General features: G+C 72.9%; 54 protein-coding genes, 1 tRNA gene and 2 pseudogenes. 28 read left to right on the top strand and 29 right to left on the bottom strand.

Features of this window, described 5'->3' with window-relative positions; all coding sequences use genetic code 11:
- The first annotated feature begins 261 nt into the window (after positions 1 to 261).
- Positions 262 to 825, top strand: coding sequence for a hypothetical protein (locus ACIQIB_RS34880; RefSeq protein ID WP_400762943.1), 564 nt, complete (start codon positions 262 to 264; stop codon positions 823 to 825).
- Between the two features lie 563 nt (positions 826 to 1,388).
- Entirely contained in the window at positions 1,389 to 1,787 is a 399-nt protein-coding gene (locus ACIQIB_RS34875; RefSeq protein ID WP_400762941.1) for a DUF4440 domain-containing protein, read from the top strand.
- Positions 1,788 to 1,807: 20 nt separating this feature from the next.
- On the opposite strand, the gene ACIQIB_RS34870 is transcribed toward ACIQIB_RS34875, so the two are convergent.
- Positions 1,808 to 2,995, bottom strand: a complete 1,188-nt coding sequence (locus ACIQIB_RS34870) for an ATP-binding protein (RefSeq protein ID WP_400762939.1) — start codon at positions 2,993 to 2,995, stop codon at positions 1,808 to 1,810.
- Between the two features lie 361 nt (positions 2,996 to 3,356).
- Here ACIQIB_RS34870 and ACIQIB_RS34865 point away from each other — a divergent pair, with 361 nt between their 5' ends.
- Positions 3,357 to 3,581, top strand: a complete 225-nt coding sequence (locus tag ACIQIB_RS34865) for a DUF397 domain-containing protein (RefSeq protein WP_400652587.1) — start codon at positions 3,357 to 3,359, stop codon at positions 3,579 to 3,581.
- Positions 3,582 to 4,371: 790 nt separating this feature from the next.
- Entirely contained in the window at positions 4,372 to 4,818 is a 447-nt protein-coding gene (locus ACIQIB_RS34860; protein ID WP_363606114.1) for a hypothetical protein, read from the top strand.
- 310 nt (positions 4,819 to 5,128) lie between these two features.
- Here ACIQIB_RS34860 and ACIQIB_RS34855 read toward each other — a convergent pair whose 3' ends face one another.
- A complete protein-coding gene (locus ACIQIB_RS34855) occupies positions 5,129 to 5,482 on the bottom strand; it encodes a beta/gamma crystallin domain-containing protein (RefSeq protein WP_363606113.1) in 354 nt (117 codons plus the stop codon).
- A gap of 428 nt (positions 5,483 to 5,910) precedes the next feature.
- On the opposite strand from ACIQIB_RS34855, the gene ACIQIB_RS34850 reads away from it, so the two are divergent.
- The 5 genes from ACIQIB_RS34850 to ACIQIB_RS34830 all read left to right on the top strand — a co-directional run bounded on the left by ACIQIB_RS34850 (position 5,911) and on the right by ACIQIB_RS34830 (position 10,382).
- On the top strand, positions 5,911 to 7,461 hold the full coding sequence (locus tag ACIQIB_RS34850) for an alpha/beta hydrolase (RefSeq protein WP_400762937.1): 1,551 nt from the start codon (positions 5,911 to 5,913) through the stop codon (positions 7,459 to 7,461).
- A 260-nt stretch (positions 7,462 to 7,721) separates the two neighbouring features.
- Positions 7,722 to 8,618: a neutral zinc metallopeptidase gene (locus ACIQIB_RS34845; protein WP_363606110.1), complete on the top strand. Its 897-nt coding sequence runs from the start codon at positions 7,722 to 7,724 to the stop codon at positions 8,616 to 8,618.
- A 109-nt stretch (positions 8,619 to 8,727) separates the two neighbouring features.
- Positions 8,728 to 9,093, top strand: a complete 366-nt coding sequence (locus ACIQIB_RS34840; RefSeq protein WP_400652577.1) for a hypothetical protein — start codon at positions 8,728 to 8,730, stop codon at positions 9,091 to 9,093.
- 304 nt (positions 9,094 to 9,397) lie between these two features.
- Entirely contained in the window at positions 9,398 to 9,601 is a 204-nt protein-coding gene (locus tag ACIQIB_RS34835) for a cold-shock protein (RefSeq protein ID WP_042388274.1), read from the top strand.
- 409 nt (positions 9,602 to 10,010) lie between these two features.
- The gene (locus ACIQIB_RS34830) at positions 10,011 to 10,382 is read left to right on the top strand and encodes a hypothetical protein (protein ID WP_363606106.1); all 372 of its coding nucleotides are present in this window, start codon (positions 10,011 to 10,013) and stop codon (positions 10,380 to 10,382) included.
- Positions 10,383 to 10,535: 153 nt separating this feature from the next.
- Here the strand turns inward: ACIQIB_RS34830 and ACIQIB_RS34825 are convergent, their stop codons facing one another.
- Complete coding sequence (locus ACIQIB_RS34825) at positions 10,536 to 11,078, bottom strand: MOSC domain-containing protein (protein ID WP_400762935.1); 543 nt, start codon at positions 11,076 to 11,078, stop codon at positions 10,536 to 10,538.
- 385 nt (positions 11,079 to 11,463) lie between these two features.
- Positions 11,464 to 11,673, bottom strand: a pseudogene (locus ACIQIB_RS34820) (NUDIX domain-containing protein); the annotation flags it as partial.
- A 249-nt stretch (positions 11,674 to 11,922) separates the two neighbouring features.
- On the opposite strand from ACIQIB_RS34820, the pseudogene ACIQIB_RS34815 reads away from it, so the two are divergent.
- Positions 11,923 to 12,186, top strand: a pseudogene (locus ACIQIB_RS34815) (Scr1 family TA system antitoxin-like transcriptional regulator); the annotation flags it as partial.
- 286 nt (positions 12,187 to 12,472) lie between these two features.
- Here the strand turns inward: ACIQIB_RS34815 and ACIQIB_RS34810 are convergent.
- From ACIQIB_RS34810 to ACIQIB_RS34800, 3 genes are all read right to left on the bottom strand, one after another.
- Positions 12,473 to 12,697 carry a hypothetical protein gene (locus ACIQIB_RS34810; RefSeq protein WP_400652755.1) on the bottom strand — a complete coding sequence of 75 codons (225 nt, stop codon included), beginning with the start codon at positions 12,695 to 12,697 and terminating at the stop codon, positions 12,473 to 12,475.
- 649 nt (positions 12,698 to 13,346) lie between these two features.
- Positions 13,347 to 14,573 carry a macrolide family glycosyltransferase gene (locus tag ACIQIB_RS34805; RefSeq protein WP_400762933.1) on the bottom strand — a complete coding sequence of 409 codons (1,227 nt, stop codon included), beginning with the start codon at positions 14,571 to 14,573 and terminating at the stop codon, positions 13,347 to 13,349.
- A gap of 362 nt (positions 14,574 to 14,935) precedes the next feature.
- Positions 14,936 to 15,769, bottom strand: coding sequence for a helix-turn-helix domain-containing protein (locus tag ACIQIB_RS34800; protein ID WP_363606098.1), 834 nt, complete (start codon positions 15,767 to 15,769; stop codon positions 14,936 to 14,938).
- Positions 15,770 to 15,895: 126 nt separating this feature from the next.
- Between ACIQIB_RS34800 and ACIQIB_RS34795 the strand changes: the two genes are divergently transcribed.
- From ACIQIB_RS34795 to ACIQIB_RS34785, 3 genes are all read left to right on the top strand, one after another.
- Positions 15,896 to 16,324: a VOC family protein gene (locus ACIQIB_RS34795; protein WP_363606097.1), complete on the top strand. Its 429-nt coding sequence runs from the start codon at positions 15,896 to 15,898 to the stop codon at positions 16,322 to 16,324.
- Positions 16,325 to 16,790: 466 nt separating this feature from the next.
- Positions 16,791 to 16,982, top strand: coding sequence for a hypothetical protein (locus tag ACIQIB_RS34790; protein ID WP_363606095.1), 192 nt, complete (start codon positions 16,791 to 16,793; stop codon positions 16,980 to 16,982).
- 359 nt (positions 16,983 to 17,341) lie between these two features.
- Positions 17,342 to 18,055, top strand: a complete 714-nt coding sequence (locus ACIQIB_RS34785) for a chitinase (RefSeq protein WP_400762931.1) — start codon at positions 17,342 to 17,344, stop codon at positions 18,053 to 18,055.
- 74 nt (positions 18,056 to 18,129) lie between these two features.
- On the opposite strand, the gene ACIQIB_RS34780 is transcribed toward ACIQIB_RS34785, so the two are convergent.
- Positions 18,130 to 18,972: an isocitrate lyase/phosphoenolpyruvate mutase family protein gene (locus ACIQIB_RS34780; RefSeq protein WP_400762929.1), complete on the bottom strand. Its 843-nt coding sequence runs from the start codon at positions 18,970 to 18,972 to the stop codon at positions 18,130 to 18,132.
- A 164-nt stretch (positions 18,973 to 19,136) separates the two neighbouring features.
- Here ACIQIB_RS34780 and ACIQIB_RS34775 point away from each other — a divergent pair, with 164 nt between their 5' ends.
- On the top strand, positions 19,137 to 19,688 hold the full coding sequence (locus ACIQIB_RS34775) for a hypothetical protein (protein WP_363606089.1): 552 nt from the start codon (positions 19,137 to 19,139) through the stop codon (positions 19,686 to 19,688).
- A 68-nt stretch (positions 19,689 to 19,756) separates the two neighbouring features.
- Here the strand turns inward: ACIQIB_RS34775 and ACIQIB_RS34770 are convergent, their stop codons facing one another.
- The 4 genes from ACIQIB_RS34770 to ACIQIB_RS34755 form a co-directional block, all read right to left on the bottom strand.
- Complete coding sequence (locus tag ACIQIB_RS34770) at positions 19,757 to 20,056, bottom strand: hypothetical protein (protein WP_400762927.1); 300 nt, start codon at positions 20,054 to 20,056, stop codon at positions 19,757 to 19,759.
- 249 nt (positions 20,057 to 20,305) lie between these two features.
- Complete coding sequence (locus ACIQIB_RS34765) at positions 20,306 to 21,022, bottom strand: hypothetical protein (RefSeq protein ID WP_400762925.1); 717 nt, start codon at positions 21,020 to 21,022, stop codon at positions 20,306 to 20,308.
- 136 nt (positions 21,023 to 21,158) lie between these two features.
- Positions 21,159 to 21,752 (bottom strand): histone deacetylase, encoded by a 594-nt coding sequence (locus tag ACIQIB_RS34760; RefSeq protein ID WP_400762923.1) that lies wholly within the window; start codon positions 21,750 to 21,752, stop codon positions 21,159 to 21,161.
- Between the two features lie 149 nt (positions 21,753 to 21,901).
- On the bottom strand, positions 21,902 to 23,326 hold the full coding sequence (locus ACIQIB_RS34755) for an FAD-dependent oxidoreductase (RefSeq protein ID WP_400762921.1): 1,425 nt from the start codon (positions 23,324 to 23,326) through the stop codon (positions 21,902 to 21,904).
- A 247-nt stretch (positions 23,327 to 23,573) separates the two neighbouring features.
- On the opposite strand from ACIQIB_RS34755, the gene ACIQIB_RS34750 reads away from it, so the two are divergent.
- The 3 genes from ACIQIB_RS34750 (at position 23,574) to ACIQIB_RS34740 (ending at position 26,010) form a co-directional block, all read left to right on the top strand.
- Positions 23,574 to 24,164, top strand: a complete 591-nt coding sequence (locus ACIQIB_RS34750) for an isochorismatase family protein (RefSeq protein WP_400762919.1) — start codon at positions 23,574 to 23,576, stop codon at positions 24,162 to 24,164.
- A 77-nt stretch (positions 24,165 to 24,241) separates the two neighbouring features.
- Positions 24,242 to 24,772 carry a SigE family RNA polymerase sigma factor gene (locus ACIQIB_RS34745; protein ID WP_363606083.1) on the top strand — a complete coding sequence of 177 codons (531 nt, stop codon included), beginning with the start codon at positions 24,242 to 24,244 and terminating at the stop codon, positions 24,770 to 24,772.
- A gap of 41 nt (positions 24,773 to 24,813) precedes the next feature.
- The gene (locus ACIQIB_RS34740; protein ID WP_400762917.1) at positions 24,814 to 26,010 is read left to right on the top strand and encodes a hypothetical protein; all 1,197 of its coding nucleotides are present in this window, start codon (positions 24,814 to 24,816) and stop codon (positions 26,008 to 26,010) included.
- A 115-nt stretch (positions 26,011 to 26,125) separates the two neighbouring features.
- On the opposite strand, the gene ACIQIB_RS34735 is transcribed toward ACIQIB_RS34740, so the two are convergent.
- A tRNA-Met gene (locus ACIQIB_RS34735) sits at positions 26,126 to 26,199 on the bottom strand.
- Positions 26,200 to 26,362: 163 nt separating this feature from the next.
- Here ACIQIB_RS34735 and ACIQIB_RS34730 point away from each other — a divergent pair.
- The 3 genes from ACIQIB_RS34730 to ACIQIB_RS34720 are packed head-to-tail and all read left to right on the top strand — an operon-like array spanning position 26,363 to position 29,957.
- Positions 26,363 to 26,884, top strand: coding sequence for a (2Fe-2S)-binding protein (locus tag ACIQIB_RS34730; protein WP_400652542.1), 522 nt, complete (start codon positions 26,363 to 26,365; stop codon positions 26,882 to 26,884).
- Positions 26,881 to 27,876: a xanthine dehydrogenase family protein subunit M gene (locus ACIQIB_RS34725; RefSeq protein ID WP_363606080.1), complete on the top strand. Its 996-nt coding sequence runs from the start codon at positions 26,881 to 26,883 to the stop codon at positions 27,874 to 27,876. The genes ACIQIB_RS34730 and ACIQIB_RS34725 overlap by 4 nt, the downstream gene beginning before the upstream one ends.
- Complete coding sequence (locus tag ACIQIB_RS34720; protein ID WP_400762914.1) at positions 27,873 to 29,957, top strand: xanthine dehydrogenase family protein molybdopterin-binding subunit; 2,085 nt, start codon at positions 27,873 to 27,875, stop codon at positions 29,955 to 29,957. Before ACIQIB_RS34725 ends, ACIQIB_RS34720 begins: the two co-directional genes overlap by 4 nt.
- Before the next feature lie 243 nt (positions 29,958 to 30,200).
- Here the strand turns inward: ACIQIB_RS34720 and ACIQIB_RS34715 are convergent, their stop codons facing one another.
- The 6 genes from ACIQIB_RS34715 to ACIQIB_RS34690 all read right to left on the bottom strand — a co-directional run bounded on the left by ACIQIB_RS34715 (position 30,201) and on the right by ACIQIB_RS34690 (position 37,461).
- Complete coding sequence (locus ACIQIB_RS34715; RefSeq protein ID WP_400762912.1) at positions 30,201 to 31,037, bottom strand: thiopeptide-type bacteriocin biosynthesis protein; 837 nt, start codon at positions 31,035 to 31,037, stop codon at positions 30,201 to 30,203.
- Positions 31,038 to 31,054: 17 nt separating this feature from the next.
- Entirely contained in the window at positions 31,055 to 32,254 is a 1,200-nt protein-coding gene (locus ACIQIB_RS34710; protein WP_400762910.1) for a lanthionine synthetase C family protein, read from the bottom strand.
- Entirely contained in the window at positions 32,251 to 35,175 is a 2,925-nt protein-coding gene (locus tag ACIQIB_RS34705) for a lantibiotic dehydratase (RefSeq protein WP_400762908.1), read from the bottom strand. The genes ACIQIB_RS34710 and ACIQIB_RS34705 overlap by 4 nt, the downstream gene beginning before the upstream one ends.
- Positions 35,176 to 35,420: 245 nt before the next feature.
- Positions 35,421 to 35,588, bottom strand: coding sequence for an FxLD family lanthipeptide (locus tag ACIQIB_RS34700; RefSeq protein ID WP_363606072.1), 168 nt, complete (start codon positions 35,586 to 35,588; stop codon positions 35,421 to 35,423).
- 48 nt (positions 35,589 to 35,636) lie between these two features.
- The gene (gene fxlM / locus ACIQIB_RS34695; protein ID WP_400762906.1) at positions 35,637 to 36,854 is read right to left on the bottom strand and encodes a methyltransferase, FxLD system; all 1,218 of its coding nucleotides are present in this window, start codon (positions 36,852 to 36,854) and stop codon (positions 35,637 to 35,639) included.
- Between the two features lie 190 nt (positions 36,855 to 37,044).
- On the bottom strand, positions 37,045 to 37,461 hold the full coding sequence (locus tag ACIQIB_RS34690; RefSeq protein WP_363606070.1) for a hypothetical protein: 417 nt from the start codon (positions 37,459 to 37,461) through the stop codon (positions 37,045 to 37,047).
- Positions 37,462 to 37,789: 328 nt separating this feature from the next.
- Here ACIQIB_RS34690 and ACIQIB_RS34685 point away from each other — a divergent pair, with 328 nt between their 5' ends.
- Entirely contained in the window at positions 37,790 to 39,124 is a 1,335-nt protein-coding gene (locus ACIQIB_RS34685; RefSeq protein ID WP_400762904.1) for a hypothetical protein, read from the top strand.
- An 8-nt stretch (positions 39,125 to 39,132) separates the two neighbouring features.
- On the opposite strand, the gene ACIQIB_RS34680 is transcribed toward ACIQIB_RS34685, so the two are convergent.
- On the bottom strand, positions 39,133 to 40,149 hold the full coding sequence (locus ACIQIB_RS34680; protein ID WP_363609642.1) for an NAD-dependent epimerase/dehydratase family protein: 1,017 nt from the start codon (positions 40,147 to 40,149) through the stop codon (positions 39,133 to 39,135).
- 329 nt (positions 40,150 to 40,478) lie between these two features.
- Between ACIQIB_RS34680 and ACIQIB_RS34675 the strand changes: the two genes are divergently transcribed.
- Entirely contained in the window at positions 40,479 to 41,150 is a 672-nt protein-coding gene (locus tag ACIQIB_RS34675) for an RDD family protein (protein WP_400762903.1), read from the top strand.
- A 94-nt stretch (positions 41,151 to 41,244) separates the two neighbouring features.
- Here the strand turns inward: ACIQIB_RS34675 and ACIQIB_RS34670 are convergent, their stop codons facing one another.
- Positions 41,245 to 42,417 (bottom strand): putative PEP-binding protein, encoded by a 1,173-nt coding sequence (locus tag ACIQIB_RS34670; protein WP_400652743.1) that lies wholly within the window; start codon positions 42,415 to 42,417, stop codon positions 41,245 to 41,247.
- Between the two features lie 51 nt (positions 42,418 to 42,468).
- Positions 42,469 to 44,352 (bottom strand): FAD/NAD(P)-binding protein, encoded by a 1,884-nt coding sequence (locus ACIQIB_RS34665; RefSeq protein WP_400762901.1) that lies wholly within the window; start codon positions 44,350 to 44,352, stop codon positions 42,469 to 42,471.
- A gap of 372 nt (positions 44,353 to 44,724) precedes the next feature.
- Between ACIQIB_RS34665 and ACIQIB_RS34660 the strand changes: the two genes are divergently transcribed.
- Positions 44,725 to 46,524: an MFS transporter gene (locus ACIQIB_RS34660; RefSeq protein WP_400762899.1), complete on the top strand. Its 1,800-nt coding sequence runs from the start codon at positions 44,725 to 44,727 to the stop codon at positions 46,522 to 46,524.
- Positions 46,521 to 47,045, top strand: a complete 525-nt coding sequence (locus tag ACIQIB_RS34655) for a MarR family transcriptional regulator (protein ID WP_363609649.1) — start codon at positions 46,521 to 46,523, stop codon at positions 47,043 to 47,045. Before ACIQIB_RS34660 ends, ACIQIB_RS34655 begins: the two co-directional genes overlap by 4 nt.
- Before the next feature lie 54 nt (positions 47,046 to 47,099).
- On the opposite strand, the gene ACIQIB_RS34650 is transcribed toward ACIQIB_RS34655, so the two are convergent.
- Genes ACIQIB_RS34650 through ACIQIB_RS34640 form a run of 3 tightly spaced genes read right to left on the bottom strand, consistent with a single transcriptional unit; the run spans position 47,100 to position 48,846 of the window.
- Positions 47,100 to 47,492 carry a roadblock/LC7 domain-containing protein gene (locus ACIQIB_RS34650; protein WP_363609651.1) on the bottom strand — a complete coding sequence of 131 codons (393 nt, stop codon included), beginning with the start codon at positions 47,490 to 47,492 and terminating at the stop codon, positions 47,100 to 47,102.
- The gene (locus tag ACIQIB_RS34645) at positions 47,489 to 48,490 is read right to left on the bottom strand and encodes a hypothetical protein (protein WP_400652512.1); all 1,002 of its coding nucleotides are present in this window, start codon (positions 48,488 to 48,490) and stop codon (positions 47,489 to 47,491) included. Before ACIQIB_RS34645 ends, ACIQIB_RS34650 begins: the two co-directional genes overlap by 4 nt.
- Positions 48,487 to 48,846, bottom strand: a complete 360-nt coding sequence (locus ACIQIB_RS34640) for a hypothetical protein (protein WP_363609655.1) — start codon at positions 48,844 to 48,846, stop codon at positions 48,487 to 48,489. Before ACIQIB_RS34640 ends, ACIQIB_RS34645 begins: the two co-directional genes overlap by 4 nt.
- Before the next feature lie 146 nt (positions 48,847 to 48,992).
- Between ACIQIB_RS34640 and ACIQIB_RS34635 the strand changes: the two genes are divergently transcribed.
- Positions 48,993 to 49,358, top strand: a complete 366-nt coding sequence (locus tag ACIQIB_RS34635) for a hypothetical protein (RefSeq protein WP_363609657.1) — start codon at positions 48,993 to 48,995, stop codon at positions 49,356 to 49,358.
- Positions 49,359 to 49,617: 259 nt separating this feature from the next.
- Positions 49,618 to 49,821 carry a hypothetical protein gene (locus ACIQIB_RS34630; protein WP_363609659.1) on the top strand — a complete coding sequence of 68 codons (204 nt, stop codon included), beginning with the start codon at positions 49,618 to 49,620 and terminating at the stop codon, positions 49,819 to 49,821.
- Positions 49,822 to 49,941: 120 nt separating this feature from the next.
- Here the strand turns inward: ACIQIB_RS34630 and ACIQIB_RS34625 are convergent, their stop codons facing one another.
- Positions 49,942 to 50,661 (bottom strand): DUF6193 family natural product biosynthesis protein, encoded by a 720-nt coding sequence (locus ACIQIB_RS34625; RefSeq protein ID WP_400762897.1) that lies wholly within the window; start codon positions 50,659 to 50,661, stop codon positions 49,942 to 49,944.
- Positions 50,662 to 50,783: 122 nt separating this feature from the next.
- Between ACIQIB_RS34625 and ACIQIB_RS34620 the strand changes: the two genes are divergently transcribed.
- Positions 50,784 to 51,227, top strand: coding sequence for an NUDIX domain-containing protein (locus tag ACIQIB_RS34620; RefSeq protein ID WP_400652503.1), 444 nt, complete (start codon positions 50,784 to 50,786; stop codon positions 51,225 to 51,227).
- Positions 51,228 to 51,372: 145 nt separating this feature from the next.
- Here the strand turns inward: ACIQIB_RS34620 and ACIQIB_RS34615 are convergent, their stop codons facing one another.
- The 3 genes from ACIQIB_RS34615 to ACIQIB_RS34605 all read right to left on the bottom strand — a co-directional run bounded on the left by ACIQIB_RS34615 (position 51,373) and on the right by ACIQIB_RS34605 (position 53,630).
- Complete coding sequence (locus ACIQIB_RS34615; RefSeq protein ID WP_363609665.1) at positions 51,373 to 51,909, bottom strand: kinase; 537 nt, start codon at positions 51,907 to 51,909, stop codon at positions 51,373 to 51,375.
- Positions 51,910 to 52,095: 186 nt separating this feature from the next.
- On the bottom strand, positions 52,096 to 52,350 hold the full coding sequence (locus ACIQIB_RS34610; RefSeq protein WP_363609667.1) for a hypothetical protein: 255 nt from the start codon (positions 52,348 to 52,350) through the stop codon (positions 52,096 to 52,098).
- 344 nt (positions 52,351 to 52,694) lie between these two features.
- Positions 52,695 to 53,630, bottom strand: a complete 936-nt coding sequence (locus ACIQIB_RS34605; RefSeq protein WP_400762895.1) for a MerR family transcriptional regulator — start codon at positions 53,628 to 53,630, stop codon at positions 52,695 to 52,697.
- Positions 53,631 to 53,694: 64 nt separating this feature from the next.
- Between ACIQIB_RS34605 and ACIQIB_RS34600 the strand changes: the two genes are divergently transcribed.
- On the top strand, positions 53,695 to 54,456 hold the full coding sequence (locus ACIQIB_RS34600) for a maleylpyruvate isomerase family mycothiol-dependent enzyme (RefSeq protein ID WP_400652496.1): 762 nt from the start codon (positions 53,695 to 53,697) through the stop codon (positions 54,454 to 54,456).
- Positions 54,457 to 54,725: the final 269 nt, after the last annotated feature.

The following is a 54,725-nucleotide window of genomic DNA, read 5'->3' as shown; positions in this document are numbered from 1 at the left end:
CCAAGAAGCAGTAGCCGACCGAACCCCCGCAGCCAGCAGCCCTCTCCCCAACCTCAACTCGAAACGGACATCAACTCTCGAACCGCCCTCTCAGAAGCTGTTGTCTTTTCGGGTGGGGGCGCCGTGTTCTCGCTGGTCAGGCATAGGGTCAGTGGTTCTGTGGGAGTCGTGGCCTGCCGGGTTGTCGTTGAGTGGTGGTCTGGGTCAACGCCTCCAGGTGGCGGCCTGGTGCAATTACTGATGACGGACAGGAGGGTTTAGGTGAATGTTTCGGTGGCGTCCCTTGTCGAGCTGCTGAATGTTCCGGGTTCCGGTGCGGGCTACGAGGTGCCCTGGAATGGTTCACTGGTCGAGGTCGGATTGGAGTTTCCGGCCGACTATCAGGATTTCATCAACATGTTTGGCCGAGGCGCCATCGGCGGTGAACTTTGGGTTCATTCACCGCTGACTGCAGGGCCGGTCGGATGGGCTTCCGGTGGATTCGCGCGCATGGTTGCTCGTACGATCCTTGAAGTTGGTCCGATGTTCAATGGGCTGCGTGCGAGCTATCCCGATCTCTTCCCGTATCCGATGTTCCCGGATCCTGGCGGGCTGCTTGAGTGGGGTTGCAATTACAACGGGGATCGCTGCTTCTGGCTGACGGGCGATCCAGATCCTGATCGGTGGCCGGTGGTTGTGTGGTTCCGGGGGGCGCCCGCGGCCCGGGCCTGGTCGAAAGCGGACGGGGGCATGGCCGAGTTCCTCGTCCAGGTGTTGTCGGATCCGACTTCCGACCTGCTCGCATCCGCGGAGGACAGAACGGTCTGGGTCCCTGACGCCGGGTAGGCGACGGCGGCGCGGTGTTCCGGATCGTCGGCGCTGCGTCCTGCCTGCCCACCAGGGCCGCGGCTTGGGCCGGTGCATCATGGTCCACCTGATCTCGGTGGGGTGCCTGGCTGTAGTTGGTGTCTGGTGAAGTGTCGGAGGTTCTCGGGTGGTTGGCGAGGGTTGGTCTGTGGCGGGGTTGTTGGTGTGGAGGTCCGGGTGTATCGATGGTGCTTGCCGGGCCTGGTGCTTGGCGGGTCTGGTGTGATGCGGTGGTTGTTCGGGTCTGCGACGGGTCGGCGGTCGTCGTGCTGGTCGGCCGTGCTGACGGGTTCGTTGTCGGGGCGCGGTGGGTCGGTCGGAGGGTGGGGTCGGTGATTTCGCCGGTGGTGGGCGGTAAGTCCTCGTTCGTGAGCAGGTGTTCGGTCAGCGGGTGTCTGCCCGTGTGGGTGACGGCGTCGGTGAAGGTGGTGTCCTGGTCGTGGATCAGGGCTGTCGCAAAGTCGTGTGATCTGGTGGGTGTGCTGGGCCGAAGTGGCTTCGACGCCATGTCCGTTGCTCCCTTCCGGTGTTACTGTCGCACCATGTCCAAGATCGAGATTGATGCGATAACCGCCGAGTTCTTCGGGGCTTTCGACAACCGCGGCGGCGAGGTCGCGGACGTGAGCCGGATCCGTCGGCTGGTCATTTCGGGTGGTGTGATCGTGCTGACCGGGCCGAAGTACACGGTCTACACCGTGGACGAGTTCATCGAGCCGCGCGAACGCCTGCTCGCCGGCGGGCGGTTGGTCGAGTTCTCGGAGTGGGAGACCTTCGAGCGGACCGAGATCGTGGGCGACATCGCGTCGCGCTTCGGCGAGTACCGTAAGGCCGGCGTTCTGGACGGCGAGCCGTTCGAGGGTGGCGGGACCAAGACCATCCAGTTCGTCCGCACCCCGGAGGGCTGGCGGATCGCGGCGTTCTCCTGGTACGACCAGCCCTGAGCGCAGCAGCCCGTGGGGCCTCACTGTTCTAGTTTCGACGGGGGCGAACGCGGTCCGGGTGATCGCCCGCAGCCCCTCGATCCCCAGGCCCGTCGCTGCCGGGGCTGTTGAAGCCGCCGTGTGGCGGGCTCTCTCGCTGTCCATGTCTGTCTGTGTCCGTTCCTCTTGCGTTCCGGCACGAGGGGGGTGGGGCCCGGCCCGTTCAAGGTGCCCGCACCTACGGGCAGGGCCCCGTCTGGTGTGCCGCCCGGTTGTGACGGACGGCTGGTTGCCGCTGGTGCCGGCGCGGTACGGCGCCCGCGCTCGCGGGGGTGTGGCCCCCAGGGGTGCCACAGCGCTCTTCCACGACCCGGCCGGTGACGAGCCGGGGGTTGGTACCCGGTGGCCCGCGTGAGCACCAGCGGGCCACCGGGGGTCTGTCCGCGGCGGCGGGGCCGCCGGGCCGGAGCCGGACCGTATGCGGAGGCCTTCGCGGCCTCCCGCACGTCCCGCATGTCCCGCATGTCGGCACGGTGTGGACCGATCAGCTCATCGACCTTGACCTTCACGAACTTCTCCAGCAGGTCCACCAGGCCCGCCAGGTCCTCAGGGGCCGGTGCCAGGTCGGCCGTGTCCTCCTCCCGGCGCATCCGGTCGAACGCGCGCTCCTCACGCCGGTCGAACGACCGCGCGGTGTACCGGCCCCGGGCTGCGGCCGGTACACGGGCCGCTCTCGGCCGGCCGGCGACCCGCTCACGCGGCGGCCACCGGGCGGTGCAGCGCCGCCCGCCGGTGGAACGCCCGCACCTGTGGCAGCGGCCGCGGGCCGGCCACCCGCCGGTGGGCGTCGGGCGCGAGGATCCGCGGGCCGGGCCCGGTGCCGACCGATGTCGCCGCGGCCCCGTACCGGTGGGAAACGGGTCCTCCAGTTCCAGGGTGAACCAGACCGTTTTGCCTCCGCCGACCAGCTGCTTCCAGCCGAAGTCGGTGGCCAGTGCCTTCACCAGGGCCAGGCCGCGCCCGCCGGAGTCGATGTCAGCCGCCTGTCGGACCTGCGGTGTTCCGTTGCCGGGGTCGGTCACCGAGGCCCGGAGCGCGCCGGTGTCGCCGGCCTCCACCTTGATCGGCAGGTCGTCGACGCCTTTCCCGTGGGACAGCGCGTTGGTGACCAGCTCGGAGGTGAGCAGCGCGACGTCATCGGCCTCTGACGGTCCCCGCCCCCGGTTCAACGGTCACGGTCTGGCGCAAGAGGTGCGCCGGAGTGTGCCTGTTGCCATGATGTGCCCGTCCCGTGTACGCCCGCGTGCACGGGACGGTGCCTTCTGTCGGCGCCATGTAGTTCTGAAACCGCCAGTTGTGATCACGGGCGGCCTGGGTGTCCACCGGGGGCGTCCAGCAATGCCGGGCTGATGCCGAGTCGGGGAGGGACCTGGGTGTCGTTCTCATCGAGGGTCTACTCGACGGGGTTCGGGTCGGTGGTCCCGCCAACGTGGAGTTCTTCCGGGCGAAGTTCAGGCAGGTTGCGGCCGAGGCCATGAGCGTCGACGCATCGCTCCGCTTCATTTCCGACCAGAGGGGCAGGCTCAAGGCATGATCCACGTCAGTAACGCCGCTGCGGCCGGACTGGAGTTCAAGAAGTCCAGCTACAGCGGCAACAACGTCGACTGCGTCGAGTTCGCTACTCCCGGCGAAGCGGTCTCGTACGTGCGTGACTCGAAGGACCCCGGGGGTCCGGCGCTGGTTCTCACCGCCGGGGCCCGTGCGGCTTTCATCACGGCTGTTGCCGCGGGCGAGTTCGGCTTCGGTCTCGTCTGACGGTCCCCGCCCCCGGCTCAACGGCCGCGGTCCGGCGCAAGAGGGGTGCGCCGGACCGTACTTGGGGCTGGTCCACTGTTCACGGCCGCGGTCGATCCGCAGGACCAGCAGCATGCCGAGCCCCCTCTTGGGTGACCATGGCCGAGACCTCCCGACGGGTGTGCTGCTGGTCCTGGCCGACGTCCTCCTCGGCCGCCCGCGCAGCCCCGGGCACGGTGCGGGCCGGTGCGGTGACCGACCGGAACCCTGCGGCGGGGTTTCCGCCGCCGTGTTCTCCCGCGCCGTCCGTGGTCATTTCCCGCCGGTGCGCGGCGCCGCCTTCGTGTGGTGGACCAGGAGCCGGGTCGGCAGCTCGGTCAGCCGGCCGCGTTCGGCCGGGCTCAGGGGGCACGTCGTCCTGTGCCTCGTTGAACGCGCAGCAGACTCCTCTGGCGCGCTGCCACTTCATCGTGAGAGAGCCCGGTGGGTGCGGGAAGGCGCAAAAAACTATTGCCGATCACACGGTTACGCCGATTATAGTTCGCTGGCACGTGTGATCCCTGTAGGATTCGGGTCTCGGTGGCAGTGGTGCATTCGAGCGGGGAGAATGTGAGCGAGGCGCTGGACCGAGTGCGGGGGATTCCGGGGGAGCCCGCGCACGTTCCGGCCCGTCCGCCGTGGGGGCCGGCGCCGACAGGCCGATAGCTGCGCAGCGGGAGCTGGTCCGGGTGCATGAAGCAGGTCTCATGGACAAGGCCGGCCTCTATCGCTGGAGCCCCAGGGTGAACAGCTGGACGATGGTGAAGAGGAAGTGAGTGCCATTCCCGCCGAACTCAATGTGACCGACCGGCGTCAGTTCAGCCTCGTCGACTACCGGCACGGCCACACCTGCGCCGTGATCCGCGGATTTCCGGAATTGGACGACGACACTCCCGGGGGTTCTCCGGTGCGGGTTCTCGACCTGTTCTTCGCGGGTGTCGAGCGCATCTCGTGCTGGAAGGACATGGGTCCGATCCACGTCCGCCGCGCTGACGACCGTGAACGGGCCGACCTCGAACACCGAATCGGAGAGATCGGGCCGAGCGGCGACGTCTTCCTCCTGGAGCCAGGTTCCGTCGAGAGCTACGTCATCGCGATGCGGCTCTACTGGGCCGAGTTCGATCTGCCCTACGGGGCGGTCAGTCCGCTCGCTTCCGGTGATCCGGAATACCGGTTGTCCCACCCCGCCGTCGACGGCGTGATCAAGCAGTCGGACTGACCCGCAGTGCCTGTGGTGCTCCCTCCGGAGACTCCCGGAGGGAGCACCATTCGTTCCCTTCCCCGACCGGACGCTGACGCCGGATCAGGTGTTCGCCCCCCGACGTAGGCGCGAAGCCGACCGCCTGATCAAGCGCCCCGACTCGAAGTACTCCCTCCGAACCAGGGGGCAGGTGCGTTGGCCCACTCGGAAGGCATCAGCGAAGATCCTCCCCCTGCGCTCGGGCGACATCGCGCATACGGGGCGGCGGTGTCCCGGAATGGACAATCAGTGAGAACGGCCGTCCCGGGGCGGCCGGCCCGTTGACCCGTCACACGATTTCGATGTCCTTGACCTTCGGCGGACGGTTCGGGAAGGAGATGTCGGTCCACCGTGTGATCTTCACCGAATCGCCGTTGTCGTCGTAGTAGATCAAGTCGTTGTTCCCCGTGGAGATCCTGTCGACCCACCACCCGCCGAAGGAGGTCCTTCCGCCGTTCGCGTAGCAGTCCACGCTCTGGCGGCCGCCGTCGTGCGACCAGATCTTCAGGAAGTCCTCCCCGCCGCGGCACTCGACATGGTCGATGGCGAAAGCGTTGCCGGTCGGCACGGTCAGGGTGAACGCGGCGGCCGCGGCGAACGCCACGGCCATGGAACGCGCGACCTTCTTCGTTTTTGAGATCACAAGTTCTCCTTGATTCGAATGCCGAACGGGGAGGTCACTTCGCAACCGGCGTGGGCGGCGTCGTGTTGAAAAGCATCTCAATGACCGCTGCAGTGCGGCCATCACGTCTCGTTTCGTGCTTACACCAACGACGATCCTGTAGGACCGCTGTGCACGGCAATCCGCTTGCGGTCCCCGGCTGAAATCCGCCCCAGAATGTCCGGATCGGTTCTGATTGGGGGAGTTGGCATGATTCGAGCATGATTGCCGGTGACCGTGACTGCCGCCGTTGTGCGGCGCCGGACGACGCGATCAGCGAGGCCGCCCGGGCGCCGGCACCCGGGTGGAGACCGGACGGGGACAGGTGGAGGAACGGGTGGAGACCCGGGCGCGGGCAGTCCACCCACGGGTCCAAGCCACCGCCCCGTCCACCCCCTACCGTCCGAACCATGCCCCAACTCACCCACCGTACAAGGCCGTTCCGCCCCCGCGCGGCGACCGCAGCCGCCGCGGCCGCCGCCGCCCTGCTGCTCGCCCCCACCTGCGCCCCGCCCGCCGCCGCGGCCACCGCGCCCGCCCGCACCGCGCCCGCCCGTACCGCGCTCGCCTGGGGCGCCTGCCCCGCGCCCACCCCCAACGCCAACGGCACCGTCACCCCCAGGGACCCGCGCCAGCAGTGCGCGAGCCCGCGCGTGCCGCGCGACTACCGCCACCCCGAAGCCGGCTCCATCACCCTGGAGATCTCCCGCATCCGCACCGCCACCCCCGCCCACCGCCACGGCGACCTCCTGGTGGTCCCCGGCGGCCCCGGCGGCTCCGGCCTCGACCACCCCAGCCGGATGGCCACCCAGCTGCCACCCGCCGTCCTCGACCACGACGACCTGATCGGCCTCGACGAACGCGGCATCGGCAACAGCACCCCCGTCGCCTGCGGCCTGCCGCCCGCCGACCGCTCGGCCGCCCTCGCCTACCCCTTCCCCGCCCCGGACGGCACCATCACCGCCAACCTCGCCCACGCCCACCGCGTCGCCGACAGCTGCGCCGCCCGCACCGGCGGCTACCTCGCCGACATCACCACCGCCAACTCCGCCCGCGACCTCGACCGCGTCCGCGCCGCCCTCGGCGACCCCCGGATCTCCTACCTCGGCACCTACCTCGGCGAGGTCTACGCCACCCTCTTCCCCGCCCGCACCGACCGCGTCGTCCTGGACAGCGTCGTCGCCCCCGGCGGCGAACGGCAGGCCCTCGGCCTGCTCGGCCAGGGCGCCGAGGACGCCTTCCCCGACCTCGCCGCCTGGCTGGCCGCCCACGACAGCACCCTCCACCTGGGCGCCGACCCGGCCGCCGTCCGCGCCACCTACGACCGCCTCACCGCCCGACTCGACACCACCCCCCTCGTCCTGGGCGACGGACGCGTCCTCACCGGCAACGCCCTGCGCACCGTCACCTACGCCACCCTCGTCTCACCCGCCTACTACCCGACCGCCGCCGCCGTCTGGCAACGCGCCGCCGCCACCCCGCCCACCACCCCGGCCGCCACCCCGGCCGCCGCCTTGTCGGCCGCCGCCGACGGCCCGGCCGGCCCCCTGCCCAGTGTCGTCCCCGACAACTTCATCGCCGCCCAGGACGCCGTCCTGTGCGGCGACACCCCCTGGCCCCGCGACAGCGCCTACTACGCCGCCCGCACCGCCGCCGACCGCATCCGCCACCCGCTCACCAACGGCATGCCCGGCAACGTCTGGCCCTGCGCCTTCTGGCACTACCGCCCCGCCGAACCCCCGGTCCGCATCACCGGCGCCGGCCCCCGCAACATCCTTCTCCTGCAGGACCTGCGCGACCCCGACACCCCCCTCACCGGCGCCCGCCGGACCCGGCGCGCCCTGGGCCACCGGGGCGCCCTGCTCACCGTCGACGCCGCCGGCCACGGCGTCGACTTCGCCGACCCGCGCGTCCGCGACCCGCTGACCGCCTTCCTCCTCACCGGCCGGCTCCCCGGCTGACCCCCGACCCGGCTGACCCCGGACCCGGCTGACCCCCGACCTGCCGTCCGCCCGCGGTCCGGGACACCGCCGTGCCGCCCCGGCGCCCACGTCCCGCGCGCTCCACGTCCCGGGCCCCGTCCCACGAACCGGCCCACACCCCCCGTACCCTGGGCGAACCGCCCCTGACCAGCGCACCCGCACCCGCGCCCGGGGGCACGGGCCCCCGGCCACCGTGGCCGGGCGGTGACAGACGGACCGTCGCGCGAGGATGGGCAAGGATGCAGTTCGACGACCAGGGCGACCTCGACACCTCACAGGTCGACGACCGGCGCGGAATCCCCGGCGGGAAGATCGCCATCGGCGGCGGCGCCGTGGGCCTGATCGCGGTCCTGTTCGCCGTCCTGCTCGGCGTCGACCCCGCCGTCCTCGGCCTCACCGACGGCACCTCCGGCTCCGGCTCCGCCGCGGGACCCCGCACCGCCGGCGAGGTCCAGAAGACCTGCAAGAGCGGCGCCGACGCCAACCGCCGCCAGGACTGCCGCATCGTCGCCGTCACCAACAGCCTCCAGGACTACTGGCGCGCCGAACTGCCCCGCCACGGCACCGCCTACCGCCCCGCCGAGACCGTCCTGTTCACCGACCGGGTCTCCACCGCCTGCGGCCCGGCCACCTCCGCCGTCGGCCCCTTCTACTGCCCCGGCGACCGCAAGGCCTACGTCGACCTCGGCTTCTTCGACGAGCTCTCCACCCGCTTCGGCGCCCGCGGCGGCCCCTTCGCCGAGGCCTACGTCATCGCCCACGAGTACGGCCACCACATCCAGAACCTCACCGGCACCACCCAGAAGGTCGGCGGCGACCGCCAGGGCCAGAACAGCGCCTCCGTCAAGCTCGAACTCCAGGCCGACTGCTACGCCGGCGTCTGGGCCCACCACGCCACCACCACCCCCCAGCCCTCCACCGGCCGGCCCCTGATCAGCGCCCTCACCGACCAGGACATCGCCCAGGGCCTCGACGCCGCGGCCGCCGTCGGCGACGACCGCATCCAGAAGCAGGCCACCGGCCGCGTCGACCCCGACACCTGGACCCACGGCTCCTCCGACCAGCGCAAGACCTGGTTCACCACCGGCTACCGCACCGGCGACATGGCCCGCTGCGACACCTTCGCCCAGCGCTGACCGACGCCGCCCACCCTGTCATCCGTCAGGGACCGCGGCCGCCCCGGCGCTCCTACGCTGCTGACGACCGGCCAGGCCAGGCCGGTCGTCACCAGCAAGGGAGACCCTCATGCGCAGGATCCTGCACGCCGCCGCCGCGCTCGCCCTCGCGACCGCCGCGATCACCGTCCTCACCGTCACCGGCGCCCAGGCCGCCGACGGCGGCTCCTGGGAGAACTGCCCCTACGGCGCCGTCTGCGTCTACCCCCAGGACTCGCCCGCCACCACCCCCACGGACGTCTTCTGGAGCTACGGCGCCCACAACCTCAGCAACCAGCACGGCAACCACTGGGTCCTCAACAACCAGTCCGGCGGCGCCCACGCCCACCTGTGCACCGGCTACAACGGCACCGGCTGCGGCTACGACATCCCCGCCCAGAACGGCGTCCACGCCGACCTCGGCCCGATCAACTCCATCACCCTCGACCGCCCCTGACCGGCCCGCGCCGCCAGGCCGGCACCCGGCCCGCCCCCCGACCCGGTCCCGCCGCCGGGGGGCGGCCGGGGCCGGGCGCCCCGCCCCGAAAAAAGAGGCCCCGGAAAACCCGCCGTTTCGCTTTGCCGCCTGCTACAGTCGTTCTTAGTTGCAGTTTTGGTTCCCATGAACTCTGTGTGCGCCTGCTGGTTGTAACGGCAGGCGCATTTTTGTTTCCCGGCTCTTCCCCGGGCGGGTCATCATAGCGGCGACACGGGACCTGCGAGGTGCGGGTTTCGGAATGCCCTTTGAAGGAGAATTTTTAATGGCTAATGGCACTGTGAAGTGGTTCAACGCGGAGAAGGGCTTCGGCTTCATCGAGCAGGAGGGTGGCGGCCCGGACGTCTTCGCCCACTACTCGAACATCAACGCCCAGGGCTTCCGTGAGCTGCTCGAGGGCCAGAAGGTCGAGTTCGACGTCACGCAGGGCCAGAAGGGCCCGCAGGCGGAGAACATTCGCCCGCTGTAGTTCCTGCCGCTGCACGGCTCCCGCCGGACAGCACGGGGCCCGTACCACGCGATCGCGCGGTACGGGCCCTTCGGCATACCCGGCCGACCCCGCAGCCCGACCCCGCAGCCCGACCCCGTGGCCCGGCCCCGTGGTCCGGTCCCGCAGTCCGGCCCCGCAGTCCGGCCCCGCAGTCCGGTCCCGCAGTCCGGTCCCGCAGTCCGGTCCCGCGGCCCGGTCCCGCGGCCCGGCCCCGCAGTCCGGTCCCGCAGTCCGGTCCCGTGGCCCGGTCCCGTGGCCCGGTCCCGCGGCCCGGTCCCGCGGCCCGGCCCCGCGGCCCGGCCCCGCGGCCCGGTCCGGGCGCCGCGTCCCGGCGACACCCCTCCGGCGCCCCTGGCCCGGCGCAGGCCGCGACGGTTAGCCTGGCGGCATGTCCAAACCGGATCAGCTGCTCACCGATATCGCCACCATGGTGGAGTCCACCGGAAGCAACCAGATGCCCGTCACCGTGGTCGTCCCCGGCGCTGTCATCACCGGAAGGCTCGCCGCCGAGGCGGTGTGGCGCGAACGGGTCGCCGAGGTCCTCGAAGCCTCCGAGCACCTCAAACCCTTCGCAGCGCTGTTCACCGACCCCCCGGACGCCTCCTCGGCCACCACCGGGCCGGCGACCCATCTGCACCTGCACGTCGCCAAGATCCTTCAGGGCAGCTACGGCCTGCCCCACACCGGCGGCATGTACCGCATCGCGATCAAGGACGTCAGCAGCTGGAGCGTGGGGGACCTCAGCTACTCCGACCAGTGACCGGCGGCCGCCCTGCCCCTGCCCCTGCCCCTGCCCCTGCGCCCCGTCACCGGGACGGGGCGCAGGAGCGGTCCGCCAGGACGGGAGCACCACGGGCCCCGGACCGGTGACGCGCCCACCGCCCCGGCCTGACGGCCTGCCCGGGGGAAGGGCTCAGACCCGGTCGAGGGGCCGGTGCGGCCCGTCCGGGAGCTCCACCGTGACCGCGTCGCCGGGACGCACCACGCCGCCCGCCCGGACGACGCCCATGATCCCGGCCTTACGCACGATATTCCCGGCCTCGTCACGGCCGACGACCTTCTTCAGCAGCCCGTCCCGGAACCTGTCGATCTGCAGGCAGGGACTGCGCAGACCGGTGACCTCCACGACCGCCTCGTCGCCGATGCGCAGCAGCGCCCCGACGGGCAGGCCGAGCAGGTCGACGCCCCTGGTGGTGATGTTCTCGCCGAGTTCGCCGGGCGCCACGTCGAATCCCTCCTCGCCGACTTCGGTGAAGAGCTCCTCGTGCATGAGGTGGACCTGACGCAGGTTCGGCCGGGTGGGGTCCTGCGCGACCCGCGAGCGGTGCCTGACCGTGACGCCGGCGTGCACGTCCCCCTCCACACCGAGCCCCGCGAGCAGCGTGATGCCGGCCCGGCTGGGTTTGGTGAACGAGTACTCGCCGCTGCTGCTGACGGCCGTTACCGTCCCGCTCATCCCGCGAACCCCCTCTTCGGCAGCGGTGGTCCGCCAAGAGCCTAGCCTGCGGTTCCCGGGGCACAGCGCCCGTGTTCGGTCGAGGTGTCCGGGCGGCGGGAGGCGGGGCTGTCGTCCGGCCGGGCGGCCGTTGACCAGGACGGGGGAGGCCCGGCTGGACAGCCTGGTGCCCAGCGCCGCCCGCACTCTCCGGTTCCGGTCGGGGCGCAGGACCGCGTGCAGGTCGCCGGGGCCGACCCGCCGGTGTCCGCGCGGCCCGCTTCCGCGGACGGGCGGGACGGCGACCCGGGCCGCCTGCCGGCGGGTGAGGGTGCCGCCGTCGAAGACCAGGCCCAGGCCCCCCGGGACAGACGTCCGCGGGCACGAAGCCGGCCGTCAGCAGGCGGGTGACGGGACGGCCGAGCCCGGTCTCGACGCGCAGGCGGCGTGCGGCGGCCCCGTGGGGCGGTTCGTCGGGGTCGGCGCTGCCGCCGGGGAGGAACAGGCCGTCCTTGTGGTCCGGGTCCACCAGGAGCACACGGTCGTCCTCGTCGGTGACGAGAACGGAGGCATCCCGGTCGGCGGCCGGGCGGGCCGCGCGGGATACGGGTGCCACCGGACGTGCGGGACCGCATGGCCGCACTCCTGCGTGAGGGCATGTCCGGCTCCGGCAACGCGAGTTGGCGGCGGAGCGGGGTCTGGCGGCGCGGTGCGGCGGGCGGGGGCGCCGCCGCACGGGTCACGAGGCCGCGCGTTCGGCCAGCGCGGCGGGGTGCAGACGGGAGGCCCGGTTCCGCGCGGCGAGCTGCTCTGGTGGAGCCGGAAGAACGGGGCATTCATCGCAGGGTTCGCGGAGCACATCCCCATGGAACGCGAAGCCGTCTACGTCAGGCTGTCCGAGACGGACATGGCGCCGGGCATCCTCCAGCACCTCGGCCACGCCACTGCTCACGAGTCCGGCACCGTCCGGCGCGGTGAAGCCGCCCCGGAACAGGCGGAGGATCGGCTCAGGTTCCCGACGACGCGACAGCGGAAGCCGGCTGATCCGACACCCGTCCATGTCGTCCTGGATGAAGGAGTTCTTCGCCGGCCGATCGGAGGGCCCGCGGTCATGGCCGAACAGCTCTGCCGCCTTGAGGAGTCGACCGAGAGATCGCACGTCATCATTCAGATCGCGCCCTACCGGCCTGCCGAGGAGCGCCCGGCTGTCGGACGCCGGCAGCCCCGAAGCCCCGCCCCCGGCACAGACAGTCGAACCAGCCGGCTTCCCGTTCACTGTCGCACAGCAACGCTCGACGGCGCCTGGGCGTTCATGCGATCGGTTGCAGCGGCGCAGCCGGGTCGTGTGGCCCGGCTGCGCGACCCGGGTTCCTTCCTCTCGGCGTGCGCGACCCGGGTTCCTCTCGGCGTGTGCGTCAGCCGGTGGCAGCCGCCCGGTACGCCGCCAGGGCAGCCGGGAGGACGGCCTCCACGCCGGACAAAGGCTTCTGCGTCACCACCTTGTGCACCGCGAGGATCACGTCGCCCTCGCGGACGAAGGCCGTCTCGGTGATGAAGGGTTCCGGGTTGTCGGGGAAGGCCGAGGTGATCCGGAGCACCAGGCCGTCATCCGCCGGAACGCCGGCTTCTGCCGTGGACACGGCGTTCCCCGTCGGGGAACCCCGACGGGGAGCGTGTCCGTGCAGGAGGCGCAGCGCTGCGCGGTGCTTCGGATGGCGGCCAGGACGGCGGCGGCCTGGCCGGGTGCGTAGCGGTCGAGCGACTCCTGGCCGAACCAGCCGAAGCCGTCCGCGTCGGCGGAAGGCTTCTCCAGCCCCACCGCCACGTCCTCCAGGGGCCGGGCGCGGGCCGTCAGGAAGTGGCCGGGCGAGAGTTCCGGGCACGGCATCGACGCGATCGGGGCGCCGGAGGCCGGTGTGCCGGCCGTGGCGGAGTCGGTCTCGTCTGTCAGCAACTGGAATTCGGAGGGGAGCCGGCCGGCTGTCGGCAGACCTTCGCGCAGCCGGTCCTGCAGGGGCACCGCAGCGGGGGGCGTGCTGCCCGCGGCCTGTGCGGGCCAATGGTGCGAACAGGCCGACAGGCCCAGTACTGCCCCAACGGCGACGGCCGGCACGGCAGCACTTGGACGCACCGGATCATTCCCCCCCGGCCTCATGATCCCCGCGCCCTCGCACATTCCGGAGGAGTATCTCCACCTTCGTGACGGCCGGACCGTCCGCTCGCGGCAGCCGGCCCGGCCTCGAGAGGCGCTCGAAGCCGGGCCGGCGGCAATCCCCGGTCGGACCCGCCTCAGCGGGCGGCGGCCTCCGCGCCGTTCGCCGCCTGCCCGGCGGCCTCCGCGAGGCTCAACTCCTCCTCGATGAGATCGGCCGCCCGCCGCGTACCGCCCTCGGCTCGCGTCTGCGCACGCAGCTGCGCCAGGCGGCGGGCCACCTCCGGATCCGCGACGAGCTCCGTCAGCGCTGCCAGCAGCGTTTCCCCCGTCGCCTCCGCTGTGTCGATCCGGCGGGCCACGCCCAGTTCCACCAGCCGGTCGGCGTTGGTGAACTGGTCGACGGCCTGTGGGACGGCGATCATCGGCACGCCGGTGTACAGGCCCTCGCTGCTGCCGCCCATGCCCGCATGGGTGACGAACGCGTCCGCCTGTTCCAGCACCGCCAGTTGAGGCACCCAGGAGTGCACCTCGACGTTGGCCGGGATCTTTCCCAGTTCCCTCGGACCGGTGTACTTGCCGATCTGGAGGACGACGTGCCAGCCGGGCAGGTCCCCGTAGGCCGCCAGGCACTGGCGGTAGAACTCCGGCCGGCGTGTGAACGAGGACCCCAGCGAGACCAGCAGCACCTTCTCCGCGCCGGCCGGACGCTCCCAGCGGCTTTCCCCCGCCCGCCCGGCGAAGCAGGGGCCGACGAAGGTCACCACCTCGGTGTCGACCCGGTCCGCGTTCGGCTGCATGGCCCGTGGAACCGTCGCCAGCACCCGCGCGGGGCGGCCCAGGAAGTCGGCCGCGTCCGTGGTGGCCGCCCCGTTCTCGGCGAGCCAGCGCGCGCCCTTCGCCAGGAAGGCCTCCGCGTCCGGCAGTTGCCACAGCTGTGCTTCGACTTCCTGCTTGTGGCCGTCCCAGGCCACATAGGTCGGGGACAGCTGGACGATCGGCCTGCCCTGTGACTCCGCGAGGACGCGTGCGACGTAGCCGCCGATGTCGTACAGGTAGAGGTCCGGGCGATCGTCGTCGTAGGCGGCGCGCAGTTGCGGGAGCGCCTGGACGGCGTCGTCGAGGAAGACGTCCATCGCGCCGATGGGGTCCTCGGGCCAGGCGTTGTCGTCGACCGGCAGGCTTGAGCGGTACGGCACGAACTCGGCGCCGGTGGCCGAGATCAGGTCGGCCACCGCCGAGTCGTTGGCGTACGTCACCCGGTGCCCGCGAGCCACCAGCTCGCGGATGATCTCAAGGCTCGGAAGGACGTGGCTGACGGCCGGGATGCCGACCATCGCGATATGGGCACGGCGACGGGTCATGGAAGATCGGACTCCACTTCGGGTCTGCGGCGAAAGGGAATTGGCGCAGCGCCGCGTGAAACCGTCCCGCCGGCCGAGCCTGTCGCGGGAGGGCGCGCGGGTGCGCGGCACGGGATCGGGGCACTGCCCCGCCCGGCGTCAGCCGTAGATCTGGAAGAAAAGCCACATGGCCCGGAACCCTAGCCCGGCCGGTTTCCCGGCGCATCCGCTTTTCCGCGTCGCGTTCCCCGTCCGCGGAGCCCGCGGACGCCACCGGCGGCCACCACGCCGGGCCCTCGGCATGCCCCGCGACCACACCCGCACAGCAGAACACCGCCAACGCCGTCAACCTGGCTTGGCGGAGCCCGGCCGAAACGCGCGGGCTAGTGGTCCGGGGGCCGGGCGAGCAGTTCGCCGGTGGCGGTGTCGGCCGCCGTCTGGGCGAGCAGCAGCACCCCGGGCTCGGCCACCGGGCGCAGCAGGGAGAACGTCAGCCGCAGCACGTGCGCGGCGTCCCCGGTGTCCGTCACCTCGACCGTGGTGGGCCGGAAGTCGGCGACCGTGCGGCACTGCCACCAGTGCGCGGCGTCGGGCCGCTCCCGGTGGAGGAGCCGGACGATCTCCGAGGCCCTGGGGTCGTCCGGGACGTGGCCGACGGCGGTGCGGAACTGCTCGTACAGGCCGCGCAGCAGCGGTTCCCGGTCGGCGATCCGGTAGCGGCCGCCGGGCCCGGCGGCGAGTTGCAGCAGCAGGTTGCGCCGCTCGTCGGGGAGCTCGCCGGGATCGCCCCACAGGCGGCGGTGGGCCGCGTTGCCCGCCAGGATGTCGAACCGCTCGTCCATGACCAGCGCCGGGGTGGCGTGCCAGCTGCCGACGAGCGCCAGCGTCTGCGGCCCGGCCCCGGCCCGTTCCGGCCGCCCGGCCAGCGGGGGAGCGGGCAGGAACCCGGCCAGCGCCAGGGCGTGCCGGTGGGCGTCCGGGTCCATCCGCAGCGCCCGGCAGACCGCGTCGATGACCTGCCGCGACGTGGCCACACGCCCCTGCTCCAGCCACGTGTACCAGGCGACGCTGACGCCGGCCAGCGCGGCGACCTCCTCGCGCCGCAGCCCCGGGGCACGGCGCCGGCCGCCGCTGCCGAGGCCGACGTCCTGTGGGCCCACCTGCGCCCGCGCGGCCCGCAGATGGGCACCGAGCTCACGGCGCAGCGACACGTCCATGCCCCGATCCTACGAGGCCGATCCTACGAGGCCGCTCCTGCGGGGGCCGGGGCTGTTCCTATGAGCAGGGCTCACCCCATGAACGGTGGCCTGCCCCGGCCGGGCGGGGCGCGCGAGGCTGACGGCATGACAGCAGAACAGCAGACACCCCTGGTGTGGCGGCGGCGCAACGACTCCTCCCACCTGACCGAACCCCGCGTCCTCGTCCGGGTCTTCCTGCGGCCCGACGGCCTCGACGAGGGCATCGCCTTCTACGAGCGGCTCCAGGGCACCGAGGCGGACGCCAGGTTCTCCTTCGGCCCCCTGCGGCTGGCCACCGTCGGCGCGTTCCTCCTCATCTCGGGCGCGGAGGAGGACCTGCGGCCCTTCCGCGCCACGGCCGGCACGCTGCTGGTGGACGACGTGCAGCCGTACTACGACCGGCTCGTCGCCGAGGGCGCGCAGATCACCTTCCCGCTCCAGAAGGTCCCCACCGGTGCCGGCTTCAACGCCCGCCACCCCGACGGCACGGAGGTCGAGTACGTCCACCACCGCCCCACCGCCCAGGGCGACTGAGGACCGGTGGGCCCCCCCCCCCCCCCCGGGGGGGGGGGGGCCCCCGGGCCCCCCCCCCCCGCCCCCGGGGGGGGCCCCCCCCCCGCCCCCCCGGGCCCCCCCCCCCCCCCCCCCCGGCCCCGCCCCCCCCCCCCCCCCCGGCGGGGGCGGGGGGGGGGCCCCCCCCCCCGCCCGGGGGGGGGGGGGCCCCCCGGGCCCCCCGTCGCCCGGAAGCCGGGTGACGCCCCGGACCGGCCCGCCGTGCCCACGCGCACCCCTTCGCCGGGCGGCGGCCCGCGCCGGTCCTGGCCGGAACGGTCCGGGGACGTTTCCGTCCACCGGAGAACCCTTCCGGAGGGCCGGAGCCGCGACGAAGCTGGTACTCGCCACCAGGGAGCACCGCCCGGGAGGCGCACCGGACGAAGCGTCACCGCGGGACGCGAGCACCGGAATCCACCGCCACGTCGCATCCGAAGGGGATACCACCGTGTTCCGTACCACCATCGCCAGGGCCGCCGCGGTCACCACCCTGGCCCTCGCCCTCGCCGGCCTGGTCCCCGCCCTCGCCGCCGCCGAGGCAGCCCCGGACCGGCCCGCCACCACCACCGCCACCACCGCCGTGCCGACCCCGGCCCCGACCGCCACGCCGCTCCCGCCCGGCGACATGATCTGGGGCTGACCACCCGCCCCGGCTGCACCCCCCACCGCACCCCCCGCCGCCCCGCCGACCGCTGCTCCTGCAGGGCAGCCGTCCCCGCGGACCTCCGGTTCCGGCCCCGGCGGCCCCGGCGGCCGCGGTTCCACCGGCGCCGCGATCCGCACCTGCCGCCGGGCGGCGGCCGGGTGGCGGGAGCCCGCGCACGCCCCGACCCGTCGTCAACCCGGCGACCGGTCCTTCATCGAAAGAGTGGTTTCGCTCAGACTTCCCCGGCACCCGGGAAATCCGCGCGACGATTGCCCCGGTGTTTCGCCCCCGAATCACCGGAGCGTCCGTCAGGTGAACCCACGCGGCACGTCCGCGCCGCCGGAGGAGTGAAGATGTCCGCATTCCGCGTCCTTGCCGCCATGACCTCGGCCGCCGTCACGGGTGCGCTGGCCCTGGCCGCCCCGACGGCCGCCTCGGCCGCCGCCGGCACATTCGTGGTCAGCCAGGCCCAGTTCAGCCAGATGTTCCCGAACCGCAATTCCTTCTACACCTACCAGGGCCTGACCGACGCGCTGAGCGCCTACCCCGGCTTCGCCGCCACCGGCGGCGACACGGTCCGCAAGCGCGAGGCGGCGGCCTTCCTCGCCAACGTGAGCCACGAGACCGGCGGCCTGAAGTACATCGTCGAGCAGAACACCGCCAACTACCCGCACTACTGCGACGCTTCGCAGCCGTACGGCTGCCCGGCCGGGCAGAGCGCCTACTACGGGCGCGGCCCGCTGCAGCTGAGCTGGAACTACAACTACAAGGCCGCCGGCGACGCCCTGCACATCGACCTGCTGAACAACCCGTACCTGGTGGAGAGGGACGCCGCCGTCTCCTGGAAGACCGGCCTGTGGTTCTGGAACACCCAGAAGGGCGCCGGCACGATGACCCCGCACGACGCGATGGTCAACAACAGGGGCTTCGGCGAGACGATCCGCAGCATCAACGGCGCCCTGGAGTGCAACGGCAACAACCCCGGCGAGCGCCAGGACCGCATCAACCTCTACCAGAACTTCGCCGGCGTCCTCGGCACCGACGCCGGCGGCAACCTGTCCTGCTGACCGGGCCGCGCCCCTCTCCTCCGCACCGCCCGTACCGCCCGCTGCCCGCCGCCGGCCCCGGTCCCGACCGCGGGTCAGCGGCGGGGCTCCGCCAGCAGCAGCGCGTTGAGCTCGCCGTAGGCGAGCCCGCCCTCCAGGGCCCGGCAGGTGCCGTCGGTGAGCAGCTCCCGGGCGGCGCGCGCGACCAGCCCGTACGCCGCCTCCGCGATCGAGGACCCGGCGCTGACGCGGGCGACGCCCAGCGCCGCGAGCGCGGACACGGCCCAACCCCCGGGGCCGGCCAGGACGTTCACCGGAACGGGCACCGCCTCCGTGAGCGCCGTGACGGCCGCCGCGTTCGGCGTGCCGAGCACGAACACCCCGTCGGCGCCGGCCGCCACGTAGGCCTCCGCCCTGGCCAGGGTCTCCCTCCGCCACACCGAGGGGTCACCGCCCGGCAGACGGTGGGTGTCGATCCGGGCGTTGACGAACAGCGGCACACCGGCGCCGTCCGCGGCGCCGCGGGCCGCCGCGATCCGCTCGCACTGCTCCCGGACGGGGCGCAGCGGGTCGGGGCCCGAGCGGAGCGAGTCCTCCAGGTTGATGCCGACGGCTCCGGCGGCGAGGACACCGCGCACGGTCTCGGCCACCCCGGCGGGGGCGGACGCGTAGCCGCTCTCGACATCGGCCGTCACGGGAACGTCGACCGCGGCGGCGACCCGGGCGACCAGGCCGAGGCCCAGGTCCCGGTCCAGGCGGTCGCCGTCGCCGTGGCCCAGGGCCCACGCGACGCCCGCACTGGTGGTGGCGACCGCGGCGGCGCCGGCCTGCGCCACGATCCGCGCGGAGGCGACGTCCCAGGCGTTGGGCAGCACCAGGGGCCGGCCGGGGACGTGCAGCGAGCGGAACAGCAGGGCCTTGTCGCGAAGCGTCGTCATGCCGGCATTCCACCAGAACGGGACGGCGCGCGGCCGCCCGGGCGGTCCGCCGGCGCCGGCCCGCCGCGAGTCCTCCCGCGCCAGGGCGAACTCCACTCCCGGCCACGCCCGTTGACGCCGTACCCGGTGCGGGACGGTGCCCGGCCGCCGCGTACGCTGCCCGCATGTCCTCCGCCGACGCGTACCGCCAGGACCTGTCCCCGCTGGAAGTCCGGCTCAGGCCCTGGGGCTTCGCCCCTGTTCTGCTGGGCTTGTCCTTCCCGGTCCTGCTCTCCCTGCGGCTGCTGCTCGATCCCTCCAGCGGTCTCTCCTTCCCGCTGGGGTGCGCCACCCTCGCGTTCGGTGCGGGGGGTGCGGTCTTCGTGCTGACCGTGCGCCGTCGCCTGCGGGCCATGGGCTGCCTGGTGCGTCTGGATGCCGAAGGGGTCACCGTCCACGGCCGGCGCACCGTCCCCTGGCCGGACCTGAGCGAGGTCCGCTGGGGCCCCGGCGGCGGCCGGCGGCCGGCCGCGGTGGTCTTCGTCGCCCGGCCGGGCGTCACACTGCCCGCGCTGCCGTCGGTCCTGCCCTTCTCCCGGCCCGCGGCCCGGGCGGCCGCCCTGACCCGGCGGTTCGGCAGCCCCCTGGTCATCCTGCCGGGCGGCCTGGACACCACCGCGCCCCGGATACTCGCCGGTGTGCAGCGCCTCAGCGACGTGCCGCTGAGCACGGACTGAACCAGCCCCGCCCGCCTGCGCGTGCGGCACACCCATTGGCGTGCGCGACCGGTCAGGCGGTCAGGTGGTCAGCCGGACGAGGGCAGGGCCGACGGCTGCTGGAGGCAGGCCTGGGCGCGGCCGAGATCGCGGCGGGCGTGGGAGAGGTGCCAGTGCTGCAGGACGTGGGCGGCGCCGAAGAGCCGCGCGCAGGCGTCGAGACGGTGTGCGGCGCTCTCCAGCAGGACGGCCGCCGCCTGCATGCGCTCGTCGTTGTGCCGGGCCCGCCAGGCGGCGAGCTCGTGGGCCAGTTCGGCGAGTTCGCCCGTACCCGGATCCTCCGGAACGGGCGCGCCCCACCAGGCGAGCTGCTCGCCGAGGTGTTCCAACAGACGCTGGCGTGTTGCCGGCTCCCGCATCCTGGTGCCCCCGCGCTTTCCCGTACCCCCTCGGGGGCCCGTTCGGACTCCCGGCTGTGATCATCCCTCATCGGGCGGCCGTTCATGCGTGTTTTCGCGAACCCGACCCGACCGGGGGACACCGGGCCCTTCGCCCGGGGCCGGATCCGCGCGGGCACGGTGAGGCCGATGTGGCGTATGCCGTACGGCAGTTCGAGGACGGCGTCGGGCCGCGGCCGGTCACGGCCCTGGGCGGCGCCAGGCGGCGGCCGTGCGCCTGGTGGCGGTCAGCGCGGCGTAGCCCGTCGCCGCGTAGGCGAGCAGAACGAGGCCGACCAGCCAGAAGTACCCGGCGTCGGACCAGGAATGGCCGGAACCGAAGAGCTGGACGAGGGCCGCGACGACCGTGGCGAAGACGGCGATGAGCACGACCGGAGCCGCGCAGAGCACGGGCACGAGAGCCGCCAGCAGACCGAGCAGCGGCACGGCGCCGCCGTCGCTCCTGAGCGCGAGGACGTAGGCGAGCAGCGCGAGAGCGGCGCACGTCAGCGTGTAGTACGGGCTCCAGCCCTCCCACCGGACGATCTCGTCGAAACCGCCGCCCGCGTCGTCGCTGAAGTTCGCGGCGAGGACGCAGGCGAACACGTGCGTCGTGTACAGCCAGGCGGCCTGGAGGCAGAGCACCGCCAGGCTCGCGCAGGAAGCCAGGATCCGCCGGGGGACGGGGACTTGGCGCACGTGCCGGATGCTGAAGCGCGCCGCGGCCAGTACCGTGCGGCCCGTGCGCCGGGTGGCCCGGTAGGTGCCGCGCCCCCACTGGTAGCACGTTCCGGCGGCGATCACCGCGATGAGGAACGACGCGACGGCGCCGGGGCCGAAGACGAGGTTCACGAGGCGGACCAGGGCGTCCGACAACTGCGGCAGATCGATGCCCTGGCTCTCGGCAAGGGTGGTCACCGGGTCGTTCTCCAACGGGGTGTCAGGCGGTGCGGAGCCTGACAGTGTAGGACCCGGCCCCCGGGCCGGGGAAACCGGGACCGGCACGGCCGTTCCGGTTCAGGGGCACGGCTCCTCCCGGCCGCGGGGGCCGTGGTCAGGGGTTGCGCGCGGCCTCCTCCAGGGCCGCGAGGACGCCGGCCGGGGTCCAGTGCCCGGCGGCGCCGGGGCGGGTGGCCAGGTAGCCGGCGGCCCGTCGCGGGCTCCAGCCGTGGGCCTCGGCGAGGCCGGCGGCGAGGTGGCGGAGGTAGGCGGGGGAGGGCGGGCTGAGGTCGGCGCCGTCCAGCCGCCACGGCGCGGTGAGGGTCAGGACGGGCAGGCCGCCGAGGGTGCCGGGGCACACGAGCGTCTCGTACCGGCCGGGGCCGAACCGGTCGCGGCCGGTGCCGAGCACGGGTGCCAGGTCGAGGTCGGCGCCCGGCTCCCGGCGCATCTCCTGGGCGGCGATGTCACTGAGCTGCCCGGTGGTGACCAGATAGGCGCGGGCGGGCATCCGGCCGGGCCCGTCGGGGTCGTAGAAGGCCATCCCGCCGGTCCACACGAGCGACTCCAGGGCGAAGTACAGCAGCCCGGGCAGCAGCACCGGAGCCGTCCGTTCGGGCGGCCGGGTGTCCCGGCACCCGGGATACGTCCGGGCGCCGCCCGCGGGCCGGCCGCCGCGCAGGTAGCAGGCCAGCCGGCCGGCGTGCATGTTCGAGCCGTAGGCGGCGTACCAGACCCGGCCGCGGGCCCCGGCTCCCGCGGCCGGACCCGTCGGGCCGACCAGCCGGCCGGCCGAGGGTCCGTCGTGTGTCGTCCATGGCGCACGACGGTATCCGGCGGCCCCCGGGCGGGCCACGGTCACCGCGCGGCGCCCGGCCGGTGGCCGCTCGCGGTGTTCAGGGCCTCCCAGCCGCTCAGCTTCACCCGGTCGCCCCGGCCGAGGGCGGCCGCGCTCCGGTGCTCGCTCTCGTCGATGCCGAGCCACTCGGCGTAGGTCACCGGACGCACGCCGCGGGCGGCCAGCTGGTCGGCCAGCGGCGGCGCGGCCGGATCCGGCCGGTGCGCCGGCACCGCGCCCGGGGCCCGGTCGGCGAGCAGGGCGCGGACCGTCTGCGCGGCGTCGGCCCTGTTGGTCCCGATCACCCCAAAGGGCCCGCGCTTGAGCCAGCCGACGACGTACTCGCCCGGCCGCGGCCGGCCGTCGGCGTCCAGCACCCGCCCCTCGGCGTTGGGCACCACGGCGCGCCGCGCGTCGAAGGGCACCCCGGCCAGCGGGACGGACCGGTAGCCGACCGAACGCAGGACCAGCTGCACGGGGAGCACCTCGTACACGCCGGTACCGACGGCCCGGCCCGGCTCCGCCGGCACGGTCCGCTCCAGGCGCAGCGCGCTCACCCGGCCGGTGCCGAGGATCTCCACCGGCCGGCGCCAGAACCGCACCGACACCCGCCGGGGCCCGCCCCGCCGCTCCCGGCCGGCCCAGTCCGCGAGCACGGCCAGGTTGCCCCGCACCCGGCGGTCCGGCGCCTCGGGGCCGCCGGCGTCCCCGGCCGGGGCGTCCCCGTCGAGTTCGCCGCGCGCCGCCTCGACGGTGACGTCGACGCCCGGCAGCTCGCCGAGCTCGCGCAGCTCCCTGGTGGTGAAGCGGGCCTGGGCGGGCCCGCGGCGGCTGATGACGTGCACCTCCTCGACCCGGCTGGCCGCCAGGGCCGCGAGCACCGGCTCCGGCACGTCGGTGGCGCCGAAGTCGGCGGCCGGGCGGGCCAGCACCCGCGCCACGTCCAGGGCCACGTTGCCGGCCCCGATCACCGCGACCGCCCGGGCGCCGAGGCCGAACATCGCCGGGTCGACGTCCGGATGCCCGCAGTACCAGCGGACGAAGTCGGCGGCCGCGGCACTGCCCGGCAGGTCCTCGCCGGGCACCCCCAGCGTCCGGTCCCGGGCCGCGCCGGTCGCGTACACCACCGCGTCGTAGCAGGAGAGCAGCATCTCGCGGGTCACCTCCCCGCCCAGGCGCAGGCCGCCGAGGAACCGCACCCGCGGGTGTTCGAGCACCCGCCGCAGGTAGTCCGCGATCGACCTGATCGACGGGTGGTCGGGGGCGACGCCGTAGCGCACCAGCCCGTAGGGGGTGGGCAGCCGCTCCAGCACGTCCACCGCGACGTACGCGGCCTGCTGGACCAGCGCCTCGGCCGTGTAGAGGCCGGCCGGACCCGAGCCGACCACCGCCACCCGCAGGCACGGCGCCCCCTGGGCCCGGGGCGGGCACGGGAGAGCTGTCATGGCCTCCTCCTCCCGCCGCGGCCGTGAACGCCGCGCCCGCGCGGGCGCGGCAGGCGGGCGGCCGGATGCGGAGGGCCGGGTGCGGACGGGTCGGATCGACGGGCGCCGTCGCCTCCATCGTCGCACCCGCCCCGGCCGCCCCGCACCGGAGCGGTCGGCCGGGTGAATGAGCGGGCCGTCGTGCGCCCGCCCGCGGCGGCGGGGGCACGGATGGGGCGAAGGGTTCCCACGAAAGAAAGGCCCTACCGTGAGCCGCGCACTGATCGTCGTCGATGTGCAGAAGGACTTCTGCGAGGGGGGAAGCGTTCCGGTCGGGGGAGGCGCGGACCGGGCCGCCGCCATCGCCCGCCTGGTCCGGCGCTCGGCCGGCCACCGGTACGCGCACGTCGTCGCGACCCGCGACCACCACATCGACCCGGGCAGCCACTTCTCCGACCACCCGGACTTCCAGAACTCCTTCCCCGCGCACTGCGTGGCCGGCAGCGAGGGAAGCGCCTTCCACCCGGACTTCGCGCCCGTCGTCCCCGAGGCCGTCGACGAGGTCTTCTACAAGGGGGCGCACTCCGCCTCCAAGAGCGGCTTCGAAGGCGCGGCCGAAGACGGCACGTCCCTGGCGGACTGGCTGCGCGCGCGGGGCGTCGGCAAGGTCGACGTCGTCGGCATCGCCACCGACAACTGTGTGAAGGCCACCGCGCTGGACGGCGTACGGGCCGGCTTCGCCGTCCACGTCCTGCTCGACTACACGGCCGGGATCGCCGCCGACAGCACCGACCGCGCGATCACCGAACTGCGCCGGGCGGGCGTCGTGCTGAGCGGCGAACCCGTCGTCCTCGGCTGAGCCCGCCCGCACCGCGGTCATCCCGCCGTCCATGGGCGGGCTGTGACGCGATCGCACCGCCACCGCGTTGGAAGGGCATGAGGCACACGACGGAGCACGACCCGGCCCCCGACCGGCCGGCGGACTTCCTGGAGTTCGCCGCCGGGCGCGGTCCACACCTGGTGAGAACGGCGTTCCTGCTCACCGGCGGCGACGCCCATCTGGCGGAGGACCTGGCCCAGGAGACGCTGGGCCGGATGTTCGCCAGGTGGCGCACCGTCTCGCGGCTGGCGAACCCGGCCGGCTACGCGCAGACCACCCTGGTCAACACCTTCCTCACGCACAAGCGACGCCGGAGCAGCGGCGAGCACGTCACCGACACGTTCTCCGAGACGCCGGTCAGCGACGCCGACCCGCTCCTGCGGCTGACGCTGCTCCGCGCGCTCGCCCAACTCCCGCCCCAGGACCGGGCGGTGCTGGTGCTCCGGTTCTGGGAGGACCGCAGCGTGGAGGAGACGGCGGCGGCCCTGAAACTGCGGGCGGGCGCGGTCCGCACCCGCAGCGGACGGGCACTGGAGCGGCTGCGCTCCGTACTCGGCACCGAACTCGCAGAACTGGCCACGAAGTGACGCCGAACCCGTCCGGACCCCAGCCCGAGGAGAGCCGCACCATGCCGTACGAGGACGATCTCGCCCACGCCCTGCGCGGGGCGGCCGAGCTGGCCCCTCGGCCGCACCTGGCCGCGTTCGCCGCCGGTGCCGCCGCCCGTGGCCGGGTGATCCGCCGGCGCCGGCGCGCCGCCGTGCTGGCCGTGTCCACGGGGATGGTCCTGCTCGCACTGACCGCCGCCGCCGTGCTCCCGGGCGGTGGTGGCGGCGGCAGCGTCGCTCCGGCCGGCGAGCAGCCGATCACCGGCGCCTTCATGGAACGGACCGTCCGCACGCTGCTGCCGCCCGGGACGGTGTCCGACGCCCACGGCGCGGGCCTGGGGGAGGTCCAGCCGCCACAAGCCGGCCCCCAGGTGGTCTTCGTGTTCGACGACGGCCACGGCCCCACCCGGCTCAGCCTGACCACCGAACGGGTGGCCCTGCCGGTCGACGCGAGCACCGAGGGCACCGAGTGCATGACGGGGGACCAGCCGGGCGAGTGCGAGCGCACGGTCCGCCCCGACGGGACGATCGTCCTGGTGCAGTCGGCCACCGGGCGGCCGGGGTCGGCGGACCGCACCCGGACCGTCCTCGCCACCGGACCGGACGGACGCCGCATCCGCCTGGACGCCGTCGCCGGCGCTCCCGGACAGACGGCCACCGCGACGGACATCTCCATCACCGTGCCGCAGATGGTCGCGATCGTCACCAGCGGCGACTGGGACCCGGTGTTCGGCGCACTGGTCGCCCCGAAGTACCCCAAGACCGCCTTCTCCGGCCTCCCGGCGGCCAGGATCGCCGAGACCGCCGTCGCCCTGCTGCCCCAAGGCGTGACGGCCACCGTCCCCGAAGGCCGGTTCGGCGACGGCCAGTCGGATCTGACGCTGGCCGGCCGGGACCGCCAGGCCCACCTCGGACTCACCGCGCAGCGCGGCGCCGTCATCACCCGGGAGGCCTTCGAGTCGAGCGTCGATCCGAACTCCCGCGTCCGCACCGCTGACGGGACCTCGGTGGTCCGCCGCGAGGTACGGGCGGACTCGGACGAGAACGGCCCGGTGCTCTCCTGGGCCGTCGAGGCCCTCCACCCGGACGGCACCCGGGTGAGCGCCGTTCAGACCGCCCCCGGCGTCTGGCCGGACGTCCCGCCGCTGCCCGGACGCGAGGTGCTGACCATGGACCAACTGGTCACCCTGACGGCCTCCCCGACCTGGCGCGGCTGACACCTCCCCACCGGGGGCCGGGCACCCGATGACGGACCACCGGCCCCCGCGGAGCGCTCGCACGGACGAACAGCGACGGGCCCGGCACACTGTGTGCGCCGGGCCCGTCGTTTCGTAGCGGGGACAGGATTTGAACCTGCGACCTCTGGGTTATGAGCCCAGCGAGCTACCGAGCTGCTCCACCCCGCGTCGGTAACCACGACAGTACGGCACACGCCGCGCATTACCTAACGGGATCCGGACCACACGCCCACGAAGACCGGGAAACCGGCAAACCGGGCGGCTGCGGCGAACCGGTGGTCCTGCCGGCCCACGGGCGTCCGCCCCGCCCACGGGTGGAATGCCTGGGCGCATGAACGCCACCGACACCGCGCCGACCAGCAGCGCCATCACCCTGACGGTCAACGGCCGCACGCACACCCCGACCGTGGACCACCGCTCCACCCTGCTGGACGTGCTGCGTGAACAACTCGGCCTCACCGGCGCCAAGAAGGGCTGCGACCACGGCCAGTGCGGCGCCTGCACCGTGCTGCTCGAAGAACGCCGGGTCAACAGCTGCCTGCTGCTGGCCGTCGCACAGGACGGCGCCGCCGTCACCACCGTCGAAGGCCTGGCCGGCCCCGACGGGCCACACCCCCTGCAGCGGGCGTTCGTCGAGGAGGACGCCCTCCAGTGCGGCTTCTGCACCCCCGGCCAGCTCTGCTCGGCCGCCGGCCTGCCGGCGGAGACCACCGCCGGGGCCGACCCGGCCGACGAGGCGACGATCCGCGACCTGCTCAGCGGCAACATCTGCCGCTGCGGCGCCTACCCCGGAATCATCCGCGCCGTACAGCGCGTGCTGGCCGCCCGGACCGCCCCGCAGGCCCACGCATGAGGCCCCTCGGCTACACCAGGGCGACGGACGTGGCCTCCGCCGTCGCGCTGCTGGCCGCCGACCCGGGCACCCGGGCCCTGGCCGGCGGCACCAACCTCGTCGACCTGATGAAACTCGGCGTCGAACGGCCCGCCCGCCTGGTGGACATCGCCCGCCTCCCGCTCGACCGGACCGAGGAGACACCCCGGGGCGGCCTGCGGATCGGCGCGACCGTCCGCAACACCGACCTCGCCGCCCACCCCCTGGTCCGCGACCGCTACCCGGCGCTCGCCCAGGCCCTGCTCGCCGGCGCCAGCGGCCAGCTGCGCAACATGGCCACCACCGGAGGCAACCTGCTCCAGCGCACCCGCTGCCTCTACTTCCAGGACATCACCAAACCCTGCAACAAACGGCGGCCGGGCTCCGGCTGCCCCGCCCGCACCGGCGTCCACCGGGACCTCGCGGTCCTGGGCACCTCCGAGCACTGCGTGGCCACCCACCCCTCCGACCTCGCGGTGGCCCTCGCCCTGCTGGACGCCGTCGTCCACCTCACCGGCCCGGACGGCGACCGCACACTGCCGCTCACCGCCCTCCACCGCCTGCCCGGCGACACCCCCGAACGCGACACCGAACTGGCACCCGCCGAACTGATCACCGCCGTCGAACTGCCGCCACCGCCCGCCGGCGCCCGCTCGGCCTACCGCAAGGTCCGCGACCGCGCCTCCTTCGCCTTCGCGACCACCTCGCTCGCCGTCCTGCTGGCACTGCGCGACGGACGGGTCGAAACGGTCCGGCTCGCCTTCGGCGGCCTGGCCCCCAAACCGTGGCGGGCCCTGACCGCCGAGGCCGCGCTCCGCGGCCGGCCCGCCACCGCCGCCGAGTTCGCCCAGGCCGTGGACGCCGAACTCGCCCCCGCCCGCCCGCTGCCCGACAACGCGTTCAAAGTACCGCTGGCCCGGCGCCTCGCCGTACGCGAACTGACCCGCCTCGCCCGGGAACAGGAGGACCGATGAGCACCGCCGCCACCCGCCTGGAGGCCTGGGAGAAGGTCACCGGCACCGCCCGCTACGCCGGCGACCACCACCCCCGGGCACTGGCACACGCCTGGCCGGTACCGGCCACCGTCGCCCGCGGCGACATCACCGCCCTCCGCACCGAGGCCGCGCTCGCGACACCCGGCGTCCTCGCCGTCCTCACCCACCGCAACGCCCCCGCACTCGCCCTCCCCGAAGACGGCGACCCCACCCTGCTCGTCCTCCAGTCCCCGCGGATCGCGCACCGCGGCCAGGTCGCCGCCCTGGTCGTCGCCGAGACCCCGCAGGACGCCCGCGCCGGCGCCGCCGCCATCGAGATCACCTACACCGCCGAACCGCACGACGTCGTCCTGACCGAGGACCACCCGGGCCTCTACACCCCCGAGACCGCCAACGGCGGCGACCCCGCCGTCCGCGAACGCGGCGACTTCGACACCGCCTACCGGCAGGCACCCGTACGGATCGACCGCACCTACCGCGTCGGCCCCCTGCACAACCACCCGATGGAACCGCACACCGCCACCGCCCACTGGACGGACGGACGGCTGACCGTCCACGACTCCAGCCAGGGCACCACCACCGTCCAGGAGACGCTCGCCGCACTCTTCGGCCTCACCCCCGCGGACGTCCTGGTGACCAGCGAACACGTCGGCGGCGGCTTCGGCAGCAAAGGCACCACCCGCCCGCACGTGGTCCTGGCCGCCATGGCCGCCCGCCACACCGGCCGGCCGGTCCGCCTCGCACTGCCCCGCGCCCACCTCACCGCCCTCACCGGACACCGCGCACCCACCCTGCACCGGATCCGCCTCGGCGCCACCGACCACGGCGAACTCACCGCCCTCGCCCACGAAGTGACCACCCGCTCCTCCACAGTCCAGGAGTTCGTCGAACAGGCCGCCGTCCCCGCCCGCATCATGTACACCTCCCCGCACAGCCGCACCACCCACCGGGTCGTACGCCAGGACGTCCCGACCCCCTCCTGGATGCGCGCACCCGGCGAAGCACCGGGCATGTTCGCCCTGGAAAGCGCCATCGACGAACTCGCCGAGGCCTGCGGCACGGACCCGGTCGACCTGCGCATCCGCAACGAACCCGCCCTCGAACCCGACAGCGACCGCCCCTTCAGCAGCCGCCACCTGGTCGAATGCCTGCGCGAAGGCGCCCGCCGCTTCGACTGGCCGCGCCTGCGCGCCCACGGCCCCCGCCAGGACGGACGATGGCTCCTCGGCACCGGAGTCGCCGCCTCGACCTTCCCCGTCCTGGTCTTCCCCTCCACCGCCGAGGCCGTCGCCCTCCCCGACGGCGGCTACCTGCTGCGCACCAACGCCACCGACATCGGCACCGGCGCCCGCACCGTCCTCGCCCAGATCGCCGCCGAGGCCCTCGACGCCCCCGTCGCACGGGTGTCCGTCGACATCGGGCGCAGCGACCTGCCGCGAGCCTCCGTGGCGGGCGGCTCCTCGGGCACCTCCTCCTGGGGATGGGCCGTCCACGAGGCGTGCGCCGGACTGCGCCGCGCGCTGGCCGCCCGGGGCCCGGGGCCGCTGCCCGCCGGGGGCGTGCGGTTCCGGGCGGACACCACCGAAGCCGTCCGGGCCGGCAGCGAGTTCGCACGGCACGCGTTCGGCGCGCAGTTCGCACAGGTGGCGGTGGACGCGGACACCGGGGAGGTGCGGGTGCGCCGGCTGCTCGGGGTGTTCGCGGCCGGCCGGATCCTCAACGAGCGCACCGCCCGCTCGCAGCTCACCGGCGGAATGATCATGGGGATCTCGATGGCCCTGCTCGAACACAGCACCATGGACCCGGAGTTCGGAGACCACGCGGAACGCGACCTCGCCTCGTACCATGTGGCCGTCAACGCCGACGTGCCCGTGGTCGAGGCGTACTGGGTCGAGGAACGGGACACCCGGCTGAACCCCATGGGATCCAAGGGAATCGGCGAGATCGGAATCGTCGGCACCGCCGCCGCCGTGGCGAACGCCGTCCACCACGCCACCGGCGTCCGGATCAGGACGCTGCCGGTACGCCCCGAGCTTCTGCTCCCGCACCTGCCGGGCTAGCCGAGTCAGATGACCGGGGCCGGCCCGCACGGGTAGGCGCAGCACGGTGGTCCAGGACATCGCGTCGCGTTGGCCGTACCCCGGGTCGGCGCCGGGCCGTCGGGGAGCATCAGGCTCCCCGACGCCTCGCTGTCGCTATGCGCCGGCAAGGTCGTGGATGACCCGCTCGGTGGAGTCGAGTGCGGGGGACAAGGGGGAAGTAGCGGAGCGCGTCGGCGAGCGGGCCGGGCGGCGGAACGGCTGTCATGAGGCCTCTGGGGTGAGTCCGAGGACGGTGGTAGCGGCGGCCGTGGCCAGCAGTGCCTGGTGCTGGTGGGTGATGCCGAGCCGGTTGGCGTGGAACAGCTGATGACGGGCGAGGACAGCCCGCAGCCCGCGCCGGAGCCGGCCGTTGTCGGCGAGCACCCGCAGCTCCCGGCCGCATTCGGTGAAGGCGGCGAACCACGGCGCGGCGAAGGAAAGCTGTCCCACCGTGAGGAGCGTGGACGTGGGACCGGTGTCGGCCCGGAGCAGGGCGCCGACGCTGTTGCGGAGTCGGCGCCCGGGGTCGACGCCCGGGGCGGAGGGGCGGTTCTCCGCGACCGTGGCCCACGTGTCGCCGATCTCGTACCAGTCCAGGCCTGCGCCGCGCATCATCGCGATCCCGAGAAGCACGGACAACTCGCGGCGATGGTCCACCTGTTGGGCACTGTGAACGGCCCGCAGATAGGAAAGGGTGCGGTGACTGTCGAGGTGGAACAGCCGGTGCGTGACCTCCATCGCTTCCTCCCCGCCGAAGGCAAGCGTCTCGGGCTCGTAGATCACCGAGGTCCAGCCGGTGATCACGTTGCTGGTGCGGCAGTTCTCCAGTACCGCGTCCACGGCAGCAGTGGCGGCGTCGGCTCGCTCAGGGGTGGGCGGCTGGTAGCGCAGCCGCCATCGGTCGCCTTTGCGCAGGAAGTGCCAGGACGTGACGACGCCCTCGTTCTCCAATGCTGTCAGGGCGGGCCCGAGGTACTGTGCGGCGGACTTTTCGGCAGCACCGATGTCGGTCAGGTGCAGGTGGTAGTGGAGCCACGGGGGCTTGGCGGTGTCGGTCACGGCGGACTCCGTCCGGGTCAGGTGAGCAGCAGGCAGCTGTCCCACCCCGTGGTGGCAGGCTGGTCGAGGGTGAGGGTGTGGAGAGCGAGTGCGGTACCGGCCGCTCCTTCGAGCAGGCCCGCCTCGGTCGGGGAGGCGGCGAACGTGGTCATCGCGTCGGTGGCCGTGCGAAGCCTGGCAGCGGTGGTGACGTCGGCAGTGCGGGCGGCCAGGCGGCGGGCCAGGAGCCGCGTCCCGGCGGTGCCGTGGCACAACGTGTTGTCGGTGAGCCGGGCCAGCTGCTGCGGATCGGTCAGGCAGGCCAGCAGGGCGTGCTCGGCGAGCTCTTGACGGTGCTGGTCTCCGGTGGCGAGTGCGGCCAGGTGCTGGGCGTGGGCGATACCGGGGGTGCCGTAGCACCAGGACGGGCGGAGCGGGCCCTTCTGGCGGGTTCGGCCGGTCCGGTCCTCGTCGGGCGTGACGGCCTCGGGCCACCACGGTCCGGTGCCGGTGTCCTGCCGCCAGGTGTCCAGCCAGTGGGTGATCCGGTCGATCGCCTCCCGGTGGCCGGGTACCCGGATGCCGTCGGCCCAGGTCAGGGCGAGCAGGGCGAGCGGGCCGGTGATGCCGTGGGCAAGGCCGAGGTTGCCGTGGCCGCCGGGATAGTGCGGTGAGGGATCGCCGGAGGGCGCGATGTCGGTCCACCAGCCCGGCAGGTCGCGCAGGGGTTCGGCGAGGCGGACCAGATAGGTCAGCACGTCTCGCAGCAGGTGGCTGTCTCCGCGGGAGCGCAGGTTCACACCGAGGCCGGTCATTCCGTAGACGAGGTCGTACTCGGCGAAGATCGGCCGGTCCCGCCGGGTGATGCGCTGGTGGGCGGCGGCCAGCCGCTGTTCGGTCATCCGGTCGACGGTGGCCTCCAGCGCGGTGATCTGCCGCTCGTAGCTGCGGGGACCGCCGCCGGCGGCTGCGCGCAGGACGTGGGCGAGTGCCGGGGCACCGAAGAACAGGCCGGTCCCGGGGGTGGAGAGCACCGGTTGACGCAGGCATGCCGCGATCCAGGCGTGCACCGTCTCCCAGTCGCCGGCGCCGGTGGTGGCGCGGGCGATGTGCAACAGCGTGATGCCCGGGGCGCCCTTGGCCAGGGACTGACCCCATTTCGCGGAGGCACTGTCGGGCGGGGCGATGAGCGGTTCGGTGAGCGCCGCGAGTGCGCCGCGGCCGGTAATGGTGATCATCGGGCCCTCTTCGGAGTGCGGGCGGTGTGGGTCAGGGCTGCGGCGCGGGCAAGCCGGTGGCAGGTGCGCTCGTGGTCGGGGTCGATGCCGATCGATCTCGCATGGTGCAGGTGCAGCAGCGCCCCGACTACCTCGCTCGGCTCCAACTCCAGCCGCTGGTCGAGAAGGTGGCGGTACTCGGCGAGGGCTTCGGCGCGTGCCCGCCAGGCCCGGGTCAACGCCCGGCCCCGGGCGGTACTCTCCGGCGCGGGCCAGCTGCCCGGGTGCTCGGCAAGGGCCAGCGTCTGGCGGCACACGGCGCGGGGCAGGGCCTGACCGGTGTGGCGGGGTACGTGCTCCAGCAGCCACCGCAGTCCGGTGTCGGTCCCGAGCAACCCGGTGGCGATGGCGGCCATGCTCGCCGCCGTCACCGCCATCCGGTCGGCCTTCACCTGTTCGAGGTAAGCGAGTTGGGCAAGAACGGCCCGGGAGTCGGCGGCGAACACCTCCTCCGCCTGGCGCATCGCCGCGCCCCGGCCGTAGCGACCGGTCTCCGGCTGGTAGGTGTCCAGCTGGAGCCGGGTCAGCAGTCCGGCCGCGCGAAGTTCGGCCGCCCACACTCCGATCCGCTCCCCGGCCAGGGTGAACGCCGCCGCCTCCGGCAGCCCGATGCGCAGCCGCAGGTGCGGTTCAGGGTCGGTGTGGCGCAGGAACCACCACGCGGGATCGTTCACCCAGCGGTCCAGCAGGGCGGGCACCCGGGCCAGGATCTCATCGGCCCTGCGGGGATTGCCGTACAGACGGGCGTACAGCCACCGGGACGCCCCGGGCAGGTGCCCGTCCTCATGTCCGGTGACGTGCACGGCCCGCCGCCGGGTGAGCGGCAGGGGTGCCCGGGTGGAGTGGAGCTGGACGGTGATCTCGTGCGCCCGGCCCCCGCACCAGTCGTTCATCCCGGGGGCCGGAGCCTCGATGAGGGTGGCCGAGGTCTGCTTGTTGAGGTGGTCGCGCAGCAGGACCAGGTGCTCGGCCAGGCCCAGGTCGAGCGGCAGCTTCAGGTCCTGCTGGGTCAACTGCACCCTGGCCGGCGCCCGGTAGAGCGCCAGCCAGGCGCGGGCGGCTCTCTCCCAGTCGGCCCACGGCACACCTTCGGGTGGCAGGTCAGCAGCGGGAAGGTTCCAGCGCGCCGGGGACAGCACGACACGGCCGTGACGCAGCCGGGGCAGGAACGGCAGCTTCCCGGCGGCTCCCCAGTCGAAGCCGGTGAACACGGGGGTGAAGGCGTTGGTGATCTCGCACAGGAACCGGGCGAGGGGCTGGGTGTGCGCACGGAACTCGATCGCGTTCAGCACGCGCGGCTCGATCGGACGGCGGTCGGTGAGAGAGACCAGCCACATCCGCTGCTCGTCCGCGCACACCCCCAGCGCATCCAGCCGCAGCCGCCCGGCGCCGGGGCCGGGGCCGGGGTGCTCGCCGAGCGGCAGCACCGGCAGCAGCGCCGGCGTCCGGGCGACGTTCTCGACGCGGGCGAACAGCGGCGGCACGGACACCTGTACCGGCTCCGCGTCCGTGCGGAGCGTCGGCGCTCCGCAGATCGCCTTCTCGAAGGCGCCCCGGTCGGTGTCATCCAGCAGATGCAGGAAGCGGCCTGTGGTGGTCCCGGCGGCGCGCGGCGCGGCCACCACCGTCACGGTGAACGCGCCTGCGTCCAGCGACTCGGCGTCGCCGGCGGCAAGGTGAACGGTGAGCTCCGCGTGCGGCTGCACCGCGGCCGGACCCGACGCGGAGGCCAAGTGCTCCACCAAGCTGTCATCCAGGGCGAGTTCGTTGCCGCCTTCGACGGCGGCTTTCTGTGCGAGCGCGAGCAGCCGGGCATCGCGGCGCCCGAGCCTGGCCGCTGCCTCGGGCAGCACTGAGTCTCGGTAGCGGGCCGGAAAGCCGAGTCCGGTGTCGGGATTCACCAGATCGGCCACTGGCACTACCGCTCCGGGTCCGTACCGCTCGATGAAGCGGGCATGGTAGTCCAGCCAGACGGGATGGCCGTCGGGATGGGGGCTGAGCCGGGTCAGCAGCTCGGCGGCGCGCTCGGCCTCCCGGGCCACCCGCTCGGGCAGCACCGCCGGCCCTGCGGCCAGCCGCAGGTCGACCATCAGCGGCTGGCCGCCCTCGGCACCGCCTTCCATCGCGGCCGTGATCGCCGCCCGTGCCGTCCGCTGCTCCTCGGGGCTGTCGAGCAGGTTGTGCCGCTCCAGCCCGGTGTGAAGCCGTCGGAGTTCGGCGGTGATCCGGGCGGCCTCGGGGACGTCGTCCGCTCCTGCCTGCTCCAGGGTTGTGAGCAGGTGCCCGAGCGGGTCGGTGGTGGTCATCGGTGGCCGTAAGCCGCTCAGCAGCAGCTGCTGCCGGACCAGTTCACCCAGCATCAGCCGAACCTGCCCAGGGTGCGCGTTGGAGAACTGCTCCGCGAGGCGGCCGGCGAGCACACCAAGGGATACAGGTCCGGTGGCGCCTTCCAGGGCCGCCAGAACAGCCCGGGTGGCGCGCACCGACACCTCGACCGGCGCTTGGCCCGTCGGGTTCTGCTGAACCGGCAGCACGATCCGCTCTCCGCGCAGCACGCGCAGGTCGTTGGCCACCACCGACAGCCGGTCGGCCACCAGCGTTTCCAGCCGACCAGTGATACGGGCCAGCCACCGCGCGTCGACCCGGGCCACCGCACGGCCCGCATCCCACAGCGGGGCCACCGTCCGACTCCCGATCGGGCAGGCCGCCACCCCGGCGAACAGGCCGAACGGTGTCGCTCTGCCCTCACTCCGGAGCGCATAGTGCATCACCGTGGCCGTCAACCGGCGCAGCCGCGCGGTGCCGATCGGGCCACCCGCGATCGCCGCGCGCACCCGGCCGGTCAGCTGCGCTCCTGCCGCCACCTCGATCGCGGACGCCAACTGCTGGTCGGACCAGGCGGTACGCAGCCAGGATCGCCAGGCCGCTGTGCCGACAGGGGTGCTGTCGGCGAGATCGGGCCATCGCGGCGCGGAGTCGGCGGGGCATGCCGAAGCGCGAATCAGGGCCGGTCCCACAACGCGGTACAAGGTGGTTCACCTCCGGAATCCGGGAAGGGCGAGGCCCGGGTGCGGCGGCTCTCACGGCGGCCGCACGCCGGGCCTCTGGCCACACGGGAGGGGAAGGGTCAGACGTTGCCGCCGCCACTGGCGCAGGCCGAGCCCGAGCAGGTACTGCCGCAGTTGTCGTCGGTGGAGCGCAGCAGGGCGGCGACCGGGTCGGCTCCCTCCACGATGCGCAGGTCCAGGTCGAAGTCGCCGTCCAGCGTGGGCGCGTTCTCAAGGGTGCGGGTCATGGTGGATCCTCCTGTTTCGTCGGTGGTGCTTGGTTGCCCGGCCGCAGGTCACGGCCAGGAGATCGTGAGCCGAACGTGTCGCTTGTCGATGACCGGCCCGTCCGGGAGCTGGTCGTCGGGGGTGCCGGCCGGGTGAGCGGTGAAGGTCGGTCCGGAGCCGGTGCGGTGCTCGCGGGTCCAGACCCCGACCTGCTCGGCGATGAGGTCCGCCAGGCGACCCCTGTCGGGGCCGAAGCCATGTGCACCGAACTCGAACGTCGCCGGGTCGTTGCTGATCTTGCGGAGCGCCAGGTAGGCGAGGCTGTCGCCGTCCACCACAAGCGGGCAGGCCATCCTGTTCGCCGGGGCGACTGTCCTGGTGTCCGACTCGGGGTCGACGGAGATCAGGCCGAAGCCGGGCAGGGAGCAGGCCAGCCACAGGTACAGCGAGTCGAAGGGCTCCTGGTTGCCGACCGTCACCTGCGTCCAACGCTCTGCCCGGGGCGTCTCCAGTACGCCCGCGAGACGGCTGGTGTCGGGCCGGTCGAGCTCGTCGAAGCGCAGCCCGACCTCCTTGGTGCCGCGCGGCAGCACCAGGTGCTCGTCGTGTGCGCCGGTGCCCTGCATCCTGACGAAGCCGCACACCTCCGCGCTGACGCTGACCAGACGGTCGCCGTCGCGGCGGAAGCTGATCGAGCGGGTCAGGCCGCGCATCCGCAGCGGCACGGTGATGGTCCCGCCCTCGGCGAGGCCGTCGGTCCAGGCGGGAGGCAGGTCCCACGCGCCGACCGTGACGACGACCCGGTCGAACGGCCCTCCGTCCACCGGCTCGGAGCCGTCGGCGAGCACCACCTTCACCCGGCTGTAGCCGGCCTCATCGAGGAACCTGGCCGCGCGGTCCGTGACGAACGGGTCGATGTCGACCGTCGTCACCTCACCCTCCGGACCGACGAGTTCGGCGAGCAGCGCCGCGTTGTACCCGCCGGATCCGATCTCCTCCACCCGCATCCCCGGCTGTACGTCGGCCTGTTCCAGCATCAGGGCCTGAATCTGCGCGGCCGAGACCGAACTCACCGCGAGACCGTGCCCGTCGCGCTTCGTCACCAGCGCGCGCACCGGCTCGTACGCCTCGGTCGGCGACACCTCGGGCGCGAAGACGTGCCGGGGTACAACCAGAAGGGCATCGGCCACGCGGTCCGTGCGGATCGTTCCGTCGGCACGCAGGGCGTCGACCATGGCCGAGCGCAACTGCTCGTCGGTCTCAGCGGTCTTCGGCAAGGTGGACATGGCAACTCCTCTTCGTAGGTGCCGCGGTAAACGCACCGCGGCGGGTCGGTCTCTGGGCTACATGACCATGAATGGCCTCCGGATGACGCCGAAGACGCTGGGGCGGAGCACGAGGAGGACAGCGGCGGCCGGCCGGAGGTTCAGTGAGGCTGCGGTGGCAGCCGGGAAGCTGCGGCCGAGGAGGACCGGTTCACGCGGCCCGGGCGGTCACGGCGCCCGGCCGGTCGCGGAACCTGATGATGTCGCCTGCAACAACGGGGCGAACCAGCCGTATACGGGAGACAGCCTGTATAGCGGCGAGAGGCCCGGAGAGGGACATCTGGCGGTCCCGTTCGGTCAGGCCCGCCGGTTGCATTTCCGCCCCGGCGGTGGCATGGCCGGAGAACGCCGGGGAGAGCGAGGCGACTGCGACTTCGAACCACACGTCCCGGCCTGCCACCTCCCCATTCCCGTTCGTCCTGTCGGTCCACCCGAAGCTCTCGGCGTAGGAACGAACCAGAAGGAGCCCGTCGCCCAACACGATGCCCGCCAAGACGGTGATTCCATGGAGCAGTCTGTTGCGAATGTCGCCAACAGCTTTCGTCCTTGTGGGTGTTGCGAATTTCATTGCGCATTGCATGACAGCCTCCGGGCCGTGCGTGTGGGGCAGCAGAGGGTGAAGTCCGGTCGCCCACCTGGCGATCACGTCTCGCTCCTGGCCGTTCAGAAGCGTCCGTGGTCCGCCCCGGCCTGATCCGCCGCGGCCACCAACAATGTCGGCGAAAGCCGCGCAGAACCAGAACACTGGGCACAACACTTGATACGTCATCAGTGAGCGGTAGCAACACTCGCTTACCACTCGTTAACACTTGTCGCGCAGGAGCCAGCCGGCGGCGAGACTGGTGGTAGGCGCCGGAAAGGGACACCTTGGCGCCAGCCTCAGGAAGGGGCCGACCTTGCAGACGCGCTTAGGAGAACTCCTCTTCAGCTCCGGCGAGACCACCGAAAGCTTCATCGAACGCTACAAAGCAACCGGCAAGGCCCTGTTCAAGGAGACCAACAACCGGGACTTTCAGACGCTGGACCTGTCAGTCATGACCGTCTCCCGCTGGAGGAACGGCGGTGTGAAGGGGTTGCCCCGCTTTCCTGCACCGGCGGTTCTGGAGCGGATGTTCCCCAGGCTCACCGCCAAGGACCTGTTCGCCCCGGCGGGCGGCAGCTCAATGCCGCCAGCCGTCGGGTCCGTGATCGATGAAAGCGATCTTGTAATGAATGCACGACGAGCCGCCGAGCACGCGAGCGATGCCGCGGCCGGCAACCTGCCGGACATGACGCTCGACCAGGTTGAGGACGATGCCCTCGCGCTGGCTCGGGCCTATCACACCCATCCGCCGTTCGCCGTGTACGGGATGGGAAACGAGTTGCTCGCCACGGTCACGGCGATGCTTGACCGCACCCAGATCGTCAGGCAGCGGGAACATCTCTACCTCGCGGCCGGCCAGGCTTCGGCAGTCTTGGCGACTGCGGTGTTCGACCTGGGGTCGATCACTGCTGCTACGAGCTTCGCACGGACAGCCGCCATGTACGGGGAGGTCGTCGACCATGGCCCTCTCAGGGCTTTCGCTCACGGAACTCTTGGGATTCTGGCCTACTGGGATCAGCGGCCCGCAGAGGCCATCCGACAGGTAGAGAAGGCGCAGAGTTTCCCTGGACTCGGCGACACGGCCCGCCAGCGCCTGGCGGTGATCGAAGCGAGGGCCTATGGCCACCTTGGTGATGCCAACTCCGCTCGCCTGGCCGCGACTGCCGCTCTGGAACCCGGCGATGGGAAGCGAGACGGCCTGCACGATGACGTCGGCGGTGAGTTCAGCTTCTCGCGCCGCCGCGCGCTCATGAGCAACGCCACGACGTTCCTTCTCGTCAAGGACGGTCCGGCCGCCGAGCAGTCGGCAATGGAATCGATTGCCCTGATGCGGAAGGTCCACGATTCTGGCCTGTCGACCCCTCAGGAAGCAACGGATCTGGCGCAGGCAGCCATCGACCTGAGCCACGCCAGGCTACTGGCCGGCGAATTCGATGGAGCCGTGGAGGCGGTAGCGCCCGTTTTCGAGATCCCCAAGGAGTGGCGGGTAGCCGGCATCACATCCCGTGCTGGGGGTCTTCGGCGCGCTCTCGCGTCTCCGGAGATCAGCGGACCGGGTCCTGTACGGGTGGAACTCGCTGAGCGGATCGAGGAGTATGTGGCCGTCGGCGCGCACTCCCAACTCGGCGGCACGCTGGCCATAGGCTGATCCGTCAGTCAGCGGACGCTGGCCAGCACGAGGGCTTCCTTGTCCTCGCTGATGCCGTGGGCGTGGCGCCTCGGGTGGTCAATTAGTTCGCCACCCTCTTGGAGCCACGCCCACGTTTCGTTGATCGTCTGCTCGATCGGCCGGAACCGTGCCCCGGCGGACACTGCCTTCTGAGAGCAGACGCTCCAGACACCCTGGTGCGTCCGCCACAGCGGCAGTTCGGTCCACTCCGTCACACCATGCCTGGCCAGCGCGTCGCTCTGGGCCCACACAGGTCGGCCGACCCCGCCCGTGACGCGCAAGCAGGCCTCAACAAAGTCACCGAAGGTAATTCCGATCGGGTGTGTGACGTTGAAAATGGCGCCCTCGGCTACGGCCGCCCGGTCCAGCGCGAAACCGGCAACGTCTCTGACGTCAACTGGCTGGATGAGTCGATCGGCCGGTGCGGGCGCGAGAATGCTGCCGCCACGAGCTGCCCGGCCGAGCCACCACGGAAGCCTCCCGACATACTCTTTAGGGCCGAGGATTACCCCCGGGCGTAGGAATGTCACGTCGTTCCCGAACATGGTGGTGACCGCCCGTTCACCGCCGGCCTTCTGGAACCCGTAGACAGTCGGGGACCCGTCCACACCCGTGTATCCGAAGGTCTCGTCGGCGTCAGGCGGGCAGTCAAGCATGGCGTCCTGTTCGGTCAGTACCGCGTGGGGCCACCCCCGATACACAGAGACCGTCGAGACATGCACCCAATGGCGAACCTGGGAACGCAACACCGAGGCACCCAGGAGTACGCCCCTCGGGGCCAACTCGGTCGAGGACGTGTCGATCACCGCGTCCCACGGACCATGACCGGCAAGACGGCGCAGATCTTCCTCCACCGTCCTGTCTCCCAGTACGTGATCAGCCCCGGGCGCCGGTGAACCGGACCGGCCGCGGCTGAACGTCGTCACTGACCACCCACGCGCCAGCGCGCCGTCCACCACCGCTCTGCCGAGAAACCAAGTGCCACCCATCACCAGAAGCCTCATGCGTCGATCCTGCCTGCTCAACCGCCATCTACGCCACCCTTGACGGAGGCTGGCCAGGTCGAGCCGGCGCGGAAGGTCAAGTCTCCCGTGTGCCACAGCGCGCAGCAGCGCCGTGTTCGAGGAAATTCATCACCGCACAGAGAGACAAGATCACACGTGACCTTTCACCAGAACGCCTACCGTGATGGCGGCCTCGACGCCGGGGCCTGGAGCGGCCGTGACGAGATCGCGAATCCGTGGTGTTCACGTAACGGTTGACCCCGCGGTCTTCCTAAAGGATCACCCAGCCGCTAGACCCTAGGGGACACCACCACGAGACGAGCAGGACGATGACGAACCCACCTCCCGGCTACGGCTACCCGTCAGAGCAGAACCCCTACGGCAAGCAGCCTCCGGCGCAGCCGGGCCACGGTGCCCCGCAGGGCCCGTACGACCCGCCGCCCGGCCCCGGCTACCCGCCCCCGCCGCCCGGTCCCGGCTACCCGCCGCCCGGCTCCGGCTACCCGCCGCCCGGCTCCGGCTACCCGCCCCCGCCCGGTTACCCGCAGGGCGGCGGCCAGATCCCGCCGTGGCTGGGCCCGGGCCGCACCCTGGCCGGCCCCGGTGACCGCTTCCTGGCCCGCCTGATCGACTGCCTCGTGCTGCTGATCCCGTTGCTCGTGATCCAGCTCACCGTCGCGTCCGCGGCCGGCTCGATCCTGGCCGGCGTCATCGGCGCCGTGGTCGTCTTCGGCTACGAGGCGGTGATGATGCTCACCCAGCTCCAGCAGTCCGTCGGCAAGAAGGTGATGAAGCTGCGGGTGGTCTCGGCGGCGCACGGCGGCCGTCCCTCCGACAACGAGCTCTGGACCCGCAGCGCGGTCTACGGCCTGCCCCAGGCGGTCTACTGCATCGGCTCGTTGTTCTCCCTGGTGAACGTGCTGTCGCTGCTCTGGGACAAGCCGCTGCAGCAGTGCTTCCACGACAAGGCGGCCAAGACCGTGGTGGTCAAGGAGGCCTGATCGGCGGACGGTCGCCGCCCGTGAGCCCGACGAAGCCCGGTCGCCCCGGTCACCCCGGCGGCGGCCGGGCTTCGTGCTCCGCGCGGTGGCGGCGTCAGGGCTGCGGCTGAAGGACCACCTGCCGGAGTTCGGCGGTGCACATCATGTAACCGTCCGGGGTCGGCAGGCGCTCCAGGTAGTGGGTGAGGTCCGCGCCCAGCGAGAACACCCTCACCGGGGTACCCGCGGCGCGCGCGGACTCCACCACCCTGCGCACCCCGTCCAGGACGGCCGGGTGCCGGGTCTGGTAGGACTCGGCCACCAGGTGGTTGGTCCGGTCCGCGGCCAGGTAGAACTGCACCAGGTCCTTGGTGCCGACGAACAGCTCGCTGGCGCCCGCGGCGCAGATCTCCGTGGTGGCGTGCACCGCCGCGGGCGTCTCGATGAACGCGGACACGGGCACGTCGGCCGGCAGTTCGAGGTGCGTCCTGAGCTGGGCGAACTCCTCCGCGTCGTTGAGGAACGGAACCGAGAGGTGCACGCGGTCCGCGTCGTCGCCGAGCCGCTTGCGCAGGGACGCGAGCACGGTGTGCAGCGCGTCCCGGTAGGCGGTCGAACCCAGCAGCCAGCGCGCGCCGTGCAGGCCCAGCTCGGGGTTCGGCTCGACCGCGACCGGGGCCAGCTCGGTGACGCCGGCGGCGTGGTCGGAGCGGAGGTCGAGAAGCCTCAGGACCAGCCGCTGGCCGGGCAGGAGCGCCTCGACGAAGGTGCACAGCCGGTCCGCGACGGCCTGCCCGTAGACCGCGATGTCGGCGGGGCCGCCGTCCAGGGCGTCGAGCGGACGCAGGCCCGCCGCCAGGCAGAGGAACTCCTCCCGGATGAAGAAGGAGTCGACCCGCTTCGCGTTCGGCCCGCACGAGTTGATCGTGCGGATGTCCTGCAGGTCCGCGATGACCGCGCACGCGGAGCCGAGATGGTCCACCGACGGACTCCCGGCCCCCGGGCCCGGGGCCCCGACACCCGCGTCGGACCCGATGACGACCGACTGGCTCTCCAGGTGCAGCGTCACCTCGCCGACCAGGTCGGCGAGGTCCGCCTGGTCGACGCGGAGCACGGGTATTCCCCGGCCGCGGCAGATGGACTGCATGTGGCCGGTCAGCCCACCCGAACCGCAGACGATCGCACGCGCCGCCACGATCGCGTCGTACAGACCCGCTTCGAGGGAAGGGGCGACGAGGATGGATCCCTCGAGTGGACTTCTGGTGCGGTTACAAGTACCTCGCAACACACTCTGTGTACCACCGGTCAAAAGGAATCCCTGAATCCGCCGCCCGTTCAATTAATCCCCCAGATCTTCGGCGTTCGCTATCCCCAGTTGTCGACGCAGCTGCCGTGGTGTCACGGAGACGTCGGTGAGTCGTTCGACGGCGGCCCGGGTGACGAACGCCCTGGTCAGGCGGTTGTGCCGGGAAGCCTCCACCGGAAGGGTCGGAAGTGCGCCGATGGACCGGATACAGGCGTCCAGCCGGGAATCGAGCAGTTCCCGTTCACTTCGGGCACGGGTGGCCATCCTCCTCACCTCCATGACCACAGCCTCCTCGAATCCGGCCCCGGCCGCTTCCTCTGTATTGCCGACATGGCCACGGTATTGAGCCATGTTCCCGGCCGACCCGTCTTCGCGCAGTTCCAGTTGTTCGATCGCGTGTGCGGCGACCGCGATTGAATGGTTCTTGATGGCGGCGAGATTGAAGGTGAAGGCACCGGTCCGGCCGTTCCGCACGATCTCGTCGCCCTCTCTCAGCACGCCGACCGCGGAGACCGGGCCGGCCGGCTCCCCGCCGGGGCCCAGCAGCACCCCCTGCCCGTCGACCTCCAGGCCGCGCCCGGTGCGCTCATGGGGGACCGCGATCCCCCTGCGCAGGAGATTCCTCCAGAGCGGCTGGCCGACCCTGCTGTAGTCCGACTCCCGGCCGAAGTTGGACACCACCAGGTCGGCCTCGATGGCGTGTTTCTCCTCCGGGGCCACGACCGAGACGACCAGCCGCCCCGACCGCGCCGGCGTGATCCCCTCCACGTTGCCGACGACCAGCTTCACCGACCCGTCCGCCGGGTGCATCGCGCGCTCGATGACCTCCATCGTGTACTCCACCGCGCCGACCCGGAAAGCGGCTATCGCGGTACCGAACTCGTCCAGCAGGCGCCGCAGTTCATCGGAGGGAATCCGCTGGAGGGCCTTGGGCAGATGCGGCTCCCACGCCTTGGCCACCCGCTCCGCGACCACCACCGGGTCGACCCCGGGATGGTCCCGGACGACCGCCGAGCACGCCGCCTCCCACTCGGCCCGGACCCGGGCGAGGAACTCCTCACGATTGCGGTACGGCTCCAGCAGCGTTGCCGGGCAGGGCAGTTGCACCACTCCGTGCTCGTGTCCGCCGGGGTACGTCCGGAACATCGTCCCGGTCTTGGAGATCAGATGGATCCTCCCGGTGTGGCCCCGGCGCAGCAGAAGGCCCGCCGAGTCGTACGCGCTCAGCACGGACCCGACGATCGCGACGGTCGCCCCGGGCGGCAGCGCCGCGAGCTTTCGGACGCCGGCCGCTGAGTACGGGTTCCGCACGAAGGACTCGTGCGCGAACACCCCGGCGGCGAAGGGCGGTTCCCTGAGTTCGAGGCCGGTCGCGAGAACGACGTGATCGGCGAACAGCACGGTCTCTTCCGGGCCCGGCCCGGCCCCGGTGCCGCCCGCGGACGGCCGGCGCACCGTCACCTCGACCCCTGCGGGCCGTACGTCCAGGTCGACCGCCTCGCCGTCCGCCTCGACGAGCACGACACCGGGACAGGCCTCCCGCCTGGCCTCGGCCAGCCGGTCGATCAGGTAGTCCTGGAAGATCCGCCGGGGCGCCGGGCCCTGCTCGACGAACTCGAGCCCGGCCCAGGGCTCCGGCCAGTTGCGGCGGTCGGCCTCGGAGTTGGCCCAGCGGACGAAGTCATGGACGTCCTCCCGGAACACCGACATCCGACCCGCCTGGATGTTGAACACATGGTCCCAGGGGTTGCCGTCGCGGTGGTAGGCGACGCCGGCGGACCGGTAGTCGCAACGCCGCTCCAGCAGGACGATCTCGAGCGGCCTGCGCGCGAAGCGGAGCAGCCGGATCGCCGTGGCGGTGCCGGCCAGGCCCGCCCCGACGACGAGAACTCTTGGACATATGCCTGTTCGACTCATGGTGGAGCCTCCCCGCTGAACGATGGGCACCCGGCTCTGCGGTCTCCCCCCGGGCGCAAGGACTGCTGACGGAGTGTTACCTCGACGGAAGGAAGTACTGTCCGGACTGAGCCGATCCGTCCTTTCCAGGGACCGATCACCGGCAACGCGGACGCGGATCGTCCGCGGACAAGGCTAAGGGCTCGCACACAAGATCACATGAACACGGACCGGACGGCCGCCGCGGATCCGCGCGGCAGCCCGGGACGCACCGGGCCTCCGTACCCGGTGCGCCTGTCCGCAGGGCGATGACCGGACTATCGTTAGCTGACGAGAGCTATCGACATGCTCTCCGCACGGCAGCCACAGCCGATCGCTCTCCAGGAGGCAGCGGTGGCGACCAGAGCAGCGAGCGGTGACAGAACCGGCCGTACGGGCCGCTCCCGCAGGACCGCCGGTCCCGGCCGTCCGCACGACAAGTGGGTCGCGCTCTCCAACACCACCCTCGGCACCCTGATCGCCACCGTCAACGCCTCGATCGTCCTCATCTCACTTCCCGCGATCTTCAACGGCATCGGCCTGGACCCGCTGCAACCCGGCAACGTCGGCTACCTGTTGTGGATGCTGATGGGCTACCTGCTGGTCACCGCGGTCCTCGTGGTCACCCTCGGCAGGCTGGGCGACATCCACGGCCGGGTGCGGATCTACAACGCCGGCTTCCTGATCTTCACCGTCACCTCGGTGGCCCTCTCGCTCGACCCGCTGCACGGCGGCCCCGGCGCGCTGTGGCTGATCGGCTGGCGGGTGGTCCAGGCGGTCGGCGGCTCGATGCTGATGGCCAACTCGGCGGCGATCATCACCGACGCGTTCCCGGCCGACCGGCGCGGCACGGCGCTCGGGGTGAACGTCGTCGCGGGCATCGCCGGCTCGTTCATCGGTCTGGTGCTGGGCGGGCTGCTGGCCGAGTGGAACTGGCGGTCGATCTTCTGGGTCAACGTGCCGATCGGCGTCCTCGGCACGGTCTGGGCCTACCGGTCGCTGCGCGACACCGGGGTACGGCGGCCCGCCCGGATCGACTGGTGGGGCAACCTCACCTTCGCCGTCGGCCTGACCGCCCTGCTGGCCGCGATCACGTACGGTATCCAGCCCTACGGCGGCCACACCATGGGCTGGACCAGCCCCTGGGTGCTGGGCGGGCTGACCGGCGGGGCGGCGCTGCTGGTCGCCTTCTGCCTGATCGAGTCCAGGGTCGCCGAGCCGATGTTCCCGCTGGCCCTCTTCCGCGACCCGGTCTTCGCCGGCGGGAACGCGGCCACCCTGCTGGGCTCGATCGCCCGCGGCGGCCTCCAGTTCATGCTGATCATCTGGTTGCAGGGCATCTGGCTGCCACTGCACGGCTACGACTACGCGGACACCCCGCTCTGGGCCGGGATCTACCTGGTCCCCCTGACCTTCGGCTTCCTCGCCGCCGGGCCGGTCTCGGGATATCTCTCGGACCGTGCCGGGGCCCGGCTGTTCGCCTCCGGCGGGCTGGTGGCGATGGCCGTCTCCTTCGCCGGACTGCTGGTGCTGCCGACCGACTTCGGGTATCCGTGGTTCGCGTGCCTGGTGTTCCTCAACGGCCTGGGCGGCGGCCTGTTCGCGGCCCCCAACACCTCGCTGATCATGTCGAGCGTGCCGGCCGAGGCCCGCGGCGCCGCCTCCGGCATGCGTGCCACCTTCCAGAACGCCGGCATGGTCCTGTCGATCGGCGTCTTCTTCTCACTGATGGTGGCCGGGCTGGCCGGGTCGCTGCCGCACACGCTCAGCGCCGGGCTGACCGCGCAGGGGGTACCCGCCGGCGACGCGCAGACCATCGCCTCGCTGCCGCCGGTCGGCACGCTCTTCGCCGCGTTCCTCGGGTACAACCCGATCCGGCAGCTGCTGGGCCCGCACGTGCTCGGACAGCTCCCGGAGGCCAACGCGCATACGCTGACCGGCCGGCAGTTCTTCCCGCAGCTGATCTCGGGGCCCTTCCACGACGGCCTGGTCGTGGTGTTCTGGCTGGCGATCGCGATGTCGCTGGTCGCCGCCGCGGCCTCGCTGGTGCGCGGGCGTACCCGGCCCGGCGGCCCGCGGCCGGGCGGGGGAGAGGCCGGTGGACGCCCCGGCGCGGGCCGGCGCGGGCCGGCCGGAGGGGCCGGCCGGTCATGACCGGGGCCGGGGCCGGGGCCGCGAGCGGGGCCGGCGGCGGTGGCCTCTCCGCGGAGGCCGTCGTCCGGCTCCGCCTGGTCATCGCCCGGCTCCACCGGCAGATGGCCCAGGCCTCCAGCGGCAAGGACCTCACCTCCGCCCAGCTCTCCGCGCTGGCCCGGGTCGAGCAGCACGGCCCGCTGCGGCTCGGCGAACTCGCCGCACGGGAACGGGTCGCCGTCCCGTCCATGGTCCGCACGATCGCCCCCCTGACCGCCGACGGGCTGATCGCCAGGACCCCCGACCCGCTGGACGGCCGGTCACAGCTGCTCGAACTCACCCCGGCCGGCCTGGCGGCGATCACCCGGATCCGCCAGGAGCGCTCCGCGCTGCTGGCCCACCGCAGCGGGCGGCTCACTCCGCAGCAGTGCCGGGAACTGGAGGCCGCCGTCCCACTGCTGGAACTGCTGCTCGACGAGCCCGAGGCCGGCCGTCCCGCCGCCGGGCGCCCCACCCCGGACCAGGGCGGCACCGGCACCTGACGACCCGCCCTCACCCCCGCCGGCCGCGTCCCCGGGCCTCACGGGCCGGTACGGCTAGAGCGCGGCGGGGGCCATCCCGAGCAGCCCGCCCAGCCGACGGACCGAGGCGGGCGACTCGCGGTGCAGGCCGGCGATGTCCAGGCCCTCGTCACCCAGGATCATCAGCAGCGCCTGCTCCCCGATCGACAGCACCACGACGTAGCCGCCGTTGCAGCGGGTGACCACGTCGCGCAGGCCGCCCAGGCCGAACTCGGCCGCGGTGCGCCGGCCGAGGCCGAGCATGGCGGCCGACAGGGCGGCGGCCGACTCGGGGTGCACGGCGGCCGTGTCGGCGGCCACCAGCAGGCCGTCGGCGGTCGAGATGACACTCTCGGAGATGCCCATGACCCGGTCACGGAGGGACTTCAGCTCGTCGACGAGTGCTGCGGGCGATGTCTGGCTGCTCATGGTGCGCTCTTCTCGGTGTTCTCGGTCGTCTCGGTCCGCTCGGCGCGGTGTCCGTTCGGTGGCTCGTCGGAAACGGCCGCCGGGCCCCCGGGCCGGGCGGGGCCGCCCAGGCTGCCCTGACCCCCCGGGCCGCTCTGACCCCCCGGGCCGCGCACGCCGGGGGTCCGGCGCGGCAGCGGCCCGGTCCCGGCCGGCGGCGGGCCGCTGGGCGGGGTGCGCGGGGCGACGCCCGGCACTCCGGCGGCCGGGCGCGCCGGCTCCCGGTGGAGCAGGTGCCGGGCGTCCATCCGGGCCAGGTCGAGCAGCACCGCGAACAGCCCGCGCCCAAGGGCGAATCCGATGTCGCGCGCGGTGCGCCGGCCGGTGGCGGCGATCAGGATCTCCCGGTAGCGGTCCGGGATCCGCAGGGCCCTGGACTCGGCCTGCGCGGCGGGGCGGATCCGGGTACGGGCCAGCTCGCCGGGCGGGCCCCAGAGGCGGGTCAGCAGGGCCACGCGCTGGGCGGTCTCCTCGAACAGCCGCTGCGGCTCGATCCCGGGGCGCAGCGCGATCCCGGCGGGCGCGGCCGCCTCGGCCACCTGCCAGCTGCCGGGCGGACTCAGCACCAGGGCGAAGGCGCCGTCGAAGACGGCGGCCGCGCAGACGGTTTCGAGCTCGGTGGCGCCGATCGACCCCTGGGCCACCAGAGCCGCACCGAGGCCGCCGCCCCACGGCCCCGGGGCGTCGCCCGCGCGGGCGGCCGCGGCGGCTGTCTCGGCGGCCGCCCAGTCCGCCTCGCCGACGCGCCGCGACTTCAGCAGCAGGGTCTCGGCGGTGGGGGCTCCGGGGGTCTCGATCGCGGTGACCAGCCCCTGTTCCAGGTGGATCGTGCCGCCCGGCGCACTGGAGACGGTGACCGAGCCGGTGAATCCCGCCCGGCGCAGCGCCAGCAGCAGCGCCGGCACGTTGCGCGCGGCGGGCGGCACGGGCCGGGCGGAGTCATGGGAACGGATGGTCATGCCAGCAGGTCCCCGGCCCGGTCGGCCGTCTGACGCAGCGCCAGCGCCAGGTTGGTCCGCTCCCGGTCCAGCACGGTGGCCAGCAGCAGCGGGTCGCCCTGCCGGGGCACCACCCGGACGACCTGGTGATGGCGGGTGCTGGTGACCACCAGGCTCTCCAACTCGCCCTCCGCCCCGGCCTCGTGCAGCCGGTCGCCGATCAGGTTCGTCAGCTCGGCGAGCTCCGCTCCGGTCCCGAGCAGCCGGTGCTCCCCGGCGGACCGGTAGCCGAGGCCCGTGACGGCGTCGACGAGGGCGGCACCGACGACTCCGGGGGAGCCGAGCACATCGGAGAGGGAAGCCTCGAGTGCGCGCACCGGTACCCCTTCACTTTTCTGAACTGCCTGCGCAGCGTACTTTATTCCACCCTTTCCGCGCGGTGACCACAGCTGACGACTTCTTGCTACTTTGTCCCCTGCACACGGGGGTTCCGCCCGGAAGTCACGCAAAGGACGAACAGCTCATGAACATTGACAACGCACTCAAGGACGCGATGGGCATCGAGGGCGCCATCGGGGTGGCCCTGGTCGACTACGAGAGCGGTATGTCACTCGGGTTTCTCGGCGGGAGCCAGCAGCTCGACCTGGAGATCGCGGCGGCCGGCAACACCGAGGTCGTCCGCGCGAAGATACGCGCCCTGGCCGCGCTGTCGGTCGACGATGTCATCGAGGACATCCTGATCACGCTCGGCACCCAGTACCACCTGATCCGCCCGCTGGCCCGCAGCCGCGGCTCGCTCTTCCTCTACCTGGCCCTGGACCGCTCGCGCGCCAACCTGGCGCTCGCCCGGCACGGCCTCAAGCGCATCGAGACCGGGCTGGACGTCTAGGCCACCGCCGGGGGGGCCGCCCGCCCGGGGAAATCCCGGCGGGCCGTGCGCCGCGAGACAATGGCCGGACGGCGCGAAAGCAATGCGTGATGAACCGGCTACCGCGACCCGGCCGTGGAAATAGGGCCGGGATCCCATCCGGTGCGCACCCAATCACGGAAACGCGTGACTTTCCGATGACTGGGCGTCATATTCTTTTCACTGCTCCGGCGCTCCGGCCCAAAGCCGGAACCCCGGAACACCGGGCCCGGAACGCCGAATGGAACGCACAAGTCGGCCCCGGTACCCGCCACGGCCTGTCGCGCCCGGCACCGGCCTGCGCTTCACCGTCCCCGGCAGCGGCGTCTTCGAGCTCACCGGCCACGCCTACCTCCCGGACGGCCCGCCGGCCGAGCGCGACGGCAACAGCTACACCCGGCTGTCGGGCCACTGGTACGCGTGGACGGACAACGGGCACTTCTGACGCCCGGCACGCGCCGGCCAACCGGGCCCGGCCGAGCGCCCCGCGCGGGCGGCCGGCAGGGTCAGCGCGCCGGGCCGGCGTCCTCCGGCAGAGCGGCCACCACGAGGGCGGCCGGCAGGGTCAGCGCGCCGGGCCGGCGTCCTCCGGCAGAGCGGCCACCACGAGGGCGACGGCCTCCTCGGGGGTCTCGGTGCGGGCGACGACCTCCCCGTTCTCGTCCCGTACGACGTACAGCCCGTCGTGGTGCGGGTCGACCGAGTACCCGACCGACGCGTACGGGAAGTTGACGCGGGTGGAGAACCGGAGCATGTAGTGGCTGTTGACCGGCATCAGCCGACGAAGGGCCGGCTGGGCGTGAGCCGCTTCCGTCAGCGCACGGCTGTGGGGACGGCGGTCCCACGGGGGCAGGTGGTACCGGTCGAGCTTGTGCCACCAGGCCAGCTCGACCGGGTCGAGCGGCTCGCGCTCGTGGGCGACGGCCCAGTCCCCGAACCGGATGAACGGGGCCACCGCCCGGGTCTGTTCGAGGTCCGCACCGCTCATCCAGGCCACCGTGGCCCTGACCACGGCGGCCAGGTCCGCGGTCCGCCCGGTGGCGAGCCAGGCGCCCTGCTTCCGGAAGCGCACATCGTGGCGGCGCCTCCTGTTGGGGGTGTTTATGCACACCCGGCGGCCGTCGGCGTCCTTGAACTCGGCGCTGCGCTCCCACTCCTTCTCCGGCGCGGGCAGGTCGAGGCCGAGCTCCGCGGCTGTGCGGCGCAGGCGGTCCGCGAGGCCACCGCCGACGGTCGGTCCGGGCGGCAAGGGGTCCGGGACAACGCCCGACGAGGAGGAGGTCATGGCTCGATTCTGCCGGGAAACCGGCCGTCTGTACGGTGATCCGCCGGCAGGCCCCGTTCTCCACGAAGCGGGCGGCGATGCCGTCGACCGGTGCCACCGCAGCGCCTGGGAGAATGATCCACATGACACAACACGATGGGGCGGTCGCGCCCGGGAACCATGACGAAGCCGCGCCGTTGATCGTCGTGGCTGCCGCGGTCGTCGAGCAGGGGAAGCTGCTCGTTGTCAGCAAGAAGGCGGCACCCGAGGTGTTCTATCTGCCGGGCGGGAAGCCGGATCCGGGTGAAGCGCCGGCCGAAGCACTGGTCCGGGAACTCGACGAGGAACTCGGAGTCCGTCCTCTGGAACCGCGGTTCCTGGCCGACGTCGAGGCCCTGGCCGCGCTGGAGAACGTGCCCATGCGGATGACGGTCTTCACCGCCGGGATCAGCCGGACCCCCCGGCCCGCGGCCGAACTGGCGGACATGCGGTGGATCACCGGAACCGAGCCGGACGTCCGACTCGCTCCGGCGGTCAGGGACCAGGTGCTGCCGCTCCTGAAGCGCAACGGCCTACTCGCCGCGTAGGGAAGGACAGTCACGCGGCTCGCTGTGCACGGACACCGCGGTCCGTGCGATCGGGACCGCCCGGGAGAGCCAGGGCTTCGCACCGGGCGCCCCCCGAAGACCTCGCGGCGCCCCGGCACCGGCGAGGCGGGTCGCCAGCGGCGGCTCAGGGGCGGGGTGTCCAGCCGGCCGGGGTGAGGGCGGTGTCGGCGAGGATCCGCTCGACCGTGGCGTTCAGGGTGCTGTGCCGGCCGATGACGTGTTCGCGGGCGCCCGGGACGAGGTCGTGGGGCCGGTACCAGCCGGCCATGTCCTCGGGGGAGAACTCGGCGGCCTGCGGGCGGGTGGAATGCCGTCGCACGGTCTCGTCGAAGTCCACGTCGAGGTAGTACAGGAAGGTACGGCCGCGGTGGTCGGCGGCGAGCCGGGCGAGCATCGGGCCGTAGCGCTCGGCGGCGAGGATGCCTTCGACGACGACGTGGAAACCGTGGTCGAGGGCGTGCCGGGCGACCAGGTCGATCAGGGTGATGTTCGCGCCGCCGGCGACGTCGTGCTCGCGCAGGACGGTTCGGCGCAGCACGTCCTGGGCGACGACGGCGATGCCCCGTCCGTAGGCGGCGCGCAGCCGTGCGGCGATGGTGGACTTGCCCGCGCCGCTCGGCCCGCGCACCACCACCAGCACCGTGTCCGGACTGCCCGTCATGCCGGTACCGTACCCGCCGGCCGGGAGCCTCCGCCCGCGCCCTGGAAGGCGTCCAGGACGGCCTGTGCGGTCCGGTGACCGAACGCGCCGGGCCGGACCGGGCGGGTTCGTGCCGTGGTGCGGACGTGGTGCGGGCCCTGCCGTGAACCGGCCGGCAGGGCCCGCACCACGTCCGCGCGTCAGCGGTCAGTCAACCCGGTTCCCCCGGTAGCCGACCGGCCCCTCGCCCGGGAACTGGGCGGTGCCCTGGAACGAGGCGCCGTTGTCGAAGAAGGTGACGTTGCCGTTTCCCGCGTCGCCGGACCAGGTGACACTGGTGCCGGTCGCGGGAGCACCGTCCTCGGGAACGACATTCGAGCGGTTGGCGATGGAGAGGCTGAGCGGCTGGTCCGGCTGCCAGCCTCCGCCACCCGTGTGGATCTCGGTCTCGTACGTGGGCATGCCTTCTCCTCTTGTCGACAACTGACTTGCTCAGTACGGGTACTGATACACCGTCGGCTCCCAGGGTGGTGTGCCCGCGCGCCCGTGGGGGAGGCAACCGGCATGAAATCACCCGTTCGGATGCTGTTTCGGGGCACCACCGGAGCCCTCGCCCTTTGCCCCGACGGGCGAAGGGCTTGTTCGCCCGTGTCCGCCGACCCGGCGAATCGCCGGCGAAGAAGGACGGCACCGGTTCCGTGGAACCGGTCATCGCCGTACCGAACGGATCCCGGGAACGCGAAGCGGGCACGCTCCGGCCAGGACACCGGCCAGGACACCGGGCAGCCCGCCGACCGCGCCGGGCGTCAGCCACCGGGAGCGGCACCACCGGGACTCACGGAGCGTTCGAGGGCGTCGGTCAGCCACAGGTGGGACGCGCCGGGCGTCGCCGGGTCGCCGCCGGCCTCGGCCACGAGCCGCCAGTAGCGGCGCATCCGCGGATCGCGGTCGGCGGCCACGTGGGCCAGCAGCCGGCCCCGGAACCGCGGGGTGTCGCCGCCGCCGCGCACCGCGACGTGTGCCGCGACGAACCGGTCGAGCTCGGGGCCAGCGCGGGGCGGCTCACCCGCCCGCACCAGGGGCCGGGCCAGCGCGCACGCCTCGCCGATCCCGTGCAGCAACTCGGCCTCGTCGGCGACCAGTTCGGCATTGGCCCGCGCCATGGCCAGCAGGCGGCGGGTCAGCTCCCGGTCACCTGCCAGCGCGAACAGCTCGGCGAACGCGACCACCTGCGACGGCGTCGGATCGGCGGACGGCTCGGGCACGGCCATCGCCACGAACGCGGCGAGCATCGCCCCGGACACCGGGGCGACCAGCGCGCGCCGCCAGAAACCGGCCAGCGCGTCGCGGGCGGCACCCCCGTCCCGCACCGCCGCCAGCAGCTCCAGCCGCGCGGCCCGCTCGGCCGGTCCCGCCTCCTCGACCGCCCGCAGCGAGGCCCGCCGCCAGGCCAGGTCCGCGAGCCGCACATCGAGCGCGGCCCGCTCGGCCGCGACGACCTCGGCCACGGAACGTTCGCCGGTCAGCACCTGCCGGACGGAGGACAGCCCGAGCCCGAGTCCGCGCAACCGCCTGACCAGGCCGAGCCGCTCCACGGCCGCCCGGTCGAACCTGCGGTGCCCGCCCGTGCTGCGCACCGAGTCGACGATGCCCTCGTCACAGTAGAAGCGGATGGTCCGCACCGGCACGCCGGTCAGCCGGGCCAGCTCGCCGATCCCGAACGTCTCATCGAGCAAAGGCACTTGAACCTCCACCGGACTGGAGCTTCTACCGTACCTGCGTCACCTTGTGAGAGGAGCTTTCGTGATGACGTCGACGCTGGACACCGCACGGCTCGTGGAGGGCCTGCGGGAGCAGACCGGGGGGTTCGTCCGCGCGGTCGCCGGAAGGGACCCGGACACCCGGGTGCCCACCTGCCCGCAATGGCCGCTGCGCACCCTCGTCGGGCACGTCGGCCAGGAACACCGGTGGGCGGCCGAACTCGTGCGCGGGGGAGAGCAGTTGCCCGTCCCCGACCCGTGGCAGGCCGATCCCGGCGCCCCGGACGGGTGGGCCCGGTGGCTGCGCGAGGGCGCGGAGGAGCTGATCCGCGCGATCCGGGAGACCGGCGCGGACACCGGGACGCGCACGTTCACCGGGCCGCGGCCGGCCGCCTTCTGGCTGCGCAGGATGCTGAGCGACACCTGCGTCCACCACTACGACGCGGCGCTGGCGACGGACACCGCGTTCACGATCGCCGACGACCTCGCGGCCGACGTGATCGGCGAGAACCTGGACCTGCTGTCCACACCGGCCTTCGCGGCGGTCAGGCCGGCGGTCGCCGGGCTGCGCGGCCGGGGCGAGCGGATCGGGTTCCGGCCGGGGGCCGCGGAGGGCTGGGTGGTCACCAGGACGCCCGGGGCGCCGCGGTGGGAGCGCGGACCGGTCGAGGCCGACGTGGTGGTGTCGGGGGCGGTGGCGGACCTCATGCTGGTGTTCTCCCGCCGCGTCCCGCCGCTGGACGGCCGGGTGACGGTGACGGGCGACCGCGCGCTGCTGGACCACTGGCTGGCCCACGCGGCGTTCTAGCCTCAACGCCGTTCAGGGGAGCGGCGGCGGCGAAGTTCCGCACGCAGGAGTGACCGCAGCCGATCGTGATCGACCGAACAGCGATCTTGGTCGACACGGTTCTAGCGGGGAGATCCGTCCCATTTCAGGCGACTTGACGAAGCCGCCCGAGCCGCTGTCTACACGGCGTTGGGACTAGCCTGCGCGTTTCATCCGGGGTCGCGTCCGGATCATGATCGGAAAAGCGAAAGTGCCTTCTGAGCTGCAACGATGAGGCTTGTCTAAGGTCC

Source organism: Kitasatospora sp. NPDC092286 (assembly GCF_044755565.1).
GTDB lineage: Bacteria > Actinomycetota > Actinomycetes > Streptomycetales > Streptomycetaceae > Kitasatospora.
The sequence above is the reverse complement of the archived record's forward strand: the minus strand, read 5'-3'. Positions and strand labels throughout refer to the sequence as shown.

Bases quoted from the DNA above. Each gene is read 5' to 3' on its own strand.
- ACIQIB_RS34620 (WP_400652503.1), top strand. From the start codon at position 50,784: ATGACACAACACGATGGGGCGGTCGCGCCCGGGAACCATGACGAAGCC.
- ACIQIB_RS34875 (WP_400762941.1), top strand. From the start codon at position 1,389: ATGTCCAAGATCGAGATTGATGCGATAACCGCCGAGTTCTTCGGGGCT.
- ACIQIB_RS34600 (WP_400652496.1), top strand. From the start codon at position 53,695: ATGACGTCGACGCTGGACACCGCACGGCTCGTGGAGGGCCTGCGGGAG.
- ACIQIB_RS34800 (WP_363606098.1), bottom strand. From the start codon at position 15,769: ATGGACGTGTCGCTGCGCCGTGAGCTCGGTGCCCATCTGCGGGCCGCG.
- ACIQIB_RS34755 (WP_400762921.1), bottom strand. From the start codon at position 23,326: ATGACAGCTCTCCCGTGCCCGCCCCGGGCCCAGGGGGCGCCGTGCCTG.
- ACIQIB_RS34775 (WP_363606089.1), top strand. From the start codon at position 19,137: ATGTCCTCCGCCGACGCGTACCGCCAGGACCTGTCCCCGCTGGAAGTC.
- ACIQIB_RS34785 (WP_400762931.1), top strand. From the start codon at position 17,342: ATGTCCGCATTCCGCGTCCTTGCCGCCATGACCTCGGCCGCCGTCACG.
- fxlM (WP_400762906.1), bottom strand. From the start codon at position 36,854: ATGTCCACCTTGCCGAAGACCGCTGAGACCGACGAGCAGTTGCGCTCG.
- ACIQIB_RS34830 (WP_363606106.1), top strand. From the start codon at position 10,011: ATGTCCAAACCGGATCAGCTGCTCACCGATATCGCCACCATGGTGGAG.
- ACIQIB_RS34720 (WP_400762914.1), top strand. From the start codon at position 27,873: ATGAGCACCGCCGCCACCCGCCTGGAGGCCTGGGAGAAGGTCACCGGC.
- ACIQIB_RS34650 (WP_363609651.1), bottom strand. From the start codon at position 47,492: ATGAGCAGCCAGACATCGCCCGCAGCACTCGTCGACGAGCTGAAGTCC.
- ACIQIB_RS34850 (WP_400762937.1), top strand. From the start codon at position 5,911: ATGCCCCAACTCACCCACCGTACAAGGCCGTTCCGCCCCCGCGCGGCG.
- ACIQIB_RS34795 (WP_363606097.1), top strand. From the start codon at position 15,896: ATGACAGCAGAACAGCAGACACCCCTGGTGTGGCGGCGGCGCAACGAC.
- ACIQIB_RS34865 (WP_400652587.1), top strand. From the start codon at position 3,357: ATGATCCACGTCAGTAACGCCGCTGCGGCCGGACTGGAGTTCAAGAAG.
- ACIQIB_RS34655 (WP_363609649.1), top strand. From the start codon at position 46,521: ATGACCGGGGCCGGGGCCGGGGCCGCGAGCGGGGCCGGCGGCGGTGGC.
- ACIQIB_RS34840 (WP_400652577.1), top strand. From the start codon at position 8,728: ATGCGCAGGATCCTGCACGCCGCCGCCGCGCTCGCCCTCGCGACCGCC.
- ACIQIB_RS34700 (WP_363606072.1), bottom strand. From the start codon at position 35,588: ATGACCCGCACCCTTGAGAACGCGCCCACGCTGGACGGCGACTTCGAC.
- ACIQIB_RS34835 (WP_042388274.1), top strand. From the start codon at position 9,398: ATGGCTAATGGCACTGTGAAGTGGTTCAACGCGGAGAAGGGCTTCGGC.
- ACIQIB_RS34780 (WP_400762929.1), bottom strand. From the start codon at position 18,972: ATGACGACGCTTCGCGACAAGGCCCTGCTGTTCCGCTCGCTGCACGTC.
- ACIQIB_RS34710 (WP_400762910.1), bottom strand. From the start codon at position 32,254: ATGATCACCATTACCGGCCGCGGCGCACTCGCGGCGCTCACCGAACCG.
- ACIQIB_RS34615 (WP_363609665.1), bottom strand. From the start codon at position 51,909: ATGACGGGCAGTCCGGACACGGTGCTGGTGGTGGTGCGCGGGCCGAGC.
- ACIQIB_RS34730 (WP_400652542.1), top strand. From the start codon at position 26,363: ATGAACGCCACCGACACCGCGCCGACCAGCAGCGCCATCACCCTGACG.
- ACIQIB_RS34625 (WP_400762897.1), bottom strand. From the start codon at position 50,661: ATGACCTCCTCCTCGTCGGGCGTTGTCCCGGACCCCTTGCCGCCCGGA.
- ACIQIB_RS34635 (WP_363609657.1), top strand. From the start codon at position 48,993: ATGAACATTGACAACGCACTCAAGGACGCGATGGGCATCGAGGGCGCC.
- ACIQIB_RS34665 (WP_400762901.1), bottom strand. From the start codon at position 44,352: ATGAGTCGAACAGGCATATGTCCAAGAGTTCTCGTCGTCGGGGCGGGC.
- ACIQIB_RS34610 (WP_363609667.1), bottom strand. From the start codon at position 52,350: ATGCCCACGTACGAGACCGAGATCCACACGGGTGGCGGAGGCTGGCAG.
- ACIQIB_RS34740 (WP_400762917.1), top strand. From the start codon at position 24,814: ATGCCGTACGAGGACGATCTCGCCCACGCCCTGCGCGGGGCGGCCGAG.
- ACIQIB_RS34745 (WP_363606083.1), top strand. From the start codon at position 24,242: ATGAGGCACACGACGGAGCACGACCCGGCCCCCGACCGGCCGGCGGAC.
- ACIQIB_RS34725 (WP_363606080.1), top strand. From the start codon at position 26,881: ATGAGGCCCCTCGGCTACACCAGGGCGACGGACGTGGCCTCCGCCGTC.
- ACIQIB_RS34630 (WP_363609659.1), top strand. From the start codon at position 49,618: ATGGAACGCACAAGTCGGCCCCGGTACCCGCCACGGCCTGTCGCGCCC.
- ACIQIB_RS34825 (WP_400762935.1), bottom strand. From the start codon at position 11,078: ATGAGCGGGACGGTAACGGCCGTCAGCAGCAGCGGCGAGTACTCGTTC.
- ACIQIB_RS34845 (WP_363606110.1), top strand. From the start codon at position 7,722: ATGCAGTTCGACGACCAGGGCGACCTCGACACCTCACAGGTCGACGAC.
- ACIQIB_RS34690 (WP_363606070.1), bottom strand. From the start codon at position 37,461: ATGAAATTCGCAACACCCACAAGGACGAAAGCTGTTGGCGACATTCGC.
- ACIQIB_RS34680 (WP_363609642.1), bottom strand. From the start codon at position 40,149: ATGAGGCTTCTGGTGATGGGTGGCACTTGGTTTCTCGGCAGAGCGGTG.
- ACIQIB_RS34805 (WP_400762933.1), bottom strand. From the start codon at position 14,573: ATGACCCGTCGCCGTGCCCATATCGCGATGGTCGGCATCCCGGCCGTC.
- ACIQIB_RS34645 (WP_400652512.1), bottom strand. From the start codon at position 48,490: ATGACCATCCGTTCCCATGACTCCGCCCGGCCCGTGCCGCCCGCCGCG.
- ACIQIB_RS34760 (WP_400762923.1), bottom strand. From the start codon at position 21,752: ATGCACGCCGGCCGGCTGGCCTGCTACCTGCGCGGCGGCCGGCCCGCG.
- ACIQIB_RS34675 (WP_400762903.1), top strand. From the start codon at position 40,479: ATGACGAACCCACCTCCCGGCTACGGCTACCCGTCAGAGCAGAACCCC.